This is a genomic window from Streptococcus parauberis NCFD 2020, from assembly GCF_000187935.1.
Taxonomy (GTDB): domain Bacteria; phylum Bacillota; class Bacilli; order Lactobacillales; family Streptococcaceae; genus Streptococcus; species Streptococcus parauberis.
This window is the reverse complement of sequence record NZ_AEUT02000001.1, coordinates 402,724-460,394: the sequence shown is the minus strand read 5'-3', so window position 1 is coordinate 460,394 and position 57,671 is coordinate 402,724. Positions and strand designations below refer to the sequence as shown.

The window sequence follows — 57,671 nt, the reverse complement described above, 5'->3', positions numbered from 1 at the left end:
GGAAAATTCCCATTGCGCCGAAGGCATACATCTTAATATGGAAAAGAGATAGAATAGCACCGATTACACCTGAAACTATACATGAAATATAGAATGGTGTTTTCATTGGTAATGTTATACCATAAATAGCGGGTTCTGTAACACCAAAAATTGAAGAAATAAAGGCTGGCATAGCAACTGATTTAACTTTTTGCTCTTTTGTTTTTAACATAATTGCTAATAAAACACCAGTTTGTGTAAAGTTAGGAAGAGCTGCACCTAAAAGGATATCAGTCCAATGATTTTGTGTAAATTGTAAAATTGCAAGTGGAACGATAGCCCAATGTAATCCAAACATAACCAATACTTGCCATAATAGTCCAAGTAAGAAACCATATAAAACAGGACTAAAGTTCATTAAACCAGTAAAACCGTTAGAAAGTAGGTCTGATGCAAAGTTTGCGATTGGCCCAACTAATAAGAAAGTAAGAGGAACTGTTACTAAAATAACAACAAATGGTATTACGAAAACTTTAACCACATCTGGTGTAATTTTCTTCATTTGTTTTTCAATCATTGAAGCAACCCATATGGCTAAAATTACAGGCATTACTGTTGATAGGTAGCTACCAGATGATGGTAATAAGAAAGGAATTCCTAAAACAGATGCCACTTTAGCTTTTGCTAAAACTGCTACAGTTCCTGGAAGTGTTGGATAGACTAGCGCTGTTGCAATCGCTGCCGCAGTAAACTCATTCATTCTAAATTTACGTGCAGAGGTAAAAGCAATTAAGATTGGTAGAAACTGGAAGAATCCATCACCAGCTGCTTCAAGAATTGCATAGATTGCACTTGTTTGTGATGACAAATGTAAGGTTGCTGCTAAGATTGCTACGACACCTTTGACGATACCAGCCGCAGCCAATGGACCTAAGAAAGGTTGGAAAATTCCAGAAATCAAGTCAACAAAACGGTCAAATAAATTACCTTTGTCAATATCACCTTCATCAATATCTAAGCTACCACTACCTTGGATACCAGCAACTTTTTGGACATCTTCATAGACATCAGGTACGTGATTCCCAATAACAACCTGATATTGTCCTCCGGCTTTTACAACAGTTACAACACCATCCCGTTGTTTGAGGTAGTCATCGTCTGCTTTACTTTCATCTTTTAAATTAAAACGTAGACGAGTAACACAGTGTTTGAGACCAAGAATATTTTCTTTACCACCAACATGAGCTACTATATCTTTAGCTAGCTCTGTATAATCTTTTTTAGCCATTTGAGGCTCCTTTCTGAAATACATTGGACTAAGACAATAATGGGTATCAGTTGCATTAGTCTAATCGATTTGGATTTTGACAATAGAAAAAACCCAAACAAATACCAAATATATGCCTAGCTAGCACTAGTACATCATATCTCGTATCTATTTAGGTTTTGCCTGCTTACCAGTAACAATCCATTTACTATATTTCATATAATAACAAAAAGCGCTTTCATTTGCAAGTGCTTTTTTAAAATTAATTTAAAAAGCTGAAAATTAATTTTCAGCTAAAGTTTCTAAACGTTGAATATGTATAGTCAAATAGACTTGTTCATCCTTACTCATCGGAAAATCATAGCTTGTCTCAACAAAGGATTTTATCTTCTCCGTACAAGTAAAAGCTTGTGGATAATTCAATTTCACTTGCTCAAAAAGGAAACTGTCATTTGCTCCTTGAACCAAACCATTGATGACACGTTGCGCAAAATACTGAATATGGGTAACAAAACGGTTGTAAGAAACCATATCTGCTTCAGAAATCTTCCCATAATGGAATCTGACAATATCAAGAATATTAGTCACAATTTTAGCAATCTGTTGACCACTTTCAATAGCACCAACATCTTTTTGTGCATTAATAAAATGCAAAGCCAAGGAAGCTACTTCATCTTCTGGTAAATCAATATCCATCATTTCTTTAACAATTGCAATACCATCACGCGCCACTTGAAATTCTTTTGGAAAAAATTTGCGAATTTCCCAGCTCAACGGATTATTAATAATTAATCCATTTTCTAAGCGTTCAAACGTATAATGCAAATGATCAGCCAAAGAAATATACAGTGCCATATCATAAACAGTATCAAGAACTTCTTGTCCATGTTCAATGATAGCTGTCACAGTTTCAATTTCTTTTAAAGACAAGTTTTGATAAACACTTGTTAAATCATTAATCAAACTAGAATCTTGTAATGTAAAACGTTTTTCAACTAAACTATCATCTACTAGGTCCTCCGGCTTCTTTTGAAAACCAAGACCCCTCCCCATGATAATTTCTTCCTCGCCTTTGTCATTGCGAACTTGTACGACATTATTATTAAAAACTTTATCAATGATCACTTATAGAATCTCCAATCTATAATTTCTTGATACCCATGTCATAAATCATATCAGAACTTTTCTTTTATGACAATAGCCCTGCTATGACATTAGTAATCGTCTGACCATTCCTACATCAGGTTCATTGACCACTAGGAAAATCGTAGCACCTGCTGACAAGATGGTATCGCCAGATACAACCTGTGATTTATTATGATTAACCTGAGTTGTGATAAGAGTATTTTTTGGCAAGGCTAAATCCCGAACATATTTACCAGCTAATTTATGGCCGACAGTTAGTTCAATCAATGTTGGTTCAACAATATCCTTAACATGTCTGATTGGTAGTTTTTCAAGCATCGCCTCATAAATTGGTTGCCCTTTTAGTAAATCCATTATTGCATAAGCCACAAACGTTACGACAGCTATTGACATCAAAGGCTTTAAATCACCAACCATTTCCGTTACTAAAATCATCCCCGTTAAGGGAGCTTTAGAAATGGCACCAAAATATCCAGCCATCCCTAAAACGATAAACAAGGGCATCATTTCTTGAGACACTAGCCCTAAGTCTCTAAAGCAAATGCCAAAGAGTAAGCCGGCAAGTGCACCTAAGGTCAATATTGGTAGGAAAATACCACCTGGTAAACCACTCCCATAAGATAACATGCTACCAATAAACCTTACAATAAAGTATCCTAATACTAAAATAAAATTAACCTTTAACATAGATAAGGAGATAATTAATCCATTCCCACCACCTAAGAGATTTGGTGATAAATAACCAATAACTAATATTAGAGGTAATACCATTAAGGCATAAAAGGCTTGTGGTAAGTGAAGCCACTTACCGACTTTGTCAAAACCAGTCGATAGGTTAAGTATAATTTTTTCATAAGCAAAACCCATTACTCCTAGAAATAGCCCCATTACAATCAAAATCCAATAATGATCCAAAGCAAGGAATGGCATCACCTTAGGCATAGCAAGAACTGGTTTCAACCCGAAAATATATAAAGAGACAAAGTTAGCAATAATACTTGCTACTAAGGCACTAATCCAGATTAAACGAGAAAAGTGATGATAAATTTCTTCGACAACAAATAATAAACCGGCGATTGGCGCATTAAAGGCTGCAGATAAGCCAGCGGCAGCTCCACTTGCAATCATAATCCGTTTCTCTAAACGAGTGGACTTTAATCCCTCTGCGAGGCCTTTGGCTGTCATTGCCCCCAATTGAATGGAAGGCCCTTCACGACCCAACATAAATCCCATAGAAATTGAGAGAACCCCTGCAATAAATTTTTTCCAGAGAACACTCCACCAATTGGGTGCCAAAAGACCTTTCAACTCACCTTCAACGTGTGGAATACCAGACCCCTTTATATCTGGATCAGTTTGAATAAGATATCCTACCAAAAGTAAAATAAAAAAGCTGATAACAGCAATGGCAAGTAAAATAAGCAAATTCTGATGGGCAACCTGATAACTAACAACAACTAATTGACTCAGTTTTTCAATTGCCAAACGAAACAAAGAGACAACCGTCCCCGCCACAAGGCCAACTAAAGCACCGCGCCAAACAAATGAAATAATAGAATTTTCAACTAAAGCATATTCATTTTTATGGTTTTCCATTATTCCCTCACTTTCTAACAACTCCTTCTATTGTATCAAAGATTTGGTGATGTTTCTAGGACAAAAAAATTGACTACTTGTCTGTAAATTTAGGAGTAACAAGTAATCAATATATTCACTTTTATAAATACTTATTTGACAGCATCTCTAACACTTTTTGCAACAATCTCAGCAACACCTTTTTGGAATGCTCCTGGCATTATGTTAGTTGGCGATAATTCATTCTCCGGTACTAAGCTAGCAATACCTTTTGCCGCTGCAATTTGCATTTCAATTGTAATTTGTTTTGCACGAGCATCCAGTGCGCCACGGAAAATTCCTGGAAATGCTAAAACGTTGTTTATTTGGTTTGGAAAATCACTTCTACCAGTACCGACAATGTATGCTCCGGCATCAATTGCTTCGTCAGGATAAATTTCGGGAACAGGGTTTGCCATAGCAAAGATAACTGGTTTAGGAGCCATTTTTGATATCCATTCAGGTTTTAAAACACCTGGTGCCGAAACACCAATAAAAATGTCTGCATTTTCAAGTGCGTTCTCTAAGGTACCAGATACAAATTCTCTATTCGTAAGTTTAGAAATTTTAAGATGGTGTGGAGCTAATTTTTCTCCTTCTTTCTCATTGATAATTCCAAATTTATCTACTACAGAAATTGATTTTGCTCCAGCAGCTAATAGTTTTCGAGTTATAGATAGACCAGCTGATCCTCCACCATTGACTACAATTTTAACGTCTTGTATTGACTTATTTATAAGTTTTAAACTGTTAAATACTGCTGCTAATACCACAATAGCTGTCCCGTGTTGATCATCATGAAAAACAGGGATATCACATTCTTCAATAAGACGTTTTTCAATCTCAAAACAACGAGGGGCACTAATATCTTCTAAATTGATTCCGCCAAATGTAGGAGAAATAGCTTTTACAATTGAAATAATTTCTTCAGTATCTTTAGTATCAAGTACTATTGGAATAGCATCAACGCCAGCAAATTCTTTGAATAATACTGCTTTTCCTTCCATAACAGGCATAGCTGCTATAGGTCCAATGTCACCTAACCCTAAAACTGCAGTACCATCACTAATGACAGCTACGGTATTTTTTTTCGTTGTCAACTCATAACCTAATTTTGAGTCCTTAGCAATCTCCGAAGACACTGTTGCAACTCCTGGGGTATAGGCTATACTTAAGTCCTCTTTATTTTTTACTTCTAATTTTGACTTAACTTCTAATTTTCCACCAAACTCTTTTGCTTGTAGTAAAGCTAATTGACCTAAATCTTTTGACATATTGAATCCTCTTTCTAATTATTGTTTGAAAATGATACGTAAAATTGCTGTCATCGTTATAACTGTAATTGCGCCACCTAAACGAGTTGCTACTTGTGCAAAAGGCATCAAATTCATACGATCTGCTGTAGATAAAATAGCAACATCTCCAGTACCACCCATCCCACTTTGACAAGCCGAAATTATTCCTGCTTCAACTGGATTCATATTCAAGAATCTTGAAATGAAGAAACCAACTGAAATTACAGTGAATACTACTGAGATTACAACTACAAAATATTGCCAACTTAAAGTAGCGACGACGTCTTTTAAAGGGATATAGAGTAATCCTAGGCCGGCCATAAGTGGGAATGTGAAGTTTCCGGAAATAAATTTATATAATTGTTTGGCACCATTTTGTGTTTCTTGTGGTATAACATTTAAATATTTTAACAGGGCAGCTAAAATAATCATCAGTACAGGGCCGGGGAAACCTGTTAAATGTTGCAGTAAACCACCTGCGATGAAAAGTGAACATGCTGTAAGAACACCTGCCCCCATTAATTTGACGTCCAATTGTCCTGAATTATCTTTTAATGCATCAGACATGTCTTCGCCTTTACCAATTTTTACTAATTGACCTTGTCCAGAGTATTCAGGGTATTTTTCACCAAATCGATTTAGAAGTGCAGTACACATTATTGCAAAGAAATTACCTATAATTGTAGCTGGAATTAATTGTGCTACTAATTGCTCACTTCCTACGCCCGTTATTGAACTATAACCAAGAGACAGAGGCAAAATGCCTTCACCTATTCCACCTGCTAAAACAGGTGTTACAATATAAAATAGTGTTTTTTGCCATTCTAATCCCAAAATGACACCTACTAAAGTTCCAACAGCCATGGCACAAACCATGCCCACCAGCATTGGAATAATCATTTTAAATAATCCTTGAATAAGAATTTTTCGATTCATTCCTAAAATACTTCCACATACTAGGCAAGCTATATAGAAGTAAAGAAAGTTAGCTTCTTTCATCAGTATATTTGTTGCTTCTAAGACATTTGGATTTAGGAGATTAAAAAATACCAAAATTGAAGGAACTAATAACGAAAGAATTGCAGGACCTCCAAAATTTTTGAGACCAGGAATATTGCCTCCAATTGTTCCCAATAACCAACCCATAGTTAAAATTACAGCAAATCCACCTAACATATTAACAGGTAACTGTTGTAAATATCCAGTAGTTACTATTAATGTAGCTAATACTAAATAGACAGGGAAGGGGACCGACCCAATCCTTATTTGATGTAAAGAACGCTTCTTGACTTCTTCAGTTCGAGAAGTACTTATCTTAGTAGTTGCCGTTGCCATATTACAACCTCCTTATTTGATAAATTCAGTATAAATGACAATCACAGATTATTATAGATTTTTTAATTAGTTTAAATACTTAAATTTTTTCAATTTATTTAACTAATTTAAGCAAATATCACTCAAATTTATATGATATACTTTATAAATAGGAGGTTTCATGAGACCAAAACTATCATTATGGGCAAGTATTTCATTAATATTTATATCCATAATTGCTATGACCACAGTAATTTTTTATAGTATTATGATTGGCGAAACGTATCAATCGATTAAACATCAGGAAACTCATCTGTTAACTGCAACAGGCAAAATGTTAGCAAAAAATAAAGGTATCAAACAGGTATTGACTGATAATGTTCCTAATGAAGATATTAATCAATTTACAGTCGATATTTCTAAAACATATAAATTAGACTATGTCGTAGCTATGAATATGAATGGCATCCGATTAACACACCCAAATCTGGAAAAAATAGGAAAACCATTCCAAGGTGGAGATGAAAATCAAGTTTTGAAAGGAAAGGAAGTCATTTCGACAGCTAAAGGTAGTCTGGGAAAATCTTTAAGGTATCTTATCCCTGTATATAATGGCAAAAAACAAATCGGTGCACTGGCCGTGGGTATAAAACTGACAACGTTAAATCAAGTTGTTTTTCAATCCAAAAAGAATTACACTACTGCATTAATATTTTGTATATTGATAAGTCTAGCTGTAGCAAGTGCTACTTCAATTAAGTTAAAAAAACAATTACATAACCTTGAGCCAAGTGAGATATACCAGTTACTTGAAGAAAGAAATGCTATGCTTGACCAAATTGAGGATGCTGTTCTTGTGATAAATAAAAACAGGATGATTCAATTAACCAATCAATCAGGAAAAGAATTAATAAAAGATTATGATATAAAAAATGTAAGCCGAAAAAGAATTGAAGAAATTTTCCCAGAATTTACAAATATCAAGTACGATATTACACATGAACAGTTATTACATGTCAATGATACAGACTTATTATTGAAAGTATCACAAATTCAAGTAAATCACGAATTACGGGGTTATTTAATATTTATTCGCGAAGCTTCTGAAGCTATTTATACATTGGATCAGCTGATGTATACTACTACTTATGCATCTGCACTACAAGCTCAAACACATACCTTTATGAATCAATTACATGTTATCTATGGTTTAGTGGATATTCAATATTATGACCAATTGAAAATATATTTAGATAGCATTTTAGAATCTGAAGACGGCATTGTTAACACTTTATCTGTTTTAGTCAAAGAACCATTACTAGCTAGTTTCTTTATTGGAGAACAAGGGAAATACAAAGAATTAAATACAGATTTTGTTATTGAAGCAATAAGTGAAATACCAAATGCCTTATCCAACAATCAGATAAATAAGGCACTTATGCTTTATCAATTTATCCACACTCATATAATCAGTGCTTTGAAGCCCGAGAAAGTATTATTAACTATTGACTACAATAATGGTTATCTCATTTCTACTTACCAACTTTTAGATAAATCTATTACTAATGATACTATTCTTGAAATATTAAATAATCAATTCTTTAGACACTTACTTAGTGATACAAATTCAATCTACTCTAAACAAATAGATCAAGATGAACTAACGTTTTCGATGACCACCCCCTATAGAAGAGGATAATATGAATGTACTAATTATTGAAGATGACCCAATGGTAGACTTTATTCATAGAAATTATTTAGAAAAAGTCAATAAATTTCAAATAATATTATCAAGTGACTCAGTAAGTGATGCCTTAAATAAATTAGATCATTATTATATTGACCTTATCCTGCTTGATATCCATATTAAAGAAGGAAATGGCATACAATTTCTAGAAAATTTAAGGCTTAAACATCACAATTGTGAGGTTATCATCATCTCAGCTGTTAATGATGGAAAGATTGTAAAGTCGGGTTTTCATTTCGGGATAGTAGATTATCTCATTAAACCTTTTACCTTCGAAAGGTTTGAATCAAGCATTACAAGTTTTTTAGACAGAAAAAAACAACTTAATCAACATATCATTAACCAGAGTCAAATAGATAAACTTAAGAATGGTCAAAATAATAAACAAAAGCAAGATAACATTTTTTTAGAAAAAGGTTTATCAGAAAGTACTTATAACTTAGTACTGTCAACTATTTCAACACTAAATAGAGAATTCACAATACAAGAACTTACTGATGCAACTAATCTATCACATGTTTCTGTTCGAAAATATGTTGCTTTCATGGAAGAAAATGAAATAATTGAGGCTAAACAAATTTATACAAAGGTTGGTCGTCCATATAAAATTTATCAAAGAATATAATTGAATAAACTCAATGATACTATTTTTTAATCTTGACTAAAGATACTTTTCGAATTCAGGGAATATTTTAGATCTATGCTAAAATATTAGGCATGGAATTTTTAAAAATTTGCTGCTGTCCCTAACCACATAAGAAAAGTATTTGTATATTAAGAATTATATTTTAAAAACCTCACCAACATTATGGTGAGGTTTTTAATTATTTCCGATACATCTTAAATTGGAGGTATAAGTCGTTATAGATGCCAAGCCAATTATCACCTAAGTTGTCGTAGACTTCCAACTTTTTGATTGTTTTTTGGGTTGGATAAAATGCTGTATCATTTTTGATTTCTTTTGGAAGCATGGCTTTTGCTTTATCAATTGGTGTCGCATAGCCAATATATTCAGCATTTTGTGCTGCATTTTTCGGCTCATTAATAAAGTTTAAAAAGGCATAGGCTTCTTTTTTATGCTTCATTGTTTTTGGTAAGACCAAATTATCAAACCAGAGATTTGAGCCTTCTGAAGGAACAACATAATGCAAATGTTCATTGCTATAAAGCATTTCACTAGCCTCACCAGAGAAGGTAACCCCAATACCCGCATCACCTTGAATCATATAGCCCTTCATCTCGTCAGCAACAATTGCTTTGATATTAGGCGTTAATTTTTGAAGACGATTTTCAACTTGTGTTAGTTTAGACAGATTTTTCTCATTTAAACTATAGCCAAAAGTATTGAGACCAAAGCCCATTGTTTCACGAGCTCCATCAACCAACATGATTTGGTTTTTATATTCTGGACGCCATAAATCAATCCAATGTTTAGGTGGATTTTTTATGATTTGATCATTATAAACAATCCCAACAGTCCCCCAGAAATAAGGAATGGAATAATCATTTTGGGGATCAAAATTTTTACCCAAGAAATCATTTCCAATATTTTTTATGCTTGTTAATTTGGATTTATCTAGTTTTACTAGTAAATCTTCTTTAACCATCTTATCAATCATGTAATCACTAGGAACTGCTATATCATAGGTTGTCCCACCTTGTTTTATTTTAGTATACATGGCTTCGTTAGAATCAAAGGTTTCATATTGAACCTGAATGCCAGTCTCCTTAGTGAATTTTTTTAGCAAAGCTGGGTCAATATAATCTCCCCAGTTGTATATGACTAGTTTGTCGGATTGTTTGGCTGTGCCTGATTGCTTTTGAAAGATGACATTTAAGCAAATTAAGATGAGGACAATACCCAGGATGCCTCCAATAAATGAATAAAGTTTACGCATGCTTGTCCTCCTTATCTTGGGAAATATAATAATATCCCATTACCAATAGGATTGAGAAAAGGAAAACAATTGTTGAAAGAGCATTAATATCAAGGGAGATGCCCTGACGTGCCCTTGAATAGATTTCGACAGACAAGGTTGTAAAGCCGTTCCCCGTTAAGAAAAAGGTCACCGCAAAATCGTCCAGCGAATAGGTGAATGCCATAAAGTAACCAGCAATAATACCAGGTGTTAAATAAGGCAGCATAACTTCTTTCATCATTTGATACTGGTTGGCACCCAGGTCATAGGCAGCATTAATCATATCTTGATTCATCTCATTTAGTCTTGGCAAGACCATCAAGACCACAATTGGAATAGAAAAAGCAATGTGACTAAGTAAGACAGACATACTTCCCAATTGAAATTTGAGTGTGGTAAAAAGAATTAAGAATGAGGCACCAATCATAACGTCTGGTGAAACCATTAAGACATTATTTGTTGATAAGAGTGCATTATGATATTTCTTGCGGGCATGATGGATATAAATAGCACCAAATGTTCCAATAATTGTAGCTAAAAGGGCACTTGTAAAGGCCAAAACAAAGGTTTGAAGTAGGATCGACATCAATCGACTATCGGCAAACAATGTTTGGTAATGCTCTAAAGTAAAGCCTTTAAAGCCGTTCATGTCACCACCCTTATTAAATGAATAACCAATTAAATAAAAGATTGGGACATACAAGAGGGCAAAAGTGAATGCTAAATAAAATGGTGCGATTTTTTTCATTTACTTCTCTCCTTTGTTAGGTACATGATGGCCAACATGGTCAGAATTAAGATAACCCCAATAGTTGAACCCATACCCCAGTTTTGAGTTGTTAAGAAATGTTGCTCAATGGCTGTCCCTAAAGTAATAACACGGTTACCACCAATTAGGCGAGTCAACATGAAGAGACTTAGACTAGGAATAAAAACAGACTGGACTCCTGCTCTGACACCACTCATTGATAGAGGGAAAGTAACTTTAGAAAAAGTTTGGACTTCACTAGCACCTAAATCTCGACTGGCGTTAATCACATTATCATCAATATCATCAAGGGCATTGAAGATTGGCAGGATCATAAAAGGAATCTCAATGTATGAGGCAACAAAAATAAATGAAAAATCAGTAAATAAAATTTGTTGTGGGCCAATACCAATAAAGGTAAGAAAGTCATTTAATGACCCTTGTTGCCCAAAAATCCCCATAAAAGCGTAAGCCTTTAACAGTAAATTGACCCATGTCGGCAAGATAATTAACATTAGCCACAACTGTTTATGCTTTAATTTGGTTAAACAATATGCTGCTGGATAGGCAATTAATAAAGTAACTAAAGTAATAATCCCCGCATACAAAATTGAGTTAAAGCTCATTCTAATGTATGTCCAAGATGAAAAGAAAGTCTGATAATTGGCTAATGTCACATGACCTTCAATATCAAAGAAAGATTTATAGATAAGAAGAGCAACAGGGGCAAGCACAAAAAGCACTATCCATAAGAAATATGGAATTGAATAGAGCTTAGAGGTTTTCATCATGTCTTTCCCCCTCAATCGCATTGATTAACCCATCTTCTTGTTCATCTACCTCAACATATTCATCAATACGGGCGTCAAATTCTTCTTCTGTTTCATTGAGCCTCATGACATGGATATCTTCTGGAGTGAAGTCTAGACCGATAATTTCACCTTCAATGGCTTTGCGGGTAGAATGAATCATCCACTCATTACCTAATTCATCATAGGCAATGATTTCATAATGAACACCACGGAATAACTGAGTGTCAACTTTAACTTGTAATTTTCCTTCTTCTGGAAGGGTAATTTGTAAATCTTCAGGACGAATAACAATTTCAACGGGTTCGTTAGGACGCATCCCACCATCGACGGATTCAAAAGTTTTACCATTAAAGGAAACTAAATAGTCCTCAATCATTGTCCCGTTCAAGATATTTGATTCCCCAATAAAATTAGCAACAAAATGATTAATCGGTTCATCATAAATATCAACAGGTGTTCCAGACTGAACAATTTCGCCATTGTTCATGACAAAAATCCAGTCACTCATTGCTAGAGCTTCTTCTTGATCGTGCGTAACAAAAACAAAAGTAATACCAAGTCTTTGTTGCAATTCTCTTAATTCATACTGCATTTCTGTTCTCAATTTCAAATCAAGCGCAGATAATGGTTCATCTAAAAGGACAACACGAGGTTGGTTAATGATGGCTCGGGCAATTGCAACACGTTGTTTTTGTCCACCTGATAGTTTTTGAATCGGACGATTTTCATAACCTTCTAATTGAACCATTTTTAAGGTCTCTGTAACACGCTCTTCAATTTCTTTTTTAGGAACATTTTTCAGTTTTAAAGCAAAAGCTACATTATCAAAAACATTCATATGAGGGAATAGGGCGTAGTTTTGGAAAACAGTATGGATATCACGTTTACTAATAGGTAAGTCATTAATACGTTGACCATCAAGATAGACATCACCACTGGTAGCGTCTAAAAGTCCAGCAATAATATTTAATATAGTTGATTTACCAGAACCTGAAGCACCTAGAAGTGTATAAAACTTGCCCTCTTCAAGTTCAAAATTAATATTATTCAATACTTTAGTGTTATTGTCATCAAAAACCTTTGAGACATTGTTAAATAAGATAATTGGCTTAGTCAATTGTCATATATCCTCAATTTTACTCTTTCTTGTTTTATTTTTCTTCGCCGATAATGCGAACTTCCCGCTCAAGCGTAACGCCGGAATTGTCCTTGACTGTCTTAATAACATGAGCTATTAATGCTTCATAGTCTTCAGCTGTGCCATTATCAACATTTATCATGAAACCAGCATGTTTATCAGAAACTTCCACACCACCAATTCGATGACCTTTAAGATTGGCGTCCATTATCAATTGACCTGCAAAATAACCAATAGGACGTTTGAAGACCGAACCACAAGATGGGTATTCAAGCGGTTGTTTCAACTGTCTTAAATGATTTAGGCGATCCATTTCTTGAGCAATTTGATCATAATTACCAGGATTTAAAGCAAATTTAGCGGAGATAACAATATCGCCACTTTCTTGAATGGCTGAATGACGATAGCCAAAGGCCATATCACGCGCGGTCAATGTTTTAATTTCACCATCTTTAGTCAATACTTTAGCAGATTGAAAAATATGAGCAATTTCTCCACCGTAAGCACCAGCATTCATAAAGATTGCTCCACCGACACTACCTGGAATCCCACAAGCAAATTCAAAACCAGTCAAACTGTGACGTCTAGCAATTTTTGTAGTTTGAATCAGATTTGCACCAGCCTCAGCTTCAATAGTATAGCCATCTAAGGTAACAGTATTAAGTTTATTAAACATAATGACAAAACCTCTAATACCACCTTCACGAACAATCAAATTACTAGCATTCCCAAGAACCATCCATGGGATATTTTCGTGATTAGCATATTTGACAATGCGGGTTAATTCATAACGATTTCGTGGAAAAGCAAGATAATCTGCTGGTCCTCCCACTTTAGTATAGGTATAATTTTTTAAGGGTTCATCAAGTCGGATATCAATTCCTTCAAGTTCATTAATCATGATATATCTTCTTTCATAGTAACAATTTTTTTCATAAAAAAATCGGCAAAGTGCCGATTTTATTATATCAAATTTCAGTAAAAAAAACGATATTTTTTAAAAGTTAGAACTGCTAGTCTTATATTTTAAGAATTGCTGAGCTATCTAACAGGTCAAGACTCTCTTGCAAGAGTGGTGACTGGTTATCAAGTCTTAAAATTGGCTCAAGCTCTAAAAGAGGTACCAGCACAAATGCCCGTTCAGTCATGTAAGGATGAGGAACGGTTAAGTTTTTTGTAGCAATCTTATCCTGATTAAACAAAAGAATATCAATATCAATTGTTCGAGGACCCCATATTTCATGCCTTACTCGCCCCAAGTCAATTTCAATAGCCTGTGTTTTCTGTAAAAAAGATTGAGCACTTAGCTCCGACTCTACTAAGGCTACACAATTTAGAAAATCATTTTGATCCTCTTTGCCCCAAGCAGGGGTTTGATAAAAAGAGGAAACAGCTTTGACATGACTCCTGGTGATTTGGTCAATTAGTCTAATAGCCTCATTCAAGGTCGCTTTGCTATCACCTTGATTACTACCTAAACTAAGATAGATATTGTTCATCGACTACGCTCCAACTCAACTGATACTGAAGTATAATGCCCAGCAATTGGTGGATTTTCTTTGCTTATTTTGATTGTAATAGCATTTATTTTGGAAAATTCATTAAATAGTTTATCACAAATAGCTTGTCCTAAATGTTCAATCAATGCATGCTTAGTCCCTTCAACTTCTGCTTTTACTGATTCATAGACATAGCCATAATGAACCGTATCTTCCACATTATCAGTTTGTCCGGCCTTTTTTAAATCAACTGACATGCAAAGATCAACAACAAAAATTTGTCCCAGTACTTGTTCTTCCTTCATTGCGCCGTGATAAGCATAAAAACGGCAATCATTTAAATATATTTTATCCATTTTTTCCTCACATAAGCTGACTAAAAACGTCAACAATTTCTTTATTAGCAGCCACATTATGGACACGAACAATTTGACAGCCTTTACTAATGGCATAACCCGATAATGCAGCTGTAGTTTCATCACGTTCTAATGCTCTCGTATTGCCTCCCATAAGGTAATCAACAACACGTTTTCGTGAAATACCAAATAATACAGGGAAACCAAGATGGCAAACATCATCCAAACCTTTTAGCAATTCCATATTTTGTTGAACATTTTTTGCAAAACCAAAACCAGGATCAATCCAAATGTTCTCTTTTGCTAGCCCTTTTTCAAGGGCTAAGTTGGCCCGTTCAGCTAAAAACTGGCAAACATCTTTGGTCACATCATTATAGACTTCATCTTCTTGATTATGCATTAAAATTATTGGCACTTGGTACTCGACAGCTAAGTCAATCATCTTACCATCATAGAGACCAGCCCATACATCATTTAGGATATTAGCACCGGCCTCTAAGGCAGCACGTGCGGTTTCTGTTTTATAAGTATCGATACTAACTAAAATATCAAAGTTTTCTTTAATGGCTTTAATTACTGGAACAACTCGTTCAATTTCTTCAGAAGCTGATATAAATTTGTAACCTGGACGAGTAGACTCCCCGCCAATATCAATAATTGTCGCACCATCAGCAATCATTTGTTTTGTTTGTGCCAAAGCTTTTTCAATATTTGTATAAGAGCCACCATCTGAAAACGAATCTGGAGTTACATTTAATATCCCCATAATGGTAGCGTTACTCTCAATGATATGTTTTCCAATTTTCATCCTATTACCTACTTCTCATTAATTAAGCTTAAAATTTCTTTTCTTTCTTCACGATCAGTTTGATAAATACCTCGCGCCGTGGTGGTAATTGTTTTACTTCCAGGTTTTCTAATACCACGCATGGTCATGCACATATGTTCTGCTTCTAACATAACAAAGACACCTTTTGGATGTAAGGCTTCCTCCAACGCATTAGCTACTTGCGCTGTTAGTCTTTCTTGTAGCTGTGGACGTTTACTAGCTACTTCTACGGCTCTGGCCAATTTACTTAAACCAGTCACACGACCATCACTTGGCAAATAAGCAATGTGAGCTTTGCCATAAAAAGGGACTAAATGGTGCTCACACATGGAGTGGAAATAGATATCTTTAACAATTACAGCATCTTCATGATTCTCTGTAAAAACGGCTGTGAATTGATCTTTTGGGTCAGCCTGTAATTCGGAAAACATTTCCTGATACATCTTGGCTACCCGTTTAGGTGTATCTAAAAGTCCTTCACGATTGGGGTTTTCTCCAATAGCTTCTAATAAATCATAAATGGCTTGTTCTGCTTTTTCTATATTCATCGTGCTTAAAATCCTTTAATTTTTTAATTTCCAATAACGTCTAACTTCTGAGATAAAGTAAAGTGAACCAGTAATAAGGTAAAAATCCTCTTTACTCCTCAAATCAATTTTCTCTAACCATTCTTTAAAATCAGAAACCTTCTGATAGTTATCTGGGTACTTTTCAAGTGGATAAGCATTAGGGTAATGAAAAGTCGTCACCGTCAAGTCACCAACCTGATTCAAAATAGCTAACATTTTATCAATTGGTTTGGTATCAATAGCCCCAAATAGGAGGTGAATCTTTTTGTCGCTATATTTTTCCTTCAAAACATCGACCAAAGCTAGAACACTTTCAAGATTATGGGCACCATCTATCATCAAATTATCAGCTAAAAGTTCTGTCCTTCCCAACCAAAAAGCCTCTTTCAGCCCTTGCCGGATGGTTTCATCTGTAATTCTTGGCATTTTTTCTTGCAATAGCTGCGCTGCCATTATGCAAAGAGCAGCATTTGAGATTTGGTGCTGGCCAGGCATGGCCAATTCTAACTGAGGAATCTTGCCAAGCTGTGATTCAAACTCTAAAGCGTCAGCCATGGGGCTTAAATTAAATTGATGGCCATACTCGTATGCAGTCGCATGATTATTAGCAATCTGATTTAAAAAGACTTGTCGTGCTTCTTGATTAGCAATGGCAAAAATAACTCGTTCTCCACCTTTGATTACGCCTGCTTTATGCGCAGCAATCTCCCCGTAGGTGTCTCCTAAAATATTGATATGATCCAAACCGATCGAAGGACATATCACAGCAAAGGCATCAAATACATTGGTTGAATCATAGGTTCCACCCAGCCCTGCTTCGATGATTGCTATATCAACAGGATGAATTCGACCAAAATAGAGAAACATAATTAGCGTTATCAGTTCAAATTCAGTGACTTGTCCGAAATCTGTCTCCTGATTAATTCGATCTGTTAATGGTTTAATTTGCTTCGCACAGGCAAGTAAATCTTCTTCTGATATCATTTTCCCATCTAAGGAAATACGTTCCTTAAAGTCAATGATATACGGGGAGGTGAAAGTTCCAACATGATAACCTGATTTTGTTAATATATGCTGTAAATTATTAACTGTCGAGCCCTTTCCATTTGTTCCTACAACATGTATGCCAAATATATTTTTTTCTGGGTTATCTAATTTTTCAAGTACCCATTTCATTCGATCAATTCCTGGCTTAATTCCAAAAGTTAATTGACCATGAATCCAATTTAGAACGTCATTATAATCCATATTCTTCCTCTTTGTCACAATATCTATAGTATAGCACGAAATAAAAAAAGGAAAAGCGTTGGCAACAACTTTTTCCCTATTATATTACTTTATTTTAATCTGAAGTTTACTTAATAACTTGTAAGCCATTTTGATCAACAGTTAAGGAGATTACCTGACCATCTAATTCTAATTTTTGTAGATCAGTAACGATATTAGCCTCAGTTTCTTTGGGACAAATAATCATTACAGTTGGCCCAGCACCAGAAAGATATGTGGCATATGCATCTAAGCTTTTAGCAACTTGTTTGATTTCTTGAAATTCTTTGACTAACTTTTGACGGTAGACTTCATGAAACATATCATTTTCAATAGCACGACCAGCCTTGACTAAATCACCAGTTAGTAATGCAGAGATTGCTAAATTAGCGACAGAGGAAGCTTTAACTGCTTGCTTATAAGACAAGTGTTGCGGAAGAACTTGTCTAGAATCTGATGTCTTCAATTCATAGTCCGGAATGAAAGCGACTAATGCTGAATCAGGAAAGGGGGCCAGAATATAATCCAAACCAGTATCTAATTGTGAGGCAATTACTAACTGGCCAAAAATGGCTGGCGCTACATTATCTGGATGTCCTTCAATCTGATTTGCTATTGTCAGCTTTCTATTATCTGACAATTCCAAATTGGCTAATTGGTTAGCTAATTCAATTCCTGCCACAATTACAGATGACGAAGAGCCTAAACCTCTGGCTAAGGGAATATCTGAAGTCATTTTTAAATGATGAGGCTGAATATCCGGTGCTAAACGCAGGGCAGTTTGTAGTAATAAATTATCCTGATTATGAGGTACATCTCCCAGTTCATGTTCAACATACCATTCATTTTGTTCTTCAAGAACTTCAATCTCTAAATATTTTGAAACTGCTAGTCCAATAGAATCAAAACCTGGTCCAATGTTTGCGGAAGTAGCTGGAACTTTTATAATCATACTATTCTCCTAAAACTTTGAAGCAATTTAGCAACTGGAAGTCATTCTCTTTTCTTAACTCGTCTATTAAAGTATCTAATTGCTTCTCACTCATTTCATGTGTAATAATAACCACTCTTGCTCTACTATTTTTAGCTTTGTCTTGGAGTACTTCTTGTAAGGATATATTTTGGTTATTAAAAATGGTAGCTAAACGCAACAGTTGACCTTTTTTATCAGGTGTTTCAATTGCAAAATAATAATGACTAATATTATCATTTTTATCTGTTAGTTTTGTTTCCACTTTAAACTCATTAAAGGCTTTACCAATTGTGTTTTCTTTTAAGCGACGGGCAATCCGAATAATATCTGCCATAACAGATGTTGCAGTTGGTTTTTGTCCAGCTCCAGGTCCATAAAACATTGATTGACCGATGCCGATAGACTCTACAAAGACAGCATTCATAACACCATTGACACTGGCAAGGGGATGATCTTTAGGTATAAAAGTTGGAGTTACACTGGCTGAGACGCCTGATATTGTTTCCTCTACAGTTCCAACTAATTTTATGACATATCCTAACTTTTGAGCAAAAGCAACATCCTCAGGTGTAATACTAGAGATACCTTGATGCTTAACATCACTAAAGTCAAGGGTCATACCAAAAGCAAACTGACTTAAAATAGCAACTTTGTAGGCTGCATCAATTCCTTCAACATCATTGGTTGGATCACTTTCAGCATAACCAAGTTTCTGAGCTGTCTCCAACGCTTGTTCATAAGACCACCCTTCTTCAACCATTTTGGTCATCATAAAGTTGGAAGTTCCATTTAATACACCCATAACACGCGTAATTTTATCAGATGTATAGGAATTAGCTAAGCTTCTTAAAATTGGTATACCACCAGCCACTGCTGCCTCATAATAAAATGCTAATTTTAATTCCTCAGCTAATAAACGAATTTCTTTCCCATGAAGGGCAATCAAGTCTTTATTTGCTGTTACCACATGTTTTCCAGCTCGTAAAGAATCCATGATATATGTCTTTGCGGGTTCAATTCGACCCATTAACTCAATTACAATATCTATATCTTTATCATTAAGTATCTCTTCGATGGAGGTGACAAATTGATAGTTATATCCCCTATCTTCTAAGCGCTGTTTTTCAGCCTCATTTCTCACTAATATCTTTACAATGCTTATTTCTGATCCAGCAGCTTCATTAATTTTATGGCCATTCTCCTTCAATAAAAAAGGGAGTCCACTAGCCACAGTTCCGAATCCTAATAACGCTAGTTTTACTGACATTTTCTTCTCCTAAACTATCAATCTGCGAATAAACTCTACTACATTCCTCATATTATACCAAAAAATACTATTTTTTTATAGTAATCTCATAATCAAAAAATCATTAAATTACTTTAAATTGGATGAGTTAAAACTAAAAAAATGATATAATAATAAAAACAATCATTGGAGCATTTATGACTAGACGTACAAAGAGAAAGAAAAACATTGGCTTAATAATTATCTTTATCTCAATTATTACCTTATTTGCTTTTGCTATTGCAAGTTTTGTTTATCTTCAAAAAACTACTGCTAAGCCGGTTGATAAGATTAAAACAAGTCAACAGATTAAAAGAAACAAACTATCAAATAAGGAAAAGGTTGAGTGGAAAAAAGAATCATCTCCGATAAAATTACCTATCTTGATGTACCACGCTATTCATACCATGGACCCTTCAGAGGCGCCTAATGCAAATTTAATTGTTGATCCTAAAGTGTTCGAGGAACAAGTTAAAGCGATGGCAGACGATGGTTATTATTTTTTGACACCAGAAGAAGCCTATCGAGTATTGGACAAAAATGAGAAGCCAGCTAATAAAGTGGTCTGGCTGACATTTGATGATAGCATGATTGACTTCTACCAAATCGCTTATCCGATTATGAAAAAGTATAAAGTCAAAGCGACTAATAACGTGATTACTAGCTATACTGATGAGAAACGCGTAAGCAATTTAAGCTTGGAGCAAATGACAGAAATGAAAAAGAATGGCATGTCCTTCCAAGATCATACCGTTAATCACCCTGATTTATCACAAGAAAGTTCAGAATCACAAACGGCCGAGCTAAAAGATTCAAAAACCTATTTAGACACAAACCTTAATCAAGAAACAATAGCAGTTGCCTATCCTTCTGGAAGATATAGTGATTCCACTCTGAAAATTGCCAAGTCTCTGAATTACAAATTAGGAGTCACAACTAACGAGGGATTAGCTAGCGCCTCAGACGGGCTTCTTTCTTTGAATCGAATTCGCATTCTCCCATCAACAAGTGCTAATCAACTGTTACAACAAATGCTAGTCCAATAATCAAATATTAATAAAAGCTTCTGAAATCTCAGAAGCTTTTTTCTTTTATAGTTTTGAAATGGCTAAATAACGTCTAACTCCTGAGAATGAAACATAACTAATCCAACGGTATCCTTCTGCTTCTAATGTGCGATCATAATTTACAGACATTCCTACTTTGTAAGAAGCAACTGGTTTTGAAGACAAACTTGGCTGACTTCTAACTTCTAAATCTTTTGTCAATACAATTGTTCCAGAAGTATTTGCTACTGGTAGATCTGGTTTAGTTGGTTTGGCAGGTGTTGAAGGTGTCACAACCACATTTTTTGGCACTTCTAACTTTGTTTTTAAAACTGAAAGAAGGTTACCAGCATCAGTTTTATAATACAAGTCAACATGGTAAAGACCTGTCATATTTTTATGGTTACTCAATTTCACAGTCAATGAGTAAGTGCCATCATTTTGTTTTTTAGCTGTATACCAAACTAAATCATCTTGTCCTTTTTCTTCAGACCAAACTGGTATTTTCACTTCCTTTATGGCTAGATTATTATTAACTTCCGAAACTTTGATAGTGAAATCACCATTATTTTGGAGATGATATTCTAATCTACCTTTAGGATAAATATTCGTATCAGTTGGTTTAGGACTAGGCTTTGTTGGTTTATCAGGAGTTGGCGCGACTACTACTTGATCTAGTTGAATGTAACGTCTTGTTCCACTATAAGATAGATAAGAAAGCCAACTCGTGTTATCTGATACTAAAACTTTATCATAATTAATAGTTTCGCCTTGCTTAAATTCAAATTCTATTGGAGCAGCAAGTTTTGGTTGATTTTTGACTACAACTTCTTTTGTGAATGTATATGTCCCACTTGCAGGTAGGGTAACTTTAGTCACTTCTGGAGTTGGTTTTGTAGGCTCTGGTTTCTTATCAGGTGTAGTTGTAACATCAACTTTATCTAACTGAACATAACGTCTTGTTCCACTGAAAGAAAGATAAGAAAGCCAATTTATGTTATCTGCTACTAAAACTTTATCATAGCTTACACTTTCGCCTGCTGAAAAAACAAATTCGGTAGTTGCTGATAACTTAGGTTGGTTTTTGACTGCAACTTCATTAGTGAACGTATAGGTCCCACTTGCAGGTAGGGTATTTGTTTTGTCTATATTTTCGTTTTCAATTTTCTTATCTTTAGCGTCTGCAGGTTTGGTAGCATCTGGTTTTGGTGTCACATTCTTATTTGGTAATGCAACATAACGAAGGGTACCACTAAATGATTTATAAACTAACCATTGCGTATTATCAGCATTAATCAATTGGTGATAATTAATTTTTTCACCTTTTTGCCCATAAAATACAATTGGTGCAACAAGTTTGGCTTCATTTCTGACAGCCATATTTTCAGGGTAAATATAAATTCCTTGGTTAGTAATAATTTCACCACTTGTAACCGATTTTTGTGTTGGAACATCTGCTACAATAGTTTGAGGATTTGTTACTTGTGTTGGTTGAATTAGTTCTACTGATTGCGGCGGTTTAACATCAGTCGAATTTACATTAATAATTGAATCAGATACTTGTTCATTAATATTCTCTTGAGCTTTAGTTTCTAATTGGTCTACTTGAATCTGACTATTATTGCTAGTTGTACTTACTGTATTAGTAATTGCTGTATTAGTAATTGCTGTATTTTCAGCAATTTCTTTTTCTTGGTTTGTTGTTTGAATCAAACCTTCGGTTGTAGACTGACTGGTATTGATTTGATCCGCAAAAACTGGATTAGTCAACATGATACTTGCTCCAATCATAACCGAAGCTACCCCATAACTATATTTTCTGATTGAAAAACGACTAACTTGATTTAAAAATGGATTTTTCATGGTTTTGACCTACTTTCTTTTTATCTTACAAGGTCATTATATGAAATAAAAGAAACAATGTCAACATAATTTAGTAATATTTGTAACATTTCTGTAACATAATGTGTTTTCCATAGATAAAAAAAGCCTTTGTTCATTACAAAAGCTTTTTGATGTATTTTAGGAAGACTAATAATTATTATTTCTATTAAATAAAAAGTTGCATATTAGCATTTTCAGAGTCACCAATAAAAGTTGCGACCCCACCATATTCAACAAAATCAAATAATTCCTCTTTTTCAATTCCCATCAAATCCATTGACATGGTACAAGCCACAAATTTGACACCAAGTTCATGTGCTTGTTGAATCATATCTGGTAAGGCATCAACATTTTTATCTTTCATGATGGTCTTAATCATTTTTTGACCAGCGCCACCCATATTCATTTTAGAGAGAGGTAATTTATCAGCACTTGACGGCAACATCATGTCAAATAATTTTGCCATTCCTTTTTTCTGGATGTTGTTCTTTTTAAGAATTGATAAACCCCAAAAGGTGAAGAAAATAGTAACAGACTTGCCGAAAGAAGCAGCTCCTGAAGCAATAATCATTGAAGCAATTGCTTTATCAAACTCACCACTAAAGACAACCATTGTTGCCCCGTTTTTAGTTTCTTGCAAAACTCCTTCTTTTTGGAGCAAGACTTCATTTGGTGCTACTTGACCACTTCCCTTTTGCAAAGTAGCAACTACATTATTGTTTTCTATCTTATTATTTATAACTTTGTTACCAGTATTGTTAGCCCAATTCTCAATATCAGCAGAGAAGCCAAAATCACTAGCTACAACACGTAATTGTTGACCATCTTGCATACTATCCATGGTTTTCTTAACTTTCAAGATCGGACCAGGACATTGCAAACCACATGCATCTAAATGAATCATCTCATCTTCTGATTTAGTCTTTGGTACAACAAAAGCTTCTTCCATGGCTTCAGGACTTAATACGATTTCTTTTAACTGGTAGTTTGAATTCTTGTAGGTCTTATATCCTCCATCTAGGTTCTTGACTTGGAAGCCAGCGGCAGCTAAAATTCTTACTGCATTATACCCACGTTGTCCAACTTGACAGTAGACATAAATCATTTGATCCTTAGGTAATTCCGCAAGACGATGACGTAGCTGATTCAAAGGAATTTGAAGACTGCCTTCAATTAAGCCAGTAGCTAATTCAAAATCTTCACGTACATCTAAGAAAAAGGCTCCTGCTTCTTTTAAAGCTTTGATTTCTGACCATTGGAATGTTGACACCTTGCCGGCCATCATATTATCTGCTACATATCCCAACATATTGACGGGATCTTTGGCTGAAGAGTATGGTGGGGCATAAGCCAGCTCGATTTCTGCCAATTGGTTGGCTTTTGCACCAAACTTCATAGCAGTCGCAATAACATCAATTCGTTTTTCAACGCCTTCTGTCCCAACCGCTTGCGCGCCCAAGACTCTTCCATCTTGGCCAAAAAGTAACTTCATGGCAATTGGTGAAGCTCCTGGGTAATACCCCGCATGTGAGTTTGGATGAATATGAATCACTTCATGAGCAATGTCAGAATTTATCAGTTGTCGTTCACTGTTCCCAGTTGACGCTGCTGTTAGTTCAAATATTTTAGCCACAGAGGTTCCTTGTGTGCCTGGATATTGGGCGTTTATTCCATTGATAACATCTGCAACCAATCGCCCTTGACGATTAGCTGGCCATGCTAAAGGTATATTAGTCTCTAGACCAGAAACAGTATCTGTCACTTCAATAACATCACCAATGGCATAAACATGTTCAGCTGATGTCTGCATTTGAGGTGTAACTTTTATGGCACCTTTAACACCAAGTTCCAAGCCAGCTGCTTTAGCTAAAGTATTTTCTGGGACCACGCCGATAGATAAGATTGTCAAATCTGTAGGCAGTGTTTTACCACTATTTAAAAGTAAGAGGTTTCCATGATCTACAATTTTATTTAATCCGTCGTTTAAAATTAAATTTATGCCATGCATATTAATTTGCGCATGCAATTGCTGTGCCATCTCAAAGTCAATATTAGGCATGACTTGTGGAGCCATTTCGACTAGATTGACAGAAAGTCCTAGTTCAACAAGATTTTCCATCATTTCCAAGCCAATAAAACCACCACCAATAACTGTTGCACTTTTAACATCATTATCAGCAATATAGGCTTTTATTAAGTCCATATCAGGAATATTTCTCAGTGTAAAGACATTTTTTGCATCTTCTAAACCAGGAATAGAGGGCTTAATTGCTTTTGCTCCTGTAGAGATTATTAAATCATCATAGGTTTCGTCGTATTCTTCATGTGTTATATGATTAAAAATTGAAACGGTCTTAGCATTCGTATCAATTGAAAGAACCTCCGAAAAGTTGCGAATATCAATACCATATTGACTGCTCATTCCATCAACTGTTTGTAAAATTAGATTTTCTCTGTCCTCTATGGTTCCACCTATATGATATGGTAAACCACAATTGGCAAATGAAATGTATTCACCCTTCTCAATTAGTATAATCTGATCTTCCTCGTTAAGACGACGAAGTCGAGTTGCCGCAGTCGCTCCACCAGCTACTCCTCCAATAATAACAATTTTTTTAGCCATAAAATTCTCCTATAATATTATAGGATTAATTATATACCCTTATGGGTATATTGTAAAATAAAAAAATTCACCCACTAATTACAATGCTTAGTCCTCTTTTTCTTCCTCCATCAACTCTGTAGCAGAAAATCTTCGATCAATTAATTGTCCAGATGTCTTTAAATGATTCAAATTTTCATCATAAGCACTTGAAAAAGCAAGCCCATAAAGAATATCAAGCAAGACATGGATTGAAATATTTGTCGTGAAATTTCCGATTTTAGAAAAGAGTTTTTCGCGTGTTGTGATGGGAAGAAAAAGATCAACTGACTGAGATAAAGTATTATTTCCTATACTAGTTATCCCAATCCGTTTAATCTTTCGCTTAGCCAGTATTTCATTAATTTCAAGAATCATTGGCGTTTCACCTGATGTAGAAATTAAGATTGCCACCGAATCTTGCGGAATATTATAAGCTTCATACTTCTCCTCACCTGCAGTTGTAACTATATGAATTAATTTACCTAGTCTACGCATTTTTAAGGCAAAATCTTGGGCCAGTAAAATATTAGCATTTTGACCAAAAAGATATATGGTTTTATTTGCATTAAGTATTTGCTTTGCTTGGGACAAATCATCGTGATGAAGTAAAGATATGAGATCATCAATAGTTGACTTTTCCAGCGAAGCAATCTTTGCAGCAAGTGTCATCACATTATCCTTAGCCTTAAAAGGAATGTTAGAATCCACTTTCGTGAACTGACTAGTCAGATAGCGATGTTCCTCAAGGTAAGCATGTTTAAAATCAACCCAGCCCTTGAAACCGAGCTTTTTGGCTATTCTGACTATTGTTGAAGGTTGCGTAAAGGATTCTTTAGCCAAGGCTTGTATGCTAATTTTTTCTAGTTGTTCTACATGATCGATAATATATCTGACGGCAACAGCTTCTGCCTGCGAAAAAGTATAAGATTCCAATTCTTCTTTGATGAGCATAATGTCCTCCCTGTGGAAACTTTATCTTAACTTTAGCAAAAATATTTTCAAAAATCACCTAAAAAACGAAAAAATTTGTAAACAAGTTTTTAAATGATTCTATATCTCTTGTTTAAAATTTTCAAAATCGTATACTCAAATTAAAGATTAAGAAAGAAGGAAAAAACAAATGGTTAAAATAGCAACTATTGGTGGCGGAAGCTCTTATACCCCTGAATTAATGGAAGGTTTTATCAAACGATACGACCAACTGCCAATCAGTGAAATCTGGTTAGTTGATGTAGAAGAAGGCAAAGAAAAACAAGAAATTGTTGGTGCTATGGCACAACGGATGTGGGATGCAAGTCCTTACGATGTTAAAGTATACTTAACTCTCAATCGTGAAGAAGCCCTCAAAGATGCTGATTTTGTAACCACACAATTCCGTGTTGGACAGTTAGATGCTCGAATAAAAGACGAACGCATTCCCTTTTCATACGGCATGCTAGGACAAGAAACCAATGGCCATGGTGGGATTTTTAAAGCTTTCCGAACTATTCCAATTGTTTTGGAAATTGTTGAAGATATGAAACGTCTCTGTCCAAACGCCTGGTTAATCAACTTTGCCAATCCAGCCGGAATGGTTACTGAAGCAGTTCTCCGCAATGGGAATTGGGATAAAGTTGTTGGACTTTGTAATGTTCCCGTAATGGCTAAAATGGGTGAATCACAAATGTTAGGCTTGAGCGAGGAAGACCTGATTCATAAATTTGCAGGGGTCAACCACTTCCACTGGCACCGTGTCGCAGATAATAACGGTAACGATGTAACCATGCAAATCATTGATATGCTTTATGAAGAAAGTAATGGTTTGCCAAAAAACATTTTCGATATACCATTCTTTAAAGAACAATTACAACAAATGAAAATGATACCTTGTGGCTATCATAACTACTATTATCGTTTTGATGAAATGTTGGCACACGGCATCAAAGAATTTAAAGAAAACGGTACCCGTGCTGAGCAAGTCCGTGCCCTTGAAGAAAGTCTTTTTGAATTATATCGTAACCCAGAACTCAACTACAAACCCAAAGAATTAGAAGAACGTGGCGGTGCTCACTACTCTGATGCAGCATGTGAAACAATTGCTTCTATTTATGCTAATAAAAACACTGAAATTGTTGTCTCTACACAAAATAATGGTGCAGTACCTGATCTACCAGCTGATTGTGCTGTTGAAGTTACTGCTTATCTTGGTGCTCAAGGAGCTCGTGCAGTTGCTTTCGGTCCTCTGCCAACTGCCGAACGTGGTTGGTTACAAGTCATGAAAGCTATGGAACTATTAACCATTGAAGCGGCTGTTACTGGAGACTATGGAACAGCATTACAAGCTATCACGATCAATCCACTAATTCCCTCAGGAGCTCGTGCCAAACAAGCTATGGATGAACTTTTCATTGCCCATAAAGAGTATTTACCTCAGTTTGCTGATACCATTGAACGTCTTGAAAAAGAAGGTATTACTATCAAAGATGACAAAGTCAAAAAAATGTGTGACATGTAATACTTTTACTCCATTAGCATCTAGTGGGGTATTTTTTATGCCGATTGACTAGCTTGATCAATACAATTGAAGACAAATGCGTCAGTATCAGGGTGACTAGGAAAATGAATTTTCCCTGATCATAAATGCTATAGTCACTTTTACTCATCATATAGCTCGTCAGTTGGATGTACATGGGTAGATGAAAAAATAATAGCTACTCAGCACTTTTAGATATGACAGGTCACGATTTTTCCAAAAGCGAGAACGAATGCTGAGATTGAATAAAAAGGAAATAAAGACTGGTGCACTTAGAAAGAAGTTTTTGTCCCGTCCCTGATGATAGAAGATAAAGAGGTACTCTAGACCTAAGAGCGACAAGAATATTACAGTCTTTAATATCGTGGCTTTCGAGAAAGATTTGTGGTCAAATCTGTCATAGAGCAAGATTCCCAAAAATAGGAAAATGGGGACAAAAAAGAGGCCATTTCTAGTCGTTTGAAAAATGGCAAAATACTTGGCCATATATGTCTCAATAAGCTGACCCGTAAATAAGGCGGAATAGGTCTCATAAGTGCCCAAAACATATAAAGCGATGATAGTTACTAAAGTTTTTCCTTGACCGAGTCGCCGACATAGTAAGTGTAAAAAATGCCAGCCCAAAAATAATGCAGGAATATACCAGAGGGTATGAGAAAAACCGAGATAAAGAAAACCAACAAGCAAAGTGGGCAACATAAATCAGTAAGATAAGTTCAAGTGCTCAAAGAATAGAAATGCTAAAGGCAAATAAAGCAAAGACCACCCAACATATTTCTTTATTAGCCCCTTAAAATAGAGTTGACAAGACCCACCACTTCGTTCCTTTTCCCTTAGAAAAAAAGCGGTGCAAATAAGAAAATAGGGGACTGCCATCCGACCAAAAAAGCTTTTAAAAATGAAATGCAGGCTATCGCTCTCAAACAAACGACCACTATGAACCACCATCACCAAAATAGAAAAAATATACTGCAAACAAGAAAGCAAGGCAAAATTATAGGATGACCTAGTTTTGACCATAAGATTCCTTGATTAAAAATATCATCACTATTTGCATACAAAAAAACTCCTGACAAATAATTTCTTAGAAATGATTTTATCAGAAATTTTGAGAACTCATCCCATCTATCCTAAACGGTAAAAATAGAGCCTGAATTGTAATAAAAAACACACTACTAAACAGCAGTGTGTTTTTTAATTTATTTTCTATCTCGAAAAACAAATAATTGACTGAGAATATAGTTCAAAACAATAATCAGTACCTGACCAACTAATGTTTCAATTGAATTAATTAGTTTGGGACTATCATTTACAAATTGACCAATAATATGTGGAAATGGATCAACAAAGATAAAGGCTAAAAGAACATCCAATACAAGTGTAACTAATCTAGCAAGCACAAATTTAACAAAACGTGGAGCCCACCCTCTACTAACCTGCTTAAAAACAATTGTATCAATTGTATCATTTGTCACAAAAGCAAAGATTAAAGCAATAATATTAACCAAACCAGCCGAAACAGTCGCATCCTGTTAAAAATGAAAAATAATAAGACGGCTAATGATATAAACGATCGTAGTCAGAATACCAAAAATTAGGTAGGAGATAACTTCATTATGAAGTAATTTTTGTAATTTAGTATGTATTTTTTTCCTTTACATATTATAGATCCGTATATAAATCAGTCTCTTTTACAATATAGACTGGTCGCTTCTTGGTTTCCAAAAATATTTTCGCAACGTATTTGCCCAATATCCCCAAACAAAGTAATTGTAGGCCACCAATAAATAAAATCACCACAATCATACTAGCCCATCCATTTACACTACCACCGACTGTTAACTTACGGATAACGACAAATAGAATTCCAAAGATTGAAGCTATAAATGAAAGTATACCACTGTATGTCGCAATACTAAGTAAAGCCTCTGAAAAATTAATATAGCCTTCTAATGAGTAACGAACTAACTGCCAAAAATTCCAGGATGATTCTCCAGCAACCCGCTCTCTATTTTCATATGGAATATAATAGGTGTCATAGCCGACCCAAGCAAAAATACCTTTTGAAAAACGGTTAACCTCTCCCATTTCTAGAATACTGTCGACCACCTGTTTCGTCATTAAACGGTAATCTCTTGCCCCGTCGACAATCTTTGTATCCGAAATGATATTAATAACCTTATAAAATAGTTTAGAAAAAAATGTTCTTATTGGTGGCTCACCCTCACGATTTTTGCGACGAGTGCCTACAACATCATACCCTTCTTGAATTTTGTCATACATTGCAATTAATAATTCAGGAGGGTCTTGTAAGTCTGCGTCCATAACAGTGATAAAATCACCACGAGCATGCTCTAACCCTGCCAACATGGCACTTTCTTTACCAAAATTACGTGAAAATGATAAATAATGAACATTTGAATTGTAGTTGCTTATTTCTTTTAAAACATTAAGCGTGTTATCCTTGGAGCCATCATTGATAAAAATGTATTCAAAATCAAGTTGATTACCTAATTGTAATTCAACTCGATGTGCTTCAGCTAAAAAAAGTTTTATTGTATCTTCCTCGTTATAACATGGTACAACGATTGATAGCAAATGTTTTTTTATTATCATCTATATTCCCTATATAATTAGTCTTGTTAATTATCTAAACCTTATTGTATTTTACCATAATTAATAAATTATGATAAACTTTGGAGTTAGATCCCACTTTTCAAAATAAAAAACTCTCACTGAAGATATAATCAGCGAGATGTTCATTAATCATTTAAATGAGTATTCAAAGTAATAAGTATATGGGCAAATCCAGAAATCGATGCAGCAATAATTAATAAGGTATGACCAAAGACCATCCCAGATAAGAGAAAGATTAAAGTTGGAATAATAGCTAGAGTAATTGCACTCTTAAGTTGCTTTTGTTTCAGATATGATGACCAAAAGTAATAATAGACGAGCAATAAGCATAATTCATAAGTTACATAAAGTATAATAGTACCCCTGTAATATAATCTAAACTCCCATACAAAAATTGGTAAAACCATCAATATCATACAACCATATCTGCCAATTTGTTCCAAAATCGTAATCCACTTAGGTGGAACTTTGGTTAGTTTATTACTCATTTGATAATTCTTAGCATAATGTATATTTGGAATCATCAACAATATGATAACAATAGAATTAAAGCCATTTATCCAATTAAAAGCCAAATTCAAACCTTCATCTTCGTTTTCTTAATTATACAACCACGATAATGGATAAACAAGATTTAGCTGTCTTGAGTATAATTTAATAGAAAAAACCACTGAGTCTCCTCAGTGGTTTTTTATTTGTTAGGCTATTTGCATAGTCACACTATTATTTAAGTGTAACAATAATATACGTTACTCTATGGACGATACAATAGGCTTTTTAGCCCTAACTCTGCCTTTGGCAGGAATTTTGGCATAAAATTGAATCTAGTCCTGCACTAATTACATTTTGAGTAATTTCTTCAGACACTGTTTTATCTAATGCATTAAACCAGTGACTATATGTATTCAAGGTTGTAGATTTATCAGCATGTCCCATTCGTCTTGCTACATATAAAATATCTTTTTGTAAAACATTTATGAGATAAGAAGCATGACTGTGTCTCAAACCTTTTCCTGTTATCACCGGTACTCCAACTTCTTGAGCTTTTCTCTTGATAATTCGACAGATTGTTGATTTACAAAACGGTTCACCAAAACGTGAAATAATGAAATCTGTATCTTGATTGGCAACTTGATTTTTTCGCCAATTTTCCAATACTGATAGTGTCACATCATCTAATTCAATGAGACGTTCTCCTGCTGATGTTTTGGTTTGGTCTTTACGATACCACTTCCCATTTTCATCCTTTTCCAAGGTTGTATGTACTTTCAGGAATTTGTGTTCAAAATCTACGTCTTCCCACCATAATGATAAACCTTCACTCACACGAACACCTGTCATATAATATAACCAAATAGTTGTAAATCTCTGTAACTCTTCGTAATCTTGTAAATCAAATGATTTAATAAAGTTCTGAAACTCAACATAAGTCCAAAATGGAGTATCAGGGTGCTTGCCTCTAGGGTTATCTAATGCCTTGCATGGCATTGATGAAATATATCCTAATCTCTCAGCATATCCCATACAAGCCTTAAATCGTGACCATAAATTCTTTGCATAATTTTTAGAATAATGTTCAATGATGTGCAATCTAAAAGACTCACAATCTCTAACTGTTATGCCTTTTAAAAGTTTGGAGCCAAAATACTGAATAAATAACTTGTGATGTGGCAATGCAGTTTTATAAGTTACAGCCTGAACCTTTTGCTTATAGGCTCTTAGATAAATGCTATTCATGTAACTTTCAAATGTTATATTGTAATTTTCAATACGAAGATTATTATTAAACTCATATCTAATTCGGACTAGTTCATCATACGCTTCTTTCATTGTACTAAATGGTTTACCATACTGATTCTTTCTAGCTTTCTTTTGAACTCGTTTACCTGTTACTGGATCAATACCAAGATCAGCCTGATAAAATATCTTGCCATTCTTATCACAATAAACACCTTTGTACTTTTTCTGATTTTTCGTAGCCATCTTTAATTCTCACTTTCTAAACTTTCTTCAGAGAGTGAAATTCCGATTAACTCTTCTACTATATCTTTAGGAGCAATACCAAGTCTTCTATTGTCAAAGGGCGATTTACTCAATTGTACCGCATTATGGTCAACTTTGCGAGCTTCTTCAAACTTTTTTACTGCTATTCTTTTTGCTTCTCTAATAATATTTCTTGCCGTTTGTTCCGGAAAACCAATATTCATTAAGTTTTTATATGTTACTGTTTTCATACCTCCACTCCTGTCAAAAAAATTATTTCCTCCGTGGGTATGACTGGTTAAATCACTCATGGGCATTTCACCCGCTGTCCTTTTTCGCTGGCAGCCTGAACGGTCAGAAGTATCATTATCCTTATTTGTAGTCATGGCAGATAGAGGACCATTCTATTTTATAGCTAATAGTTATCGCTCCTGTCACAGCGTATCAGACTAAAATGCTCAACAAATAAGAAAGTCCCACCTCGGTTTATTCAATTGTCAATGAACAAATCAAGGAGAGACTATTTTTTTGATGGATACCTATAAGGCAAATCCGTAAGACCTAATAGATAATCAACATTAACATCATAAAGATTTGAAATTTTTATTAAGACTTCCGCAGACAGTATTCTTTCCCCCCTTTCTATTTTCGCATAAGCAGAATGAGTAAAGGAAAGAATGCTAGCAACTTCTTTTTGAGTTAGGTCATTATCCTCTCTCAAATCTCTTATACGTTGGTACATCTAGCTTTCTCCTATAAAAAAGTATAGGATATTTTTAGACGTATTCTTTAAAATTGTCCTATTTGGACAGCGGTACTTAATTTGTAGACTTTTAAATTCAAATCACAACTATTTTCTAGTAATTCAAATGAAAAATTGATTAGTATATTGTTGCGAAAATATGAATTAACATAAATTTTCAGATTTTTTAAAATAAAAAAATAACACTCAATAGATCTTCTTCGTTGTGAATTTACAAACGTGACTAAATTTATTTTTCATTAGACTATTATCCAAACATAATACGGACATTAACATGAATCATACACCCTCTCTATAAAATAATTCAAAAGACATTTCTGCCTTTTGAATTAAAAACTCTTCTTTATTAGCTTCTATAGTATTGTAATATCAAATGATTTGACTACTGTTTCACCAGGATTAACAAAACTTATTAATCGCTTATCCTCCACCGTGTCGTTTTCCTCCAAAGATGTAGAGAGGCCGCTCCAAGGTTCTAAGGCAATAAACGGACTTTTATTTATTGTTGACCAAAGAATTAAATTCGGAAAATCAGAGAAATCTAATGTCAATCCTTTATCGTGTTTTTTTGAACGAAGTGAGACGCTTCTTGACTGAATATCATCTAAAGTTAGAGCGTCATAAGCAAAAAGTGAATAATCTAAATCAATAGTTTTTTGTTGATTTAGGAAAGCAGTACGGTTCTGCACATCTAACAAGCCTGTTTCAGGAAAAGCTTTAGGAATTGAACACGTCTCCTCTTTTTCAAATTCTAAATAATAATCTTCATACTGATCATCATTAACTATTGGGCAATTAAACCCAGGATGACCACCAATAAAGAATGGCATTTTTTTAACAACTTCATGATTTGTTACTTGATACTCTGTTCGAATTGTTTTGCCATTCAAAGTGTAGACAATTTTTAATTCAAAATCATAAGGATAATTGGCTACCGTGCTTTGATTCGGCGTAATTGTAAATGAAAAACTATTTTCTGAGATTTGTTCAAAAGTAAAGACTTCTTTTCGGACTAAACCATGACGAGGAATCTGTCCTTTATGAAAAGATCCGTCTTCATTTTTGAAAAAGCCAATATCATTTCTTAAACTACCACAAATTGGAAAGAGAACAGGTGCTTGACCGCTCCAATATTCTGGATCTCCTTGCCATAAATATTCTATCCCTTCACTATCTTTAATAGAAGAAAGTGCACCGCCAAATTCTTTAAACTGTACTGTTAAATCTTTATTTGTTAATTCAATTACCATTTTATTCTCCCTATAAACAAAACAAGAGCGTTAGTGCGCTCACCAACACTCTTATTTTGTGTAAAAATGTATTAAAGAAGTATCTACAAAATCATTCAATCACTTGAGTTTCTGCCACTTTTTTATACCAGTAGGCACTCTTCTTAGGATAACGTTCTTGAGTTTCAAAGTCGACATAAAAGAGACCGTAGCGTTTTTCATAGCCATTTGACCATGAGAAGACATCCATTAATGACCACATAAAGTATCCTTTAACATTTGCACTATCTGCAATCGCATCAGAAATAACTTCTAGGTGTTTTTTCACATAATCGATACGACCATCATCACAGACTGTATTATCTACAAACTCATCTTTATAGCCAAGACCATTCTCTGTTATATAAATCTTCTTATAGTTTGGATAATCTGCTTTGACACGCATGATTTGGTCATAAAGACCTTGAGGGAAAATAATCCAGTCCCAGTCAGTTTTAGGCACATCTACTGGAGCTTCACGACGTCCAACACCTTTAATTTGATATTTAGAGCTGCCTTTTTCACCCTTACCATTGTGAATGATTTCAGTCTCACCATCAAAAGCTTGCATCCAATCACTCATATAGTAGTTAATACCAAGGAAATCATTTAAATCTTTTGCGGCATCCAGTGCTACAAAATCTTCTTCACGAAGATCAAGTTCACCACCATTCACCTCAAGGATATGGTTAACACCTTCCATTGTTTTATCTGAATACTTACCAAGATAAGTTGCATCAAGAATAAATTTATTATGGATAATATCTTCAAGTTCAGCTGCTCTAACATCGTCAGGATTGTTAGCGTCAAATGGATACTTAGTTGGAAGAGCATGGACAACACCAATTTCGCCTGAATAACCGCCGTCTTTAAAGAGTTTTACTGCACGAGCATGAGAGACCATCATGTTATGGTGTGATTGGAAAACTTTAGCAAGATCGTATTGAATACCTGGAGGGAATTTACCAACCAAGTATTGGCCATCTCCAATAGGCCCAATTTCGTTAAATGTTGTCCAATAGTTAACTTCTGAGAATTCTTTAAAACAGAATTCTGCATAATTTACAAAATGTTCAATGTTCTCACGATTGAGGAAATCACCATCCGAGTGGAGAGCTTCTGGTGTATCAAAATGGTGAAGTGTAACAAAAGGCTCAACATGACGCTTATGACACTCTTCAAAGAGATTGTGGTAGTATTCTACTCCTTTAGGGTTGACTTCTCCTTTTCCTGTTGGAAAAATACGAGACCAGGCAATAGAAATACGGATGCCGTTGACACCAAATTCTTCACTAAGTTTCAAATCGACTGGATAACGATTGTAAAAGTCACTTGCTGGTTCAGCAGTGTACCAATAGTTGTCTTCTAAGTATTTATCCCAAGCTACTGGCCCTTTGCCATCTGTGTGGGTAGCACCTTCAGCTTGATAAGCAGCTGTAGCACCACCAAAAATAAAATCTGTAGGTAATGTTTTAGTCATGATATACCTCTTCTAAATTTTCATTTCACTATAAAGGAAGATTGAGTTCCCCCAACCTTCCCTAGCGAAATATTATTTTTCCATTTGTTCTTTAACGAAGTCTAATGCACCTTGACCATCGCGAGTCAATTTGATGTATTGAGCCCCTTCTGTTTTAGCTAATTTAATATCAAGTTTATCAGTTTCCACTTTCATATCTTCATAGTTAGAAGCTACTTGAGGTGCAAGGATAACAAGTTGATATTGTGGTAAAATCTCACGGTGAGCACCATAACTTCCTGCTGCTGCAGTGACAGGTGCACCATATTCTTTAGCTGCTTTATTCAAAGCATTTGCTAATAAACCACTTGTACCACCACCGGCACAAAGAACGAGAACATTAGTTTGATCAGTGATTTCTTTAGTTTCTTTAGCTGCTGATTTTTCCAGAATAGCATCAGCTTTTTTAGTATCAAAGTTTGCTGCTACTTTTTTATTGAGCGCATCTGATGAATTCGTACCTGCTGCTTCTTCAGCAAGAATTTGCTCATCATATACTTTCAAGAATGGGTAGTAGATGATGACATCAACTACGATTAACAAAGCTGCCAAAATGAATGCTAGCACTTGAAAGTTTGTACCAAGGATAAGACCCAATGGAGCTGGTGTTGTCCAAGGCAAGTTTGCAGTGAAACTGTTCATTCCAAGCGTGTCAATGAAGAATTTGAAAATCCATACATTGACAATTGGTGCTAAGATAAATGGGATAAAGAAGATTGGGTTCAAAACAAGTGGAGCACCGAACAAGATAGGTTCGTTAACACCGAAGAATGTTGGAACAACTGATGCACGTCCAATTGCTTTGTTACGTTTTGATTTTGTTAACCACATGAACATGAATGGAACAACAAGTGTTGCACCTGTACCACCCATGGTAACGATGAACATTTGAGTCCCTGAAGTCAAGATCTTGTCCGCATGTTCACCAGCTTGAAGTAATTGAAGGTTGGTTTCAGCATTTGCGTAAGTAATCGCTGCAATGGCTGGTTCAACAATAGAAGGTCCATGGATACCAACAAACCAGAAGAAAGCAAATGCACCGAAGATAATGGTAATTCCAACATAACCATCTGCTGATTGGAACAATGGTGCAAGAAGTTTACCAATTGACTCCGCAACATTAACGCCTAATGTAGCATGAACAATCAATTCAATGATATAAAGTAGTACAACTGATAACGTAAATGGAATCAAATCCTTAAATACTTGAGAGATATTTGGTGGTACCTCTTCAGGCATGCGGATTGTAACATTGTTTTTCACACAGACTTTATAGACATTTACGGTGATAAAGGCTGCAATGAAGGCTGTTAACAAACCTTTCGTTCCCATAAATCCAGTTAAGAAACCACCGTCTTTTGCTGGATTAGCTGCCATAAGTAGAAATCCTACAATAGCAGCGAGCATGGTTGAAATAAAGTTAATCTGGTTAGTGCTAGGCAATGAACGGTTCATTGAATCGGTTAATGCTTTCGCAGTTGTACCAGCCACAAACAAGCCTAAAATACCCATTGAGTAATTGTATGGCGTCATCAAGAGATTCTCAATGTCTTTGCTCCAGTGGAAACCCCATGCATTTGGAACATAAGCAATCAAGATAAAGATACTTGAAAACAAGATGACTGGCATTCCAGCGATGAAACCATCACGAATAGCACGAAGATAGATGTTACGAGATATTTTCTCGAAGAAAGGTTTCCCTTTCTCAATCTGAGCAATTAATCCATTCATTATTTTGCTCCTCTCTTATAAAGTTCAATCATGTGTTTCATTAAATCTTGTAATAAAATGGTAGTCATTAAATGATCTTGACCATGCATAAGAGTAACACTATATGCCAAATCTTCTCCCGCAGCTTCTTTTTGTAGAAGACTTGTTTGAGCATTGTGGGCAGCGTTTAAGCATTCGCTACCTGCAGCAATCAATTCTTCTGCTTTGGCATAATCCCCATCTTGTGCTGCTTTAAGCGCTTCTAAGAATTTTGAACGGGCATCTCCAGCATATGCTACGATTTCAAAACCTAAAAGAGTAATTTCTTCTCTATTCATTCTAGTTTCCTCCGAAAATAATGTTAAATTTTTTCAGTCCAAGGACTTGCAGTTTTATCTAGTACTTTGTTTAACTCGTCAATATTTTTGAAACCTTCTGTACGCAACCACTCACGAGCTGCTTCTGGACCTTCTTCGATATAGACTTTTACAGAACCTGCCCAAGTAGCACGTCCACACAAGACACCGTTGAATTTAGCACCTGATTCTGCTGCAAATTCCAAAGTATCTTGGAACAATTTAGCAGAAACACCAGCACTCAAATAAATGTATGGTAAATCAGTAGAAGCTTCTTGGTCACGGAAGGCTTGAGCTGCTTCTTCTTTTGTAAAGAGAACCTCACCATCTGCAAAGCCTTCTACAAATTTCATATTAACTGGAACTTCGACTTTCAAGACGTCAACACCAAAGCGTTCTTCTGAGAAGACTTTCATTGCTTCATTAATTTTATGAGCTTTAACTTTTGCAAACTCAGGGCTAGCATTGTCAGAGATTTTCTCATCATAAGTTAGAATTTCTAGGTAGAATGGAATATCTTCTGCTCGGCATTCAGAACCAATACGTTCAATGTAAGCTTTTTTCTGCTCATTGACGTCTTTATCTCCATCAACATCATAATATAGAAGAAACTTAACCGCTTCTGCTCCAGCCTCTTTAATACGTTTTGCAGACCAAACATCTAAGCAATCAGGTAAGCGACTAGTTGTTGTTGCATCGTATCCTGTTTTCTCATATGCCAACAACAAGCCTGCTTCTTCTGAACGTACACGACTTGCTGGCAAGCCATATTCAGGATCAAGAAGAATTGATGACGCAAATGGTGTAAGCTCTTCAGAAACTAAACTTTTAAGTTCTTCGATTTGTTCTACTGTTGGCTCTTCAGTTTGATGTTGAGCCATCATACGTTTGAGAGCTCCACGTTGGTCAAAAGCTAAGGCAGAAATAACACCATCTACACTTAGTTTTTCCATGCTTTTGCGTTTGTTTTCAGTTAAAGTAATTGTCATTTTTTATACCTCTTTGACTTTAATAGATTGATATAACTTATCGTAATTTTCTAAGTTAACATGCCCAGTTGTTTTTTCCTGCGCATTTAACATACCTAAGACATTTGCTTTTGTTAATAAAGCTCGATCATCTTCATCATTCGCTAAACCTGAAGCGATGCCTGCTACCGTAGAATCCCCTGAACCTACAGCGCTTACAATTTGGATTTTAGGAATATCAACTTTATAAAATGTATCCTTGTGCTTTGCAAATACGCCATCAGCACCAAGAGAAACGATTATCCATTCAATTCCATCAAATAACTTATCCTGTAAGACTTCTTTTAAGGCATCAAAATCTTTTGTTATTTCTTTTCCAAGAAGTTGAGAAAGTTCTTCAAGATTAGGCTTGATAACTGTTGGTTTACTATCACCTTTTAGTACTGCTTCTAAAGCATTTCCAGAACAATCTAGAACAGTCTTCTTACCATTAAGATTGGCAATACCGATTAACTTCTGATAGTAATCATCTGGCATACCAGCAGGCAGACTGCCTGACATTGTCACTACGTCAACATCATTCAGTAAATATTTGAAATGATTAGTAAAGCCATCAATTTCATCTACACTTACCAGCGGTCCTTTTTCTAAAATCTCAGTTTGATTACCTTCGTGTAATATGGCTATACATGTTCTGGTATCACCTGAAATTTTATAGAAGCGACTTAAAATCGAATCAGGAAGATGATTAATGATAAAATCACCGCTTTCTCCACCAATACAACCAGTAGATTTGACTGTTTCACCGAATTCATTAAGAACTCGGGAAACATTCAAGCCTTTACCACCGGGTGTCTTTGTAACGTCTACAACTCGATTGACAGTATCGAATTTTAGTTCATTCAAAGGGTAGGAGACGTCAATAGCTGGATTTAAAGTAACTGTTAAAATCACAATAGCTCCTCTTTCTCTATATATCCCTATAGTAATTTATTCAAATATTAGTCGTGATATTCACCACGGTCCCATTTTTCTAGGATTTCATCAAAGAAGTGTGGGTTATTTTGATCTTGGCTAGCATGTTGCAAGCTATCAATTTTTTCAATCAATTTTTTATTTTCTTCAGTTGGTTTGTATTCAGCCGCTAAGAAAGCATCGATAATATCATTCATCAACAAACCACCAATGATTTTTCCACCAAAACCAATAACGTTTGCGTTAAGTTCTTCTTTTGAGTAGATAGCAGATGTCATATCTCTAACGAGTGCTGAACGAATACCAGGAACTTTGTTTACAGCATTCGTAATACCAACACCAGTACCACAGATAACAACACCTAATTCTGCTTCACCACTTGCTACTGCTTCACCAACTTTTTTACCAAAGATTGGATAGTGTGTGCGGACATTATCGTATGTACCGCAATCAATGATTTCATGACCTTGTGATTTCAAATAATCAACAACAGCGATTTTTTCATAAGTAACAATATGGTCACAACCTACAGCAATTTTCATTTTTGTTCTCCTTGTTTTAACCTATTTCAATCAATTAGCACATTTTATTAAGCATGTCGACACGAACTTGATGCCGCCCACCATCATATTCACCTTCAACAAAGCCTTTGACAATGTTCTTTGCAATTCCTGGAGCACTAATTTCAGAACCAAGAGTGATGATTCGAGAATTGTTATGTCCTCTTGTCATGTATGCTGAACGCTCATCTGATACTTCAGCTGCCACCATTCCTTTAATTTTAGTAGCCACCATGAAAGAACCAACACCATATGCATCAATTACAATACCCAAGTTATCTTCGGATGCATTAACTTCTTTTGCAACAGCGAGAGTTGTATCAACAAAGTCACGAACTTCATTTTCACTGACATCAACGACTTCGTATTTACCTTCTTTAAGGTAATCTTTGATAACTTCTTTAAGTTCTGTACCTGCTTTGTCAGCACCGATAATAATTGCCATTTTATTTCTCCTATGATTTAGAATAAGTAAATGTGGAAAACCTACGTAGATAGTTAATTAACGATTTGCAAAATCTTTTGAAATAACGCTTACATTATTTCTATGACCTTATAATACACCTATCCAACACAAAAGTCAACACTTTTCTGTTTATTTTTTTAAAAAATAAACAATCGATGTTTGTTTTGTTTGTTTTAATGGTTCAGAATTGATATTTTGTGTGTTTATTCACATATCGGAATTCACATTTAAAGCTATGAATTATCAAAAAACACTACTAACTCTATCTTTCTTATTTATAGTAAGTGTTTCATATAAAACATTTTAAGTTTTATTTGTATTTGCTTTTTTCAATGTTTTTTGTTTGTTTTGTTTGCCTTTTCTGTTTTTATTATGTTATGATACCTTTAATAGTTATATCATAAGAAACTGATAGGAGGTAAGAATGAAAAAGAAAGAACGTCATGAAAAAATTCTCGATATCTTAAAAGTTGACGGTTTTATTAAAGTAAAAGATATTATCGATGAAATGAACGTGTCTGACATGACTGCTAGAAGAGATCTTGATACATTAGCAGATGAAGGATTACTTATTAGAACCCATGGAGGTGCTCAATTTTTAGATAGCACTTCTACCAAAGAGGAAGGTCACGAGAAAACACACATCGAAAAAAAAGTTTTACAAACTAACGAAAAAAAACAAATCGCACAAAGAGCTAACGACATTATTAAAGATGGTGAAACTGTCTTTATTGGACCAGGAACAACTTTAGAGCATCTAGCTGTCGAATTGAAAAATAGGAATATAAGAGTTATTACAAATAGCCTTCCTGTTTTTCTGATTTTACATCCGAGCACTACTATTGACTTGATTTTAATTGGTGGTGAGTGTCGTGAAATTACTGGTGCTTTTGTTGGGTCTATTGCTATTAATAACCTAGAATCACTAACATTTTCAAAAGCTTTTGTCAGTGCAAATGCTGTTTATAATAATTCTATTGCTACATACAGTGATCTCGAAGGAGAAGTTCAAAGGGTCGCCTTGAATAATTCTGTTGAGAAAATCCTTCTAGTTGATAGTACCAAGTTTGAAAGTTATGACTTCTACAACTTCTACCAACTCGAACGAATGGATTTAATTGTGACAGATAAAAATGTGACAACAGATATTATAGAAAAATACGAGAAATTCTCTAAAATCGTTATTGCGGATAAGTAATAACAAATTTCAAAGTATAAACTAGGCACTTCTTAAGTTATTTTAAGAGGTGTTTTTCATTTATAAGTCAAAATAGTAAAACTAAATCCCTCTGTCATACAGGGGGATTTAATATGTCTAAACTTCCAAGAATTTATTAAAGACTATCTCAATCTCATCGATCTCATGGGCTTTTTGAAAGTCATATTTAAAATCATTTTTCATAAGAATTCTAGCAATTTTCGAGAGATAAGTCAGGTGAGTTGAACCAACTTCTGTCTCTGGAATAAATAAGGCTATGACAGAATCAATGAGTTTACCGTCCATAGACTCCCACTCAACTCCATTTTTTAGTTTTAAAACAGCAATACCTGGTTTTATGACCGCTTGACTTTTAGCATGTGGAATTGCAAATCCATCCATCATGCCTGTTGTTCCTTCTTCTTCACGAGATAACAAACTTTTATAAACTTGATCAGTATCATCTGCATAACCATTTTCAACAACAAGACCAGCAAGATAAGCAAACACATCTTTTTTTAGTGGCATGTCTACATCTACACAAATTAAATTTTTATCAATCATTTTTAAACCTCTTTATCGCTTTTTATCTTTTGTACAAACCCCATAAGTAGACCAGATATAACCGCTCCAATAAAGATTGCCAAAACCCAAAGAGCTGCATGTGTCACAACAGGCAATACCAAGAAGCCACCATGTGGTGCAGGGACTTGAACTTTCCAAAGGTATGTCAATACAGCACCAATTGAAGAGCCAATCATTAAGATAGGGAGATTACGTAATGGATCTTTAGCAGCAAATGGAATAGCACCTTCGGTGATATGCGTTGACCCAAGAATCAAGTTAGCAAGTCCAGCGTTTTTATCTTCTTCGCTGTAATATTTACGGAAGAACAAAGTTGCAAAGAATGTTGTCAATGGTGGTACGATACAAGCAGCTGATACACCTGCCATAAATGTTGTGTTGCCTTGACCAAGAAGAACAGTACCTGTTACGTAGGCAGCCTTATTGATAGGTCCACCCATATCAAAAGCACTCATGCAACCAATAATAATTCCAAGAAGAAGAGGATTAGCATTTTCAAAACCGGCTAACCATGACATCATGGATTCATTAACCCAAGCCATTGGTGCATTTATCAGTGCCATAAAACATCCTGTTAGAAAAACGCTTATAACAGGATATAAAAAGATTGCTTTCAAACCGTCTAATGATTTAGGGAGACCCTTAAGAAGTTTAATTAAACCAAGAACGATATAACCCGCTGCAAAACCGCCTAAAATACCTCCTAAGAAACCGGAGCCTCCATTCGCTGCCATGAAACCAGCTACTAGACCGGCAACAAAACCTGGTCGTTTAGCAATGGATTCAGCAATAAAAGCCGCCAAAACAGGTGTCATCATTCCCATTGCAACACCACCGATATCATTTTTCAGCATAGCAGCAAACCAGTTATATTGGTCACTTTCAGGATCAAAAGAAAAAATACCAAACAAGAAAGATACAGCAACTAGCACACCACCAGCTACTACAAATGGCAACATGTGAGAAACGCCATTCATTAAATGTTTATAAATTTGACGACCAAAATGTTCACGATGTTCTTGCTTTTCGTCAACAACGTCTTCTGTAACATCGCCTTTTTGAATAAAACCTTTGCCATCTAAAGCATCTTTCACTAGTTTATCAGCATTTTTGATACCTTCTCCTACTGATACATTGATAACTCTTTTACCAGCAAAGCGTTCTGCTTGAACATCCTTATCTGCTGCTATAATAACGGCATCTGCATTTGCAATTTCTTCTTGTGTCAGTTGATTTTCCACACCTATTTGTCCATGCGTCTCAACTTTTATAGAGACATTATTATCTTTGGCAGCCTGTTCTAGGGCCTCTTGAGCCATGTACGTATGAGCAATTCCTGTTGGACAGCCAGTTGCTGCAATAATTTTATAAGCCATCTGTAATCTCCTTAATTTTAATTTGTTTTCTTAATAATTCAACATCAGTAAAATCTGTCAATCCTGGTTGAAAGGCGGTTGATGAGCCTGCTGCTACTGCTTGAGCAAGGCATTCCATTTCAGAGTGTCCTTTCAATTTATTGGCAAGAAATGTTCCCAAAAGTGTATCTCCCGCACAAGCTGTATTCACAACTGTTCCACTTGGTGCATTAGCAAAATAGACAGAGTCACTTATTAATAAACATCCTTCTTCCCCCAATGAAATGAGAACATTTTTCGCTCCTTTTTCTTGAAGTAATTTTCCTTTTTCGACTAAATCATTTAATGAAGGATTTTCTAGTTGAAACCATTCAGATATTTCTTCATCATTTGGCTTAATTAAATATGGTTTAATGGCTAAACATTCAATGAGTTTTGAATCACTGATATCATAAATGAGATTTATCCCTCTTTTTTGACAAATTTGGCCAATCTTTAAAAAGATTTCTGAGGAGACACCTCTTGGCAAGCTTCCTGATACAATCAAGAAGTCATCTTGATTTAAGGCTTCAAATTGCTTTAATAGCTCTCCTTGGGATTCCTCTAATATAATTGGACCCTGGTTAACCAATTTGAATTCCTGATTTTTTGACATGACCTGAGTGAATACATTTATCCTAGTCGTTCCATCTACTTTGACAAAATTTGACAAAATAGCTTGTTTTTTTAACTCATCTTCGATAAAATTACCTGTAAAACCAGCTTTAAATCCTAAAGCTGTGCTATCAATACCGAGTTTTTTTAAAATGATTGAAACGTTAACCCCTTTACCATTTGCTTGTAACTCATCATAAATGGTTCGATTAACTTTTTTATCCTCCATATCTTCTGTCTGAATGAACATATCTATCGCTAAATTCATTGTGCAAGTATAGACTGACATAAGATCACCACTCTTTTATTTTTTTATTATCATTAAAATAACACAAATAACTTGTAAGGGTTTTCTGATATTCAAGGAATATTGAAATGCTTTACACTGACTTTGGAGAATATATGACGACATCAAAAAAACAGCTAACACAAACTGAGGCCTACACTTGGAACTATTTAAATGAGCATTTTCAAGAAATTATAACCCTAAATATATCCGAAGTCGGAGAGATTATCAGTGTCTCTACCGCTACTATTACCAGAACGCTTCAAAAAAAGGGGTATCGTGGCTTTGTAGATTTTAAACATAGTATGGAGAATAATGCTCAGGATGAATTAAATATACTAGCAGAACCTCTATTGAATGACGAAACTAAGATTTCAATTTTAAAGAGTTACCAGGAAGTCACTCGAACATTGAATATGCTCGATTTAAAAACTCTCAATGAAGTGGTGGATCTCTTATTAGAAACTGAAAAAGTCATCATTTTTGCACGTGGTTTTTCAGAATTATTGGGAACAGAAATGCAAACTAAATTATTGCTATTAGGCATCTATACTGAACTCTACACCGATCCCAATATCATTCGTACCATTAGTAAACGTTTAGATACAAGAACTTGTGTCATTTTTATTTCACTGAATGGTGAAACGCATTCTTTACAAAATGCTGCTAGCAACTGTCAAGCACGACTGATACCCAGTGTTTTAATTAGTTCCAATCAAGCTGGAAATCTCGGTAAACTAACGGATTATCAATTATATGGGTTTAAGACAGAATTAACCTATTTCCCTGATTTCGAGGTCCATTCAAGACTGCCACTTTATATTATTATGAGGCTACTTTTAGATACTCTAGCAGTAAATATGAAAGCGTAATGCTAACCATTTTAAAACACCTATGCTTGAGCACAGGTGTTTTAAAATTTCTATTCAAGTTAACTTAATCTTCTTTCCAAACGTCATCAATAATTTCTTTAACTAAAGCTAGTTTCTTCCATTGATCATCCTCAGTTAGGATATTACCTTCTTCAGTTGATGCGAATCCACATTGCGTTGATAACCATAAGTTTTCTAGCGGCAGATACTTTTTAGCTTCTTGGATTCGTTTGATAATAGCTTCTTTATCCTCCAATTTCCCATTTTTTGAAGTAATAAGTCCTAAAACTGCAACTTTTTCTTTTGGTAAATGGCTTAATGATTCAAAACCTCCAGAACGGTCATCATCAAATTCCAAGAAATAAGTCTCTGCATTTTCTCGAGCAAAGAAGGCTTCCGCAACATCATCATATGGCCCTTTAGAAGCATAAGTTGAATGGTAATTTCCTCTACATACATGTGTATTAATCGTCAAATCGTTTGGTAGATCTTTGATGGCATTATTATTAACAAAAAGGTAATCTTCAATAACATCTTGCTTACTCAATCCTTCTCTTTGTCTTGTTTGCCAGTAATCTTCATCAATTAACATGCCCCATGTACAATCATCCAGTTGAATTGTTCTAGCACCAGCTTCGTAAAGTGCTAAAATTTCTTCCCTGTACACTCTCGCTATATCCGTTAAAAATGAGCCTCTATCTTGATAAAAATCACCGATAGAATTAGCATTCTTACCTCGTTCCAATTCCGCCAAAAATTGTGCTGGAGCTGGAATGGTAATTTTGGCTTCACCTCCTTTATTATCGGCTATTTTCTTGTAAAACTCAAAATGAGAGATAAAAGGATGCTTTTCTTTTGTAAACCCTAATTTCCCACGCAAAACAGCGGTATCATCTCGAGTTTCTTCATCGTGAAATAGGTAACCACGACCAAAATGCTCATGTGATACACCATCGAATCCCCAAAAATTATCTAAATGCCAGTAAGATCGACGAAACTCACCATCAGTGATTTTATCAAGACCTGCCGCAACCTGTTTATTCACCAACTCTATAATAGCTTTATCTTCAACTTCTTTTAATAATTCTTTGGAAATATCACCATTATCAAATTGTTGTCTCGCTACCTTTAATTCCTCAGGACGTAAAAAGGAACCAACATGTTCAAAATACTTCTTAACCATAGACATCACCTCATATAAATTTTTAAATAGTTTACCAAAAAATACTATAAGAGTAAATTATATATTTATAATGATTTGATATAGTTATTGGTTATATCTTTTAACTAGGATAACAACCTATGGTATGAATTCATTCATTAAAAAATGAATCATACCAAAGAAATATCATCCCGATTTTCTAGCTCAAGTGTATTTCCTTTTGGAGCTATACTATAAAAGTGGACAGAAAATTGTGTGTTATAATCTGTCTATTAAGACACAAAAATGAAAGGACTTTTATGTTAGGTTTTAAACGTTGCGACGAGGATTTCAAACAATCGCTCGTTAATCTCTATCAAACTGGTAAAACACAAACTGAACTCTGTAAAGATTATGGGGTATCTTCCTCTGCACTTGCAAAATGGATTAAGCAGCACTCTCAAGTGCGTCTTGAAGATAATACGGTGTTGACTGCTAAACAGATTCAAGAATTACAAAAAAGGAATGCCCAACTAGAGGAAGAAAATCTGATCTTAAAAAAAGCGAGTGCCATATTCATGCAAAACTCCAAGTAAGATTGAAAGCCATCTATAGACTCCGATTTGAACACACGACAGTTATGCTCTGTCGTGTTTTACATGTCAATCGTTCCACCTACTATAACTTCATAAACAAGAGGCCTTCGAAGCGTGAAGTGGAAAATCAACGCTTGAGAAAATTACTCCTTGAGATTTATATGAAAACCAAGAAAAGAATTGGAACGAGAGCTTTTAAAATCATTCTTCTGCGTGATTATGGCGTTAATATTTCTGAAGGCCGTATCTTAAGACTTCTCAAGTCTATGACACTCCCTAAAATGTCAACCATCAAACCTCGTTTTAAATCAAATAAATCTCCTGTATTTTCTTCTGATAATCTGCTTAAACAAGAATTTAACCCGAACTCCCCAAATCAAGTTTGGACAACAGATTTCACTTATATCTCTATAGGACCTAAGCGACATGTTTATCTCTGTGCTATTCTTGACCTCTACTCAAGGAAATGTATTGCGTGGAAAGTAAGTGATAGGATTGATGCCAAACTCGCCTGTGACACCTTAGTAATAGCTATAAATAAGAGGAAACCTAAGGAACCAATTATTTTTCATTCGGATCAAGGAAGCCAATTTAAATCAGCTTCCTTTAGAAAGTTATTAGATGAGCATCAATTGCTTGCTTCTTACTCCAAGCCTGGATATCCTTATGATAATGCCGTCACTGAGGTCTTTTTCAAGTATCTTAAACAACGAGAAATTAATCGCAGAACTTATCACTCCATTCAAGAAGTTCAACTCTCTTGCTTTGAATACATCGAACAATTTTATAACAATTATAATCCTCATTCCGCCAACAATGGTTTAACTCCAAATCAGAAAGAAGAAAATTATTTTAAGAAAATATAGCTCATTTTGTGTCTAAATATTTGACATTAGTCCAATCTTGAGAAGCATCGATAAACAAGACATCACGCCGAGAACGGTTTTTCTTCAAATTAATAACCGTTGACGGAATACTCGTTCCAAAAAAGATATTGGCCGGCAAGCCAATGACCGCATCAATGGCTCCCATTTCTAAAAGGGCCTGACGAATGGTTCCTTCTGCAGCTCCTCTAAAGAGAACGCCATGAGGCAGGACAATCCCCATTGTTCCCGATTCTTTCAAATGGTAAAAACCGTGAAGGAGAAAGGCAAAGTCCGCTTTAGATTTAGGCGCTAATTTTCCAAAACGCTCAAAACGAGGGTCAGAGAGAAACTTATCTGCCGCTGACCATTTCGCAGAGTAAGGAGGGTTCATGACCACAGAATCAAACTGATAAGGCTCTTCTGACGGCCAATCAGCGTCTAAAGTGTCCCCGTTATTCAGGTTCATGCGTTCTTTATCTACTACATGAAGGATTAAGTTCATACGTGCTAAGTTAAAGGTCGTCGTATTTAACTTTTGTCCATGATAGTGCACTTGATTTGGATTGATGAGATAGCGACGGATATTAAGCATCAAAGAACCTGATCCCATCGCAGGATCTATTTAGACGTTGTCGGTGATACAATGTCATTTTTCCCGTGTACTATGTCATTTATCTCTATACTTTGTCATTTTTCTTTTTGGGCAATCAAAAAAGGCAACAAACCAATTATGATTTGCTACCTTCTCCGTTTAAAAACTTATCTTAGCCCCAAAATGGAATCCAATTTTTAACTTCTTTTGCCAATGCATACGCCTTAGCAAGACCTGAGTTTTCAACTAAATATTTTTCCCCTTCCAGAGAAACACTCCCCCAGATATGAACAGTGTTATCCGCCCAAACCATGGATTCTAGTAAGCCATTGCGCGAAAGAAATTTAGTTTGTTCTAAAATATCTTCTTCTGGAACTTGCCCTTTAAGCTCAATAAAAGGATTCTTTTTTTCATCACGCAATTTAAGAATTGCATATCTTAGTTTGTTCTTATCCAACCTAACACCACCTCTATGCTCTATTTCTTATTTCTTAGCGAATCATTAATACTTATTCCGTTATCATCTTTCCAGTAGTCCCAACCATTCCGGCTACCCCCTAATAGCAGAGCTGCTGCATTCGAAACAGATGAGGCAGTGTAATCTTGAACAAATTGTAGTCCCCCAATTGTTTCTTCAATGATTCCATTATCCAACAGCTCTTGGCGAGTTTCATCTAGCGAATCAGATGCAATATCTTTAATCTTAGAATAAATTTCTGAACCTGAATGTATAATCACGGTCTCGTCTTCGTTCAAATACCCAGTTGCCTTTATTCCTTGCGCCTCTAAGAAAATTTCCCTATTCCCATCGTGTTCATAGTCGCCCGACGATCTCAAATAGGGATACATAGTAATCAGTTCATTGATTAGAGCTTCACTTCTGGCAGAAATATCCGATGATGTCCACTCAGTCAATTCGTACAAATCTTTATTCATACGAATATGAAGGGTATCTTCAAAGATTTTCTTTTTGGTCTCAAAGTCTTTATTTCCCGCGGCCGAATTATCAGGCTTTGTAACGAGTGTTAAATTACCAATGGTATTTACTAATCCTGTGTATTCTTCCCCCGATGTACCAGACTTCTCTTCCCAATATGAAGTACTAGTCTGTGGCATGATGTGTTCAATGGACAAGTTACTCATATCAAGTGTTGCTGAATTTTCTCGATTCTCTATTTTTTCAAGTAACCAACGGGCCAATCTCATCGCATAAGCATTGGCATTCAATAGATTAGATTTCAATGCCTTGTCAGATGGAAGTGCCATATTATTTGATTGATTTCTAGTAACAAGAACATAAATTACAATATCAACGATATTTTCATATCCATTAGCTTTAGCGTACTTCCTAACATTTTTCAAATATGAAGGAAATGCTTTTGACACTCTGCTTGTATCATCCCCATTAAAATATCTCCTAAGCTGATAATCATTCACTACCTTAATCGCATCAATATATTGGTCTTCAGTGATAAATTGGTCATGATAGTACCATTCAGATAATCCCAAAACAAAAGGTGCAGGCATCATACTTTCCATACTTTGGAAATCGCTCAATACTTCTGAGTATTTTCCTTCAGGTTTGTTATAGTAAAGTCTCGCAAAATAACCAGCATATCGCACTAATTTTTGGAGCAATTCGGCATCACTTGATACCTCGCGCTCTTTATGCCAATAGTCTTTGAATGCTTGATAAAGAATATGCTTTGCTGAATACTCCCCAGTTATTGCAGCAAGGTAGTATCTGAAAAAGTCTTCCATTCCTTTAGAATTATCAAAGACTTCTTCCAACCTACGCCAATATTTAGTATAAAGCGTAGTCTGCTCTTCATTAGATTTATCCATCATGATGAAGTTTCGAATCAAATCCGAGGCAGTCAATCTTTCACCGGTAGAATTGATACTTTCAAAAATTTGCTGTGCATTATCACGGTCATCTAATTTAATATAAACAATAGAAAATCGTTTCAGTGCATATAGTACTCTATCAAACGTATATTCTTCGACCAGATCCTTTAACTCTGTTCGCAAGTACAGAAAGTTCTGAACGATATTACTGGCGCTGTCTTTATTTATCTCATCATATCTGCCCTCTGCAATAATCAGATAATCGTTCCCATCTGCCACAGAAGGATATAGCCGTTGTCGGTATCTACTTCCAACTTGCTCAGCATAATTTTGAAGATATGTTTCATCAATTTCCCTTGCACGGTACTCATTTTCAGAGATTGATTTCATCGCATGAGCAGTCAAAAACATAGTCACTAACCGCTGTTGTCCATCAACAATAGATCGCTCAGTTTTATAATCCACAACATTTTCAAGGTAAACGATTGTACCTAAAAAATGCTGTTTTTGATTCGTCTCATCTTCAATAAGCCCAACCAAATCCTTCATCAGTTGAACCAGCTGCTTTTTTACCGTCCAGGTATATTTTCTTTGATATACCGGGATAACAAATTGTTTTCCCATTGCTTCAGGAATAAACTCATCTAATAGTTTTCGTGGATTTGATTCCATTTCTTCTACTCCTTAACCCTTCTCTAGTACCTTATCCGATATATTATATCACATAAACGCTTTCTTGAATAACACAAAAACAGCACTCCCGCCTTCAAACAAGAGTGCCTCAACCAAATTTAACTTATCCCTCCACCTTAGTACCATCCTTGAACCGCACCACCACTTTCTCCCTTCCAACCTCAATTCTTTCAACCAAGGCAAGGAATAAGTCATTATCAAACTCCTTGACTACACCAACCTTCTCTAGGTCTTTCAAGAACATCTCGATTTGTTGCCCTCGTGCCTGGCGTTCAGCGATTTGCGCCTTGATTTCCTCTAGCCGTTCGTTAGCTTTGTCGAACCTTTCAACCAAGCCGTTATATCGTTTTTCATATTCCGCTTGGTCCAGTGCGACTCGGACATTCTCTTTGATGCAGTCCTCAATTAAGCCGGCTACTTCATTCAACTCATCTTCAAGTTGCCTTTGCTCGCTTTCAAGCTCAACTGTTCCGAACAGCATCTCCTTCATTTCTTCATAGTTGCTGATGACCTCATCTTTAATATCGACCAACTGATTAGTTGCCTTGATGAAGATTTCCTTGATTTCGTCCTCAGTCAGATGTGGCGTTTGACACTTTTCGTCATTTCCATATTTGTGGTTACAACGCCAAACAGTTCTGCGATATTTGGTATTGCTATGCCAAACCTTAGATCCATAAAAGTTGCCACAATCTCCGCAGATAAGTTTGCTTGAGAAGATACTGGTTGAACGCCTACGGTTATTTCCCTTGGTGCGTAAAGCCATCTGTTTTTGCACCATGTCAAATATCTCAGGTTGGATAATGGCCTCGTGGTTGCCCTTGACGTAATACTGCGGAATTTCACCTTCGTTTGCTTTCTTTTCTTTAGTCAGGAAATCAACGGTTTAGGACTTCTGCAGTAAGGCATCACCCTTGTATTTCTCGTTGGTAAGAATGGATTTAATCGTGGATGGATTCCACTTCTGCTTGCCTGCGGGTGTCAAGGTTTCTGCCTCCTCCGTCAAAATCCTCGCTATCGTATGAGGAGCTTTACCTTGAAGGAACATCCCGTAAATACGTTTGACGAGTTTGGCTTGCTCAGGGTTGACCACCAAGTTTCGATCCTCACCCATGTCATATCCCAAGAATCTCGTTTGAATGGGACGGTTACCTTACCGTCTGCGAATCGCTTTCTCTGCCCACAAACCACGTTCTCGCTGATACTTCGGCTTTCCTCTTGAGCCAAGCTCGACATAATCGTGATGAGGAGTTCCCCTTTTGAATCGAGTGTCCAGATATTTTCTTTCTCAAAATAAATCTCGACTCCCTTTTCCTTAAGTTGGCGAACCGTGGTTAAGGAGTCAACGGTATATGGTATTGTTACTGGTTTTATTGGAATTGCGTTCTTAGTTTGGTATGTGATCGAAACAATATGAGTAAACAAGATAAAAATTATTCAGAAGAGACAGATTTAGTACTGAAAAATCATTTAAAGGACACCCGTAGAGAATTAGGGCTTTCTCAACAACAACTCGCAGATATGATCGGTGTTTCTAGAAATACGATTGGTTCAATAGAGAGATGTGTGTTTGTTCCTACAGCAAAATTAGCATTGATATTATGTATCGCTTTAGATAAAAAATTTGAAGAGTTGTTCTACTTTGATTAAATATAAAAAAATTAAAGAACCTTGTTAATACAAATTTCTAGATACACGATTCTATGTAATTTCATGTGTTACAACTTAATAGGAATTTAAATTTTATTATTAGTTTTTTAATCATTTACACGAAAATTAATTTTATAAAGAGCATACTCTATACTCTTATTTTTTTTCAAGAACTCAAAAAAGCGGAAAATCCCAGATTTAAAAATCTGAGTTTCCGCTTTTGTCATTTCAAGGATGGACTATTGTCTCAGCCTCTTCTAATTTATTCTTAAGATATTTTTACTTTCTCTGCAGGTGCTGATACTTCTTTTTGTTCTTTTCGACCTTTCAACTTATACTTCATTAATCTCATGCCATTGAAAATTACCACCAAGATACTACCTTCATGAACCACATTCCGATAGACATATTCATCCATTCGCTGAAGAAGACGCTGGTCAACAAGACCAACACTACTCCAATTGAAATCACGATATTTTGTTTCATATTATTTGCGGTGGCTTTTACTAATCCTAATGCGTGAGGCAAGTTTCTGAAGTTTGAGTTCATTAAAACGACATCGGATGTTTCAATCGCTACGTCCGTTCCGCTTCCCATTGCGATTCCAATGTCTGCTAAAGCTAAGGACGGACTATCGTTAACGCCATCTCCAACAAAGGCTACAATTTGACCACGTTGTTGAAGTTTTCCGATATAAGCCGATTTGTCTTCCGGCAACATGTGGCCGTGAGCTTCGGTCAAACCAAGTTCGCCGCCGACCACATCAACGGTTCCTTGGTTATCTCCTGAAAGAACGACTAGATTTTTCACGCCCAAGTCTTTTAATTCCTGCAAATTAGCTTTCACACCCGGACGGACTTGATCGCGAATGCCCATCAGTACTTTTAATTCACCGTCGACCGCTGTCAAAACGAGAGAGTTCCCTTGTTGTTCAAACCGTTTGACATCTTTTTGCACTTTTTTGCTGAGAGTGACATTTTCTTTTTCCATCAAGGCCACATTCCCAACAGCCACTCTATGTCCAGCTACACTTGAAACGATTCCGCCGCCTTTCACGACTTCAGTTCCTTCAACAGGATAAAAGTTTGTTTCTCCAATTTGATTTAAGACCGCTTTTGCTAATGGATGATCTGATTCCCGTTCCACACTGGCCAGATAGCCAAGCGTTTCAGCAGGATCTTTTTCATACAGTTCAGTCGCTGCAACGGTTGGGTTTCCGACAGTTAAAGTACCTGTCTTATCAAATACAATTGTATCCACATTGCTGAAGTCTTGAATGACTTCACTCCCTTTTAAAAGAACACCGTTACGAGCACCATTCCCAATACCGGCAACGTTTGAGACAGGCACTCCGATAACTAATGCGCCTGGGCAACCTAGAACCAAGATGGTGATTGCTAACTCAATATTTTGACTGAACGCCCATACAACAATTGCCAGAACCAAGACAGCTGGTGTGTAGTATTTAGAAAAGCGATCAATGAACCGTTCCGCTTCGGATTTAGAATCTTGTGCTTCTTCCACGAGTTCAATAATTTTTCCAAATGTGGTGTCCTCACCAACTCGGTCAGCTCTGATTTGAATCGTTCCGTTTTCTAAAATGGTTCCTGCAAAAACTTCTGCATCAGCTAGCTTGTTGACCGGAACAGCTTCACCTGTAATGCTAGCTTCATTGATATGCCCTTCACCCGTAAGGACTGTACCATCTACTGGAACTTTCGCACCCGTTTTAACGAGCAAGATATCCCCTTCATCTACATCATCCACTTCTACTTCTTCAAATTCGCCATTATCCATTTGTTTCAAGGCGCTTTCGGATGCCATTTCAGTCAATTCTTTGATAGCAGATCGCGTTTGGTTCAATGTTCGTTGTTCCAAGTAGTGTCCGAATAAGAATAAGAACGTGACAATAGCCGATTCTTCATAATTTTGAATAAAAAGCGCACCAATCGCTGCAATACTGACTAAGACATCAATACTGATGACTTTGACTTTCATTGCTTGAAACGCTTGAATGGCAATTGGCGTAATCCCAAAGACAGAGGCGATGATCAAAGACCACTCTGAAAGTCCTACGTTTTCTAAAACAAAGTGACTTAAGAAACCGAGTACGATTAACAATCCACTGATGACGGTGATAACATTTTTCTTGCTTAATATATATTGTTGCATGCTTTTTCCCTCCAAATTTAATTTCTCTTTTATTGATAAACACAGTATAAGATAATTGCCTAAGTAATTAATTGACTGACATCAAGTTTAGAAAGTTCTCTTTTATCGTTTCTAAGCACCTCGAATCGGATTGCAACATAAAAAGCAATCCTGGAAAAATAGTTTTTCTTCCAGAATTGCCTAGTTCATTTAATCTGTTAAGCGGCCTTGACTTTTGCTTTAAGGACCGGATAGCCTACGTTTTCGATAGCTTTTTGAATCTCTTCAATCGAAGTGACAGCTGAATCAAAATTGGTTTTGACTTTGCTGGAGTTGAATAATACTTTAATGCTGTCTTTATCAATACCGTTAACTGATTTCACAGCACCTTCAATTTTTTGCATACAACTTGGACAAGACAACGTTTCTAATTGCAATATAGCTTTTTCCATAATTCCTATCTCCTTTATGTGTTTTTATTTTATCGGCAGCAGATTAATGAACACTGCCTTTTCCTCTTTACAACTGTAGTATAGCTCCCTTTTAGCAAACGAAAATTGACGCATATCAAGTTTTGCACTTCTTTTTATCTTTTTACTCAATTCACCATCTTAATAGTCTTTTTCTGCCCCTTATTGCCATCAGAATAATAAGAAATTGGTGGATAATCTTGTCTGCGTATAAACCATACTACAATCGCGCCAATAAACAGGGCCAGAGACAAGGCTTGCGAAACGCGGATCCACTCGCCAATCCATAAACTGTCCGTTCGCATACCTTCAATGAAGAACCGACCCACTGAGTACCACAAAACGTAACTCAAAGCGACTTCACCTTGACGCAAAAGCTGTTTTCGGTTCCGTATAGTGACGATGAGGACAAAGCCCAATAAACTCCACAATGACTCGTATAAAAAAGTCGGATGGTAGTAGGTACCATTGATATTCATTTGTTCAATGATAAATTCAGGTAAATAAAGATTTTCCAAGAATTGACGAGTAACCGGTCCACCATAAGCTTCCTGATTCATAAAATTGCCCCAACGACCAATGGACTGGGCTAACAATACATTGGGCGCTAAAATATCAAGAACGAGTGCCAAAGAAGTACCTTTTTTCTTTGCATACCAATATAGCGTACCCCCTCCTGCAATCAATCCCCCATAAATCGCAATGCCGCCATTCCAAATCGCAAGGATTTGTCCTGGATTTTGCAGATAATAACCAAGTTCAAATAACACATAATAAAGCCGAGCGCCGAGGAGTCCACTCGGAATTGCCCATAAGGCCATATCGATAATGGTATCCTCTTCCAGTCCTTTTTTCTTTGCTTCCTTGGTGCTCAACTGGAGAGCCGCTAATATGCCCGCTGCAATAATGACTCCATACCAATGAATCACAACAGAACCAATCTCCACCGCATGGGGATTCAAAACGCCTAATACGAATTCCATTCTATTTGCTCCATTTCTTCAATTTTTCGCGTCATTCTAGTCATGGTGATGCTGAACAAGATTCCGGCTAAGCTCCATGGAAACCAAACAGTGAATACACTTTTATCTCCCTGGTCACTCGCTTCGTAATACGCCACTTTTCCGTGTCCGATTACGCCGGCTCCTTTTACAACTTCCTCTTCTTTTTCCATAGCTAACCTATCTGCCTCAACAACGTTAGACGTTTTTGCTTCGCCGCCAATCGTGTTCTTGGTGAAAGGGACGACAAAGAATGCACCCGCTGCTGACAACGTGATGGCAACTATCACCCAAAAATAATGCACATTCACCCCTACTTATTTTTACGTTTTGTTCGACAACCCTATCTTAAAGAAAAATAAAACAAAAAAACTTGAGGGTTACCATGTTTGTGCTTTTATTTTTCCAATGAATGAAGGTCGTTCTGTCTTAAAAAAGCCAAAAACGGACAGATGGAAGCAAAAGCACTGAGTTCTGTCCCGATGTTAATGAAGAGCGACAGAACACCAACGTGTAAAAAAAAGTGTGTCCGATTATTCGCTGTAAAGCAATAAATCATCTAAATCCTGAATCTTGATCCTTTTCCCAGACAGCTGTTGAATCAATCCCTCGTCCTCCAATTCTCCAAATTTGCGACTGATGGTCTCAGGTGTCGTTCCTAAATAG

Annotated in this window: 50 protein-coding genes and 6 pseudogenes (2 of these 56 only partly in view); 8 read left to right on the top strand and 48 right to left on the bottom strand. The window is 35.7% G+C overall.

The annotated features are described in order from the left end of the window. The 5 genes from SPB_RS02275 to SPB_RS02255 form a co-directional block, all read right to left on the bottom strand. Positions 1 to 1,267, bottom strand: partial view of a beta-glucoside-specific PTS transporter subunit IIABC gene (locus tag SPB_RS02275; protein ID WP_003102809.1) — the 5' portion only. 653 nt of this gene lie to the left of the window's left edge; 1,267 of the gene's 1,920 nt are visible here — the first part of the coding sequence; its start codon is at positions 1,265 to 1,267; its stop codon lies beyond the left edge, outside the window. 261 nt (positions 1,268 to 1,528) lie between these two features. Continuing rightward, positions 1,529 to 2,371: a BglG family transcription antiterminator LicT gene (licT, locus tag SPB_RS02270; protein ID WP_003103489.1), complete on the bottom strand. Its 843-nt coding sequence runs from the start codon at positions 2,369 to 2,371 to the stop codon at positions 1,529 to 1,531. A gap of 81 nt (positions 2,372 to 2,452) precedes the next feature. Further along, positions 2,453 to 3,988 (bottom strand): ClC family H(+)/Cl(-) exchange transporter, encoded by a 1,536-nt coding sequence (locus SPB_RS02265; protein WP_003103340.1) that lies wholly within the window; start codon positions 3,986 to 3,988, stop codon positions 2,453 to 2,455. Positions 3,989 to 4,119: 131 nt separating this feature from the next. Continuing rightward, positions 4,120 to 5,280: an NAD(P)-dependent malic enzyme gene (locus tag SPB_RS02260; protein ID WP_003103960.1), complete on the bottom strand. Its 1,161-nt coding sequence runs from the start codon at positions 5,278 to 5,280 to the stop codon at positions 4,120 to 4,122. Between the two features lie 18 nt (positions 5,281 to 5,298). Beyond that, entirely contained in the window at positions 5,299 to 6,636 is a 1,338-nt protein-coding gene (locus SPB_RS02255; RefSeq protein ID WP_003103604.1) for a 2-hydroxycarboxylate transporter family protein, read from the bottom strand. 160 nt (positions 6,637 to 6,796) lie between these two features. Here SPB_RS02255 and SPB_RS02250 point away from each other — a divergent pair, with 160 nt between their 5' ends. Both SPB_RS02250 and SPB_RS02245 read left to right on the top strand, forming a co-directional pair. Beyond that, positions 6,797 to 8,314, top strand: coding sequence for a Spo0B domain-containing protein (locus SPB_RS02250; RefSeq protein WP_003106007.1), 1,518 nt, complete (start codon positions 6,797 to 6,799; stop codon positions 8,312 to 8,314). A gap of 1 nt (position 8,315) precedes the next feature. Then, positions 8,316 to 8,987: a response regulator gene (locus tag SPB_RS02245; protein WP_003105735.1), complete on the top strand. Its 672-nt coding sequence runs from the start codon at positions 8,316 to 8,318 to the stop codon at positions 8,985 to 8,987. 199 nt (positions 8,988 to 9,186) lie between these two features. Here SPB_RS02245 and SPB_RS02240 read toward each other — a convergent pair whose 3' ends face one another. From SPB_RS02240 to SPB_RS02185, 12 genes are all read right to left on the bottom strand, one after another. After that, entirely contained in the window at positions 9,187 to 10,260 is a 1,074-nt protein-coding gene (locus SPB_RS02240; protein WP_003102457.1) for an ABC transporter substrate-binding protein, read from the bottom strand. Then, the gene (locus SPB_RS02235) at positions 10,253 to 11,029 is read right to left on the bottom strand and encodes an ABC transporter permease (RefSeq protein ID WP_003104060.1); all 777 of its coding nucleotides are present in this window, start codon (positions 11,027 to 11,029) and stop codon (positions 10,253 to 10,255) included. Before SPB_RS02235 ends, SPB_RS02240 begins: the two co-directional genes overlap by 8 nt. Beyond that, positions 11,026 to 11,820, bottom strand: a complete 795-nt coding sequence (locus SPB_RS02230; RefSeq protein WP_037620186.1) for an ABC transporter permease — start codon at positions 11,818 to 11,820, stop codon at positions 11,026 to 11,028. Before SPB_RS02230 ends, SPB_RS02235 begins: the two co-directional genes overlap by 4 nt. Further along, the gene (locus SPB_RS02225) at positions 11,804 to 12,958 is read right to left on the bottom strand and encodes an ABC transporter ATP-binding protein (protein WP_003105568.1); all 1,155 of its coding nucleotides are present in this window, start codon (positions 12,956 to 12,958) and stop codon (positions 11,804 to 11,806) included. Before SPB_RS02225 ends, SPB_RS02230 begins: the two co-directional genes overlap by 17 nt. 34 nt (positions 12,959 to 12,992) lie before the next feature. Next, a complete protein-coding gene (gene murB / locus SPB_RS02220) occupies positions 12,993 to 13,880 on the bottom strand; it encodes a UDP-N-acetylmuramate dehydrogenase (protein ID WP_003102537.1) in 888 nt (295 codons plus the stop codon). 118 nt (positions 13,881 to 13,998) lie between these two features. Beyond that, positions 13,999 to 14,478 (bottom strand): 2-amino-4-hydroxy-6-hydroxymethyldihydropteridine diphosphokinase, encoded by a 480-nt coding sequence (gene folK, locus SPB_RS02215; protein ID WP_003102830.1) that lies wholly within the window; start codon positions 14,476 to 14,478, stop codon positions 13,999 to 14,001. Further along, entirely contained in the window at positions 14,475 to 14,834 is a 360-nt protein-coding gene (gene folB, locus SPB_RS02210; protein ID WP_003104931.1) for a dihydroneopterin aldolase, read from the bottom strand. Before folB ends, folK begins: the two co-directional genes overlap by 4 nt. Positions 14,835 to 14,841: 7 nt before the next feature. Continuing rightward, positions 14,842 to 15,642 (bottom strand): dihydropteroate synthase, encoded by an 801-nt coding sequence (gene folP, locus SPB_RS02205; protein ID WP_003105918.1) that lies wholly within the window; start codon positions 15,640 to 15,642, stop codon positions 14,842 to 14,844. An 8-nt stretch (positions 15,643 to 15,650) separates the two neighbouring features. Next, the gene (gene folE / locus SPB_RS02200; RefSeq protein WP_003103219.1) at positions 15,651 to 16,211 is read right to left on the bottom strand and encodes a GTP cyclohydrolase I FolE; all 561 of its coding nucleotides are present in this window, start codon (positions 16,209 to 16,211) and stop codon (positions 15,651 to 15,653) included. A 15-nt stretch (positions 16,212 to 16,226) separates the two neighbouring features. Next, positions 16,227 to 17,480: a bifunctional folylpolyglutamate synthase/dihydrofolate synthase gene (locus SPB_RS02195; RefSeq protein ID WP_003103176.1), complete on the bottom strand. Its 1,254-nt coding sequence runs from the start codon at positions 17,478 to 17,480 to the stop codon at positions 16,227 to 16,229. 106 nt (positions 17,481 to 17,586) lie between these two features. Next, complete coding sequence (thrB, locus tag SPB_RS02190) at positions 17,587 to 18,450, bottom strand: homoserine kinase (protein ID WP_003104292.1); 864 nt, start codon at positions 18,448 to 18,450, stop codon at positions 17,587 to 17,589. A gap of 1 nt (position 18,451) precedes the next feature. Then, positions 18,452 to 19,738, bottom strand: coding sequence for a homoserine dehydrogenase (locus SPB_RS02185; RefSeq protein ID WP_003104521.1), 1,287 nt, complete (start codon positions 19,736 to 19,738; stop codon positions 18,452 to 18,454). Between the two features lie 176 nt (positions 19,739 to 19,914). On the opposite strand from SPB_RS02185, the gene SPB_RS02180 reads away from it, so the two are divergent. Then, positions 19,915 to 20,802 (top strand): polysaccharide deacetylase family protein, encoded by an 888-nt coding sequence (locus SPB_RS02180; protein ID WP_003105602.1) that lies wholly within the window; start codon positions 19,915 to 19,917, stop codon positions 20,800 to 20,802. A gap of 45 nt (positions 20,803 to 20,847) precedes the next feature. On the opposite strand, the gene SPB_RS02175 is transcribed toward SPB_RS02180, so the two are convergent. From SPB_RS02175 to SPB_RS02165, 3 genes are all read right to left on the bottom strand, one after another. Then, positions 20,848 to 22,665 (bottom strand): SH3 domain-containing protein, encoded by a 1,818-nt coding sequence (locus SPB_RS02175; RefSeq protein ID WP_003105895.1) that lies wholly within the window; start codon positions 22,663 to 22,665, stop codon positions 20,848 to 20,850. 187 nt (positions 22,666 to 22,852) lie between these two features. Next, a complete protein-coding gene (locus SPB_RS02170) occupies positions 22,853 to 25,309 on the bottom strand; it encodes an FAD-dependent oxidoreductase (protein WP_003102594.1) in 2,457 nt (818 codons plus the stop codon). Between the two features lie 87 nt (positions 25,310 to 25,396). Then, complete coding sequence (locus tag SPB_RS02165; RefSeq protein ID WP_003103795.1) at positions 25,397 to 26,281, bottom strand: MurR/RpiR family transcriptional regulator; 885 nt, start codon at positions 26,279 to 26,281, stop codon at positions 25,397 to 25,399. Positions 26,282 to 26,450: 169 nt separating this feature from the next. On the opposite strand from SPB_RS02165, the gene SPB_RS02160 reads away from it, so the two are divergent. Further along, the gene (locus SPB_RS02160; protein WP_003104919.1) at positions 26,451 to 27,824 is read left to right on the top strand and encodes a 6-phospho-beta-glucosidase; all 1,374 of its coding nucleotides are present in this window, start codon (positions 26,451 to 26,453) and stop codon (positions 27,822 to 27,824) included. Between the two features lie 13 nt (positions 27,825 to 27,837). Here the strand turns inward: SPB_RS02160 and SPB_RS11625 are convergent. From SPB_RS11625 to lacA, 15 genes and pseudogenes are all read right to left on the bottom strand, one after another. Further along, positions 27,838 to 28,862 (bottom strand): annotated as a pseudogene (locus tag SPB_RS11625) (acyltransferase family protein). 179 nt (positions 28,863 to 29,041) lie between these two features. Continuing rightward, positions 29,042 to 29,488, bottom strand: a pseudogene (locus SPB_RS02155) (GtrA family protein). Positions 29,489 to 29,504: 16 nt separating this feature from the next. Beyond that, positions 29,505 to 30,458 carry a glycosyltransferase family 2 protein gene (locus SPB_RS02150; RefSeq protein ID WP_003103510.1) on the bottom strand — a complete coding sequence of 318 codons (954 nt, stop codon included), beginning with the start codon at positions 30,456 to 30,458 and terminating at the stop codon, positions 29,505 to 29,507. Positions 30,459 to 30,604: 146 nt separating this feature from the next. Next, positions 30,605 to 30,967 carry a hypothetical protein gene (locus tag SPB_RS02145; protein WP_254655060.1) on the bottom strand — a complete coding sequence of 121 codons (363 nt, stop codon included), beginning with the start codon at positions 30,965 to 30,967 and terminating at the stop codon, positions 30,605 to 30,607. Positions 30,968 to 31,262: 295 nt separating this feature from the next. Beyond that, positions 31,263 to 32,462 carry a tyrosine-type recombinase/integrase gene (locus SPB_RS02140; RefSeq protein ID WP_003105757.1) on the bottom strand — a complete coding sequence of 400 codons (1,200 nt, stop codon included), beginning with the start codon at positions 32,460 to 32,462 and terminating at the stop codon, positions 31,263 to 31,265. 2 nt (positions 32,463 to 32,464) lie between these two features. Continuing rightward, positions 32,465 to 32,713, bottom strand: coding sequence for a DUF3173 family protein (locus tag SPB_RS02135; protein ID WP_003106749.1), 249 nt, complete (start codon positions 32,711 to 32,713; stop codon positions 32,465 to 32,467). Positions 32,714 to 32,982: 269 nt separating this feature from the next. Beyond that, a complete protein-coding gene (locus tag SPB_RS02130) occupies positions 32,983 to 33,204 on the bottom strand; it encodes a helix-turn-helix domain-containing protein (protein ID WP_037621107.1) in 222 nt (73 codons plus the stop codon). Between the two features lie 374 nt (positions 33,205 to 33,578). Beyond that, positions 33,579 to 34,475 (bottom strand): aldose 1-epimerase family protein, encoded by an 897-nt coding sequence (locus SPB_RS02125; protein ID WP_003105691.1) that lies wholly within the window; start codon positions 34,473 to 34,475, stop codon positions 33,579 to 33,581. Between the two features lie 91 nt (positions 34,476 to 34,566). Next, positions 34,567 to 35,973: a 6-phospho-beta-galactosidase gene (gene lacG, locus SPB_RS02120; protein ID WP_003105049.1), complete on the bottom strand. Its 1,407-nt coding sequence runs from the start codon at positions 35,971 to 35,973 to the stop codon at positions 34,567 to 34,569. 72 nt (positions 35,974 to 36,045) lie between these two features. After that, a complete protein-coding gene (locus SPB_RS02115) occupies positions 36,046 to 37,743 on the bottom strand; it encodes a lactose-specific PTS transporter subunit EIIC (RefSeq protein WP_003104270.1) in 1,698 nt (565 codons plus the stop codon). After that, positions 37,743 to 38,060, bottom strand: a complete 318-nt coding sequence (locus tag SPB_RS02110) for a PTS lactose/cellobiose transporter subunit IIA (protein WP_003102345.1) — start codon at positions 38,058 to 38,060, stop codon at positions 37,743 to 37,745. The genes SPB_RS02115 and SPB_RS02110 overlap by 1 nt, the downstream gene beginning before the upstream one ends. A 23-nt stretch (positions 38,061 to 38,083) precedes the next feature. Further along, entirely contained in the window at positions 38,084 to 39,067 is a 984-nt protein-coding gene (gene lacD, locus SPB_RS02105; protein ID WP_003106054.1) for a tagatose-bisphosphate aldolase, read from the bottom strand. A gap of 3 nt (positions 39,068 to 39,070) precedes the next feature. After that, complete coding sequence (locus SPB_RS02100) at positions 39,071 to 40,000, bottom strand: tagatose-6-phosphate kinase (protein ID WP_003104673.1); 930 nt, start codon at positions 39,998 to 40,000, stop codon at positions 39,071 to 39,073. A 47-nt stretch (positions 40,001 to 40,047) separates the two neighbouring features. Further along, positions 40,048 to 40,563, bottom strand: coding sequence for a galactose-6-phosphate isomerase subunit LacB (gene lacB, locus SPB_RS02095; protein ID WP_003103590.1), 516 nt, complete (start codon positions 40,561 to 40,563; stop codon positions 40,048 to 40,050). A gap of 34 nt (positions 40,564 to 40,597) precedes the next feature. Beyond that, complete coding sequence (gene lacA, locus SPB_RS02090; RefSeq protein WP_003104037.1) at positions 40,598 to 41,026, bottom strand: galactose-6-phosphate isomerase subunit LacA; 429 nt, start codon at positions 41,024 to 41,026, stop codon at positions 40,598 to 40,600. A gap of 445 nt (positions 41,027 to 41,471) precedes the next feature. Here lacA and SPB_RS02085 point away from each other — a divergent pair, with 445 nt between their 5' ends. Continuing rightward, on the top strand, positions 41,472 to 42,245 hold the full coding sequence (locus SPB_RS02085) for a DeoR/GlpR family DNA-binding transcription regulator (RefSeq protein ID WP_003102880.1): 774 nt from the start codon (positions 41,472 to 41,474) through the stop codon (positions 42,243 to 42,245). Positions 42,246 to 42,362: 117 nt separating this feature from the next. Here SPB_RS02085 and SPB_RS02080 read toward each other — a convergent pair whose 3' ends face one another. Genes SPB_RS02080 through pfkB form a run of 3 tightly spaced genes read right to left on the bottom strand, consistent with a single transcriptional unit; the run spans position 42,363 to position 45,128 of the window. Next, positions 42,363 to 42,809 carry a fructose PTS transporter subunit IIA gene (locus SPB_RS02080; protein ID WP_003105009.1) on the bottom strand — a complete coding sequence of 149 codons (447 nt, stop codon included), beginning with the start codon at positions 42,807 to 42,809 and terminating at the stop codon, positions 42,363 to 42,365. 2 nt (positions 42,810 to 42,811) lie between these two features. Further along, positions 42,812 to 44,206 carry a PTS fructose transporter subunit IIC gene (locus SPB_RS02075; RefSeq protein ID WP_003105950.1) on the bottom strand — a complete coding sequence of 465 codons (1,395 nt, stop codon included), beginning with the start codon at positions 44,204 to 44,206 and terminating at the stop codon, positions 42,812 to 42,814. After that, entirely contained in the window at positions 44,196 to 45,128 is a 933-nt protein-coding gene (pfkB, locus tag SPB_RS02070; RefSeq protein ID WP_003102531.1) for a 1-phosphofructokinase, read from the bottom strand. The genes SPB_RS02075 and pfkB overlap by 11 nt, the downstream gene beginning before the upstream one ends. A gap of 113 nt (positions 45,129 to 45,241) precedes the next feature. On the opposite strand from pfkB, the gene SPB_RS02065 reads away from it, so the two are divergent. Continuing rightward, positions 45,242 to 45,997, top strand: a complete 756-nt coding sequence (locus SPB_RS02065) for a MurR/RpiR family transcriptional regulator (protein WP_003103296.1) — start codon at positions 45,242 to 45,244, stop codon at positions 45,995 to 45,997. Positions 45,998 to 46,061: 64 nt separating this feature from the next. Here the strand turns inward: SPB_RS02065 and SPB_RS02060 are convergent, their stop codons facing one another. Then, entirely contained in the window at positions 46,062 to 47,180 is a 1,119-nt protein-coding gene (locus SPB_RS02060; RefSeq protein ID WP_003104316.1) for a 5-methyltetrahydropteroyltriglutamate--homocysteine S-methyltransferase, read from the bottom strand. Positions 47,181 to 47,458: 278 nt separating this feature from the next. Here SPB_RS02060 and SPB_RS02050 point away from each other — a divergent pair. Continuing rightward, positions 47,459 to 48,616 (top strand): annotated as a pseudogene (locus tag SPB_RS02050) (IS3 family transposase). Between the two features lie 3 nt (positions 48,617 to 48,619). Here the strand turns inward: SPB_RS02050 and SPB_RS02045 are convergent. From SPB_RS02045 to SPB_RS11690, 4 genes and pseudogenes are all read right to left on the bottom strand, one after another. Continuing rightward, positions 48,620 to 49,219: pseudogene (locus tag SPB_RS02045) on the bottom strand (N-6 DNA methylase); the annotation flags it as partial. A gap of 145 nt (positions 49,220 to 49,364) precedes the next feature. Beyond that, positions 49,365 to 49,649, bottom strand: coding sequence for a YjcQ family protein (locus tag SPB_RS02040; protein ID WP_002303603.1), 285 nt, complete (start codon positions 49,647 to 49,649; stop codon positions 49,365 to 49,367). A 20-nt stretch (positions 49,650 to 49,669) separates the two neighbouring features. Next, positions 49,670 to 51,664: a DUF4357 domain-containing protein gene (locus SPB_RS02035; protein WP_254655076.1), complete on the bottom strand. Its 1,995-nt coding sequence runs from the start codon at positions 51,662 to 51,664 to the stop codon at positions 49,670 to 49,672. Between the two features lie 172 nt (positions 51,665 to 51,836). Beyond that, positions 51,837 to 53,083: pseudogene (locus SPB_RS11690) on the bottom strand (recombinase family protein); the annotation flags it as partial. A gap of 63 nt (positions 53,084 to 53,146) precedes the next feature. On the opposite strand from SPB_RS11690, the gene SPB_RS02020 reads away from it, so the two are divergent. Then, positions 53,147 to 53,383 carry a helix-turn-helix transcriptional regulator gene (locus tag SPB_RS02020; protein ID WP_002329962.1) on the top strand — a complete coding sequence of 79 codons (237 nt, stop codon included), beginning with the start codon at positions 53,147 to 53,149 and terminating at the stop codon, positions 53,381 to 53,383. Positions 53,384 to 53,651: 268 nt separating this feature from the next. On the opposite strand, the pseudogene SPB_RS02015 reads toward SPB_RS02020, so the two are convergent. From SPB_RS02015 to SPB_RS01995, 5 genes and pseudogenes are all read right to left on the bottom strand, one after another. Then, positions 53,652 to 55,555, bottom strand: a pseudogene (locus tag SPB_RS02015) (heavy metal translocating P-type ATPase). Positions 55,556 to 55,752: 197 nt separating this feature from the next. Further along, entirely contained in the window at positions 55,753 to 55,986 is a 234-nt protein-coding gene (locus tag SPB_RS02010; protein ID WP_003103602.1) for a heavy-metal-associated domain-containing protein, read from the bottom strand. Positions 55,987 to 56,132: 146 nt separating this feature from the next. Then, positions 56,133 to 56,987: a prolipoprotein diacylglyceryl transferase gene (gene lgt / locus SPB_RS02005; RefSeq protein WP_003102439.1), complete on the bottom strand. Its 855-nt coding sequence runs from the start codon at positions 56,985 to 56,987 to the stop codon at positions 56,133 to 56,135. Further along, entirely contained in the window at positions 56,972 to 57,310 is a 339-nt protein-coding gene (locus SPB_RS02000; protein ID WP_003102891.1) for a hypothetical protein, read from the bottom strand. Before SPB_RS02000 ends, lgt begins: the two co-directional genes overlap by 16 nt. A 228-nt stretch (positions 57,311 to 57,538) precedes the next feature. After that, positions 57,539 to 57,671, bottom strand: partial view of a Crp/Fnr family transcriptional regulator gene (locus tag SPB_RS01995; protein WP_003106078.1) — the end only. It continues 572 nt past the right edge of the window; the window shows 133 of its 705 coding nt (coding positions 573-705); the start codon falls outside the window, past its right edge; it ends in the stop codon at positions 57,539 to 57,541.

Coding starts and splice junctions, on each gene's coding strand:
- SPB_RS02235 (WP_003104060.1), bottom strand. CDS start 11,029: ATGAAAAAAATCGCACCATTTTATTTAGCATTCACTTTTGCCCTCTTG.
- folE (WP_003103219.1), bottom strand. CDS start 16,211: ATGAATATAGAAAAAGCAGAACAAGCCATTTATGATTTATTAGAAGCT.
- SPB_RS02035 (WP_254655076.1), bottom strand. CDS start 51,664: ATGGGAAAACAATTTGTTATCCCGGTATATCAAAGAAAATATACCTGG.
- SPB_RS02115 (WP_003104270.1), bottom strand. CDS start 37,743: ATGAATGGATTAATTGCTCAGATTGAGAAAGGGAAACCTTTCTTCGAG.
- SPB_RS02230 (WP_037620186.1), bottom strand. CDS start 11,820: ATGATGAAAACCTCTAAGCTCTATTCAATTCCATATTTCTTATGGATA.
- SPB_RS02255 (WP_003103604.1), bottom strand. CDS start 6,636: ATGGCAACGGCAACTACTAAGATAAGTACTTCTCGAACTGAAGAAGTC.
- lgt (WP_003102439.1), bottom strand. CDS start 56,987: ATGGAATTCGTATTAGGCGTTTTGAATCCCCATGCGGTGGAGATTGGT.
- SPB_RS02245 (WP_003105735.1), top strand. CDS start 8,316: ATGAATGTACTAATTATTGAAGATGACCCAATGGTAGACTTTATTCAT.
- SPB_RS02020 (WP_002329962.1), top strand. CDS start 53,147: ATGAGTAAACAAGATAAAAATTATTCAGAAGAGACAGATTTAGTACTG.
- SPB_RS02195 (WP_003103176.1), bottom strand. CDS start 17,480: ATGGATTATAATGACGTTCTAAATTGGATTCATGGTCAATTAACTTTT.
- SPB_RS02010 (WP_003103602.1), bottom strand. CDS start 55,986: ATGGAAAAAGCTATATTGCAATTAGAAACGTTGTCTTGTCCAAGTTGT.
- SPB_RS02080 (WP_003105009.1), bottom strand. CDS start 42,809: ATGATTGATAAAAATTTAATTTGTGTAGATGTAGACATGCCACTAAAA.
- SPB_RS02135 (WP_003106749.1), bottom strand. CDS start 32,713: ATGAAAACAGTAACATATAAAAACTTAATGAATATTGGTTTTCCGGAA.
- SPB_RS02250 (WP_003106007.1), top strand. CDS start 6,797: ATGAGACCAAAACTATCATTATGGGCAAGTATTTCATTAATATTTATA.
- folK (WP_003102830.1), bottom strand. CDS start 14,478: ATGAACAATATCTATCTTAGTTTAGGTAGTAATCAAGGTGATAGCAAA.
- SPB_RS02175 (WP_003105895.1), bottom strand. CDS start 22,665: ATGAAAAATCCATTTTTAAATCAAGTTAGTCGTTTTTCAATCAGAAAA.
- SPB_RS02060 (WP_003104316.1), bottom strand. CDS start 47,180: ATGGTTAAGAAGTATTTTGAACATGTTGGTTCCTTTTTACGTCCTGAG.
- SPB_RS02145 (WP_254655060.1), bottom strand. CDS start 30,967: ATGAGTAATAAACTAACCAAAGTTCCACCTAAGTGGATTACGATTTTG.
- SPB_RS02130 (WP_037621107.1), bottom strand. CDS start 33,204: ATGTACCAACGTATAAGAGATTTGAGAGAGGATAATGACCTAACTCAA.
- SPB_RS02085 (WP_003102880.1), top strand. CDS start 41,472: ATGAAAAAGAAAGAACGTCATGAAAAAATTCTCGATATCTTAAAAGTT.
- SPB_RS02150 (WP_003103510.1), bottom strand. CDS start 30,458: ATGATAATAAAAAAACATTTGCTATCAATCGTTGTACCATGTTATAAC.
- SPB_RS02075 (WP_003105950.1), bottom strand. CDS start 44,206: ATGGCTTATAAAATTATTGCAGCAACTGGCTGTCCAACAGGAATTGCT.
- thrB (WP_003104292.1), bottom strand. CDS start 18,450: ATGATTATAAAAGTTCCAGCTACTTCCGCAAACATTGGACCAGGTTTT.
- SPB_RS02265 (WP_003103340.1), bottom strand. CDS start 3,988: ATGGAAAACCATAAAAATGAATATGCTTTAGTTGAAAATTCTATTATT.
- folP (WP_003105918.1), bottom strand. CDS start 15,642: ATGAAAATTGGAAAACATATCATTGAGAGTAACGCTACCATTATGGGG.
- SPB_RS02140 (WP_003105757.1), bottom strand. CDS start 32,462: ATGGCTACGAAAAATCAGAAAAAGTACAAAGGTGTTTATTGTGATAAG.
- SPB_RS02170 (WP_003102594.1), bottom strand. CDS start 25,309: ATGGCTAAAAAAATTGTTATTATTGGAGGAGTAGCTGGTGGAGCGACT.
- lacD (WP_003106054.1), bottom strand. CDS start 39,067: ATGACAATTACTTTAACTGAAAACAAACGCAAAAGCATGGAAAAACTA.
- SPB_RS02165 (WP_003103795.1), bottom strand. CDS start 26,281: ATGCTCATCAAAGAAGAATTGGAATCTTATACTTTTTCGCAGGCAGAA.
- SPB_RS02110 (WP_003102345.1), bottom strand. CDS start 38,060: ATGAATAGAGAAGAAATTACTCTTTTAGGTTTTGAAATCGTAGCATAT.
- lacB (WP_003103590.1), bottom strand. CDS start 40,563: ATGAAAATTGCTGTAGGTTGTGACCATATTGTTACTTATGAAAAAATC.
- murB (WP_003102537.1), bottom strand. CDS start 13,880: ATGATTAATGAACTTGAAGGAATTGATATCCGACTTGATGAACCCTTA.
- SPB_RS02125 (WP_003105691.1), bottom strand. CDS start 34,475: ATGGTAATTGAATTAACAAATAAAGATTTAACAGTACAGTTTAAAGAA.
- SPB_RS02160 (WP_003104919.1), top strand. CDS start 26,451: ATGGTTAAAATAGCAACTATTGGTGGCGGAAGCTCTTATACCCCTGAA.
- SPB_RS02260 (WP_003103960.1), bottom strand. CDS start 5,280: ATGTCAAAAGATTTAGGTCAATTAGCTTTACTACAAGCAAAAGAGTTT.
- SPB_RS02185 (WP_003104521.1), bottom strand. CDS start 19,738: ATGTCAGTAAAACTAGCGTTATTAGGATTCGGAACTGTGGCTAGTGGA.
- SPB_RS02065 (WP_003103296.1), top strand. CDS start 45,242: ATGACGACATCAAAAAAACAGCTAACACAAACTGAGGCCTACACTTGG.
- SPB_RS02240 (WP_003102457.1), bottom strand. CDS start 10,260: ATGCGTAAACTTTATTCATTTATTGGAGGCATCCTGGGTATTGTCCTC.
- lacA (WP_003104037.1), bottom strand. CDS start 41,026: ATGGCAATTATTATCGGTGCTGACAAAGCAGGTACAGAACTTAAAGAA.
- pfkB (WP_003102531.1), bottom strand. CDS start 45,128: ATGTCAGTCTATACTTGCACAATGAATTTAGCGATAGATATGTTCATT.
- folB (WP_003104931.1), bottom strand. CDS start 14,834: ATGGATAAAATATATTTAAATGATTGCCGTTTTTATGCTTATCACGGC.
- SPB_RS02180 (WP_003105602.1), top strand. CDS start 19,915: ATGACTAGACGTACAAAGAGAAAGAAAAACATTGGCTTAATAATTATC.
- lacG (WP_003105049.1), bottom strand. CDS start 35,973: ATGACTAAAACATTACCTACAGATTTTATTTTTGGTGGTGCTACAGCT.